Origin of the sequence: Paenibacillus sp. GCM10027628 (assembly GCF_042676385.1) — a bacterium.
In the GTDB taxonomy this organism is placed as follows: Bacteria; Bacillota; Bacilli; order Paenibacillales; family NBRC-103111; genus Paenibacillus_E.
Genome location: NZ_JBHTHA010000002.1, coordinates 1095759 through 1153429 on the forward strand (window position 1 = coordinate 1095759; position 57671 = coordinate 1153429).

At 48.4% G+C, this 57671-nt stretch carries 35 protein-coding genes and 1 pseudogene (1 of these 36 only partly in view); 3 read left to right on the top strand and 33 right to left on the bottom strand.

From position 1 onward, the window contains the following. The 13 genes from ACFQZT_RS05725 to ACFQZT_RS05785 all read right to left on the bottom strand — a co-directional run. On the bottom strand, positions 1-1170 hold the 5' portion of the coding sequence (locus ACFQZT_RS05725; RefSeq protein WP_379297427.1) for a GMC oxidoreductase. The gene continues 453 nt to the left of window position 1, outside the view; 1170 of the gene's 1623 nt are visible here — the first part of the coding sequence; the start codon lies at positions 1168-1170; its stop codon lies off the left edge, out of view. A gap of 176 nt (positions 1171-1346) precedes the next feature. Next, the gene (locus tag ACFQZT_RS05730) at positions 1347-2900 is read right to left on the bottom strand and encodes a DUF3502 domain-containing protein (protein WP_379297429.1); all 1554 of its coding nucleotides are present in this window, start codon (positions 2898-2900) and stop codon (positions 1347-1349) included. Between the two features lie 63 nt (positions 2901-2963). Further along, the gene (locus tag ACFQZT_RS05735; protein ID WP_379297431.1) at positions 2964-3848 is read right to left on the bottom strand and encodes a carbohydrate ABC transporter permease; all 885 of its coding nucleotides are present in this window, start codon (positions 3846-3848) and stop codon (positions 2964-2966) included. 31 nt (positions 3849-3879) lie between these two features. Continuing rightward, positions 3880-4845 (bottom strand): ABC transporter permease, encoded by a 966-nt coding sequence (locus ACFQZT_RS05740; protein WP_379297433.1) that lies wholly within the window; start codon positions 4843-4845, stop codon positions 3880-3882. A 298-nt stretch (positions 4846-5143) separates the two neighbouring features. Continuing rightward, positions 5144-10045 (bottom strand): glycosyl hydrolase family 28-related protein, encoded by a 4902-nt coding sequence (locus ACFQZT_RS05745; RefSeq protein WP_379297435.1) that lies wholly within the window; start codon positions 10043-10045, stop codon positions 5144-5146. A gap of 37 nt (positions 10046-10082) precedes the next feature. Beyond that, a complete protein-coding gene (locus ACFQZT_RS05750; RefSeq protein WP_379297437.1) occupies positions 10083-10886 on the bottom strand; it encodes an SDR family NAD(P)-dependent oxidoreductase in 804 nt (267 codons plus the stop codon). A 40-nt stretch (positions 10887-10926) separates the two neighbouring features. Then, positions 10927-12246 (bottom strand): enolase C-terminal domain-like protein, encoded by a 1320-nt coding sequence (locus tag ACFQZT_RS05755; protein WP_379297439.1) that lies wholly within the window; start codon positions 12244-12246, stop codon positions 10927-10929. 93 nt (positions 12247-12339) lie between these two features. After that, positions 12340-13971 (bottom strand): response regulator, encoded by a 1632-nt coding sequence (locus ACFQZT_RS05760; protein ID WP_379297441.1) that lies wholly within the window; start codon positions 13969-13971, stop codon positions 12340-12342. A gap of 51 nt (positions 13972-14022) precedes the next feature. Further along, on the bottom strand, positions 14023-15540 hold the full coding sequence (locus ACFQZT_RS05765; protein WP_379297443.1) for a DUF3502 domain-containing protein: 1518 nt from the start codon (positions 15538-15540) through the stop codon (positions 14023-14025). Next, positions 15537-17354 (bottom strand): sensor histidine kinase, encoded by a 1818-nt coding sequence (locus tag ACFQZT_RS05770; protein ID WP_379297445.1) that lies wholly within the window; start codon positions 17352-17354, stop codon positions 15537-15539. The genes ACFQZT_RS05765 and ACFQZT_RS05770 overlap by 4 nt, the downstream gene beginning before the upstream one ends. Next, entirely contained in the window at positions 17347-18981 is a 1635-nt protein-coding gene (locus ACFQZT_RS05775; RefSeq protein ID WP_379297447.1) for a response regulator, read from the bottom strand. Before ACFQZT_RS05775 ends, ACFQZT_RS05770 begins: the two co-directional genes overlap by 8 nt. Positions 18982-19222: 241 nt before the next feature. Continuing rightward, positions 19223-20383, bottom strand: coding sequence for a Gfo/Idh/MocA family protein (locus tag ACFQZT_RS05780; RefSeq protein ID WP_379297449.1), 1161 nt, complete (start codon positions 20381-20383; stop codon positions 19223-19225). Between the two features lie 18 nt (positions 20384-20401). Then, positions 20402-21157, bottom strand: coding sequence for a sugar phosphate isomerase/epimerase family protein (locus ACFQZT_RS05785; RefSeq protein ID WP_379297451.1), 756 nt, complete (start codon positions 21155-21157; stop codon positions 20402-20404). 160 nt (positions 21158-21317) lie between these two features. On the opposite strand from ACFQZT_RS05785, the gene ACFQZT_RS05790 reads away from it, so the two are divergent. Beyond that, a complete protein-coding gene (locus tag ACFQZT_RS05790; protein WP_379297453.1) occupies positions 21318-22148 on the top strand; it encodes a helix-turn-helix domain-containing protein in 831 nt (276 codons plus the stop codon). Between the two features lie 171 nt (positions 22149-22319). Here ACFQZT_RS05790 and ACFQZT_RS05795 read toward each other — a convergent pair whose 3' ends face one another. The 14 genes from ACFQZT_RS05795 to ACFQZT_RS05860 all read right to left on the bottom strand — a co-directional run bounded on the left by ACFQZT_RS05795 (position 22320) and on the right by ACFQZT_RS05860 (position 43133). Then, positions 22320-26549 carry a LamG-like jellyroll fold domain-containing protein gene (locus tag ACFQZT_RS05795; RefSeq protein ID WP_379297455.1) on the bottom strand — a complete coding sequence of 1410 codons (4230 nt, stop codon included), beginning with the start codon at positions 26547-26549 and terminating at the stop codon, positions 22320-22322. Positions 26550-26821: 272 nt separating this feature from the next. Beyond that, a complete protein-coding gene (locus ACFQZT_RS05800) occupies positions 26822-29473 on the bottom strand; it encodes a glycoside hydrolase family 38 N-terminal domain-containing protein (protein ID WP_379297457.1) in 2652 nt (883 codons plus the stop codon). 78 nt (positions 29474-29551) lie between these two features. After that, the gene (locus tag ACFQZT_RS05805) at positions 29552-31099 is read right to left on the bottom strand and encodes an ABC transporter substrate-binding protein (protein ID WP_379297459.1); all 1548 of its coding nucleotides are present in this window, start codon (positions 31097-31099) and stop codon (positions 29552-29554) included. Positions 31100-31177: 78 nt separating this feature from the next. After that, entirely contained in the window at positions 31178-32065 is an 888-nt protein-coding gene (locus tag ACFQZT_RS05810) for a carbohydrate ABC transporter permease (protein ID WP_379297461.1), read from the bottom strand. A 14-nt stretch (positions 32066-32079) separates the two neighbouring features. Further along, positions 32080-33012: an ABC transporter permease gene (locus ACFQZT_RS05815; RefSeq protein ID WP_379297463.1), complete on the bottom strand. Its 933-nt coding sequence runs from the start codon at positions 33010-33012 to the stop codon at positions 32080-32082. Between the two features lie 194 nt (positions 33013-33206). After that, positions 33207-35579, bottom strand: coding sequence for an AraC family transcriptional regulator (locus ACFQZT_RS05820; protein WP_379297465.1), 2373 nt, complete (start codon positions 35577-35579; stop codon positions 33207-33209). Between the two features lie 17 nt (positions 35580-35596). Next, positions 35597-36697 (bottom strand): GntR family transcriptional regulator, encoded by a 1101-nt coding sequence (locus tag ACFQZT_RS05825; protein ID WP_379297467.1) that lies wholly within the window; start codon positions 36695-36697, stop codon positions 35597-35599. Positions 36698-36973: 276 nt separating this feature from the next. Beyond that, a complete protein-coding gene (locus ACFQZT_RS05830) occupies positions 36974-37192 on the bottom strand; it encodes a hypothetical protein (protein WP_379297469.1) in 219 nt (72 codons plus the stop codon). Between the two features lie 78 nt (positions 37193-37270). After that, positions 37271-37594 (bottom strand): L-rhamnose mutarotase, encoded by a 324-nt coding sequence (locus tag ACFQZT_RS05835; protein WP_379297471.1) that lies wholly within the window; start codon positions 37592-37594, stop codon positions 37271-37273. Positions 37595-37679: 85 nt separating this feature from the next. Beyond that, on the bottom strand, positions 37680-38777 hold the full coding sequence (locus tag ACFQZT_RS05840) for a mandelate racemase/muconate lactonizing enzyme family protein (protein WP_379297473.1): 1098 nt from the start codon (positions 38775-38777) through the stop codon (positions 37680-37682). Positions 38778-38802: 25 nt separating this feature from the next. After that, positions 38803-39564 carry an SDR family NAD(P)-dependent oxidoreductase gene (locus ACFQZT_RS05845; protein ID WP_379297475.1) on the bottom strand — a complete coding sequence of 254 codons (762 nt, stop codon included), beginning with the start codon at positions 39562-39564 and terminating at the stop codon, positions 38803-38805. A 55-nt stretch (positions 39565-39619) separates the two neighbouring features. Further along, on the bottom strand, positions 39620-40285 hold the full coding sequence (locus ACFQZT_RS05850) for a GntR family transcriptional regulator (protein WP_379297477.1): 666 nt from the start codon (positions 40283-40285) through the stop codon (positions 39620-39622). Between the two features lie 140 nt (positions 40286-40425). After that, on the bottom strand, positions 40426-41358 hold the full coding sequence (locus tag ACFQZT_RS05855) for an ROK family protein (RefSeq protein WP_379297479.1): 933 nt from the start codon (positions 41356-41358) through the stop codon (positions 40426-40428). A gap of 32 nt (positions 41359-41390) precedes the next feature. Continuing rightward, positions 41391-43133, bottom strand: coding sequence for a class I mannose-6-phosphate isomerase (locus tag ACFQZT_RS05860; protein ID WP_379297481.1), 1743 nt, complete (start codon positions 43131-43133; stop codon positions 41391-41393). A gap of 183 nt (positions 43134-43316) precedes the next feature. Here ACFQZT_RS05860 and ACFQZT_RS05865 point away from each other — a divergent pair, with 183 nt between their 5' ends. Further along, positions 43317-44216 carry a helix-turn-helix domain-containing protein gene (locus tag ACFQZT_RS05865; protein ID WP_379297483.1) on the top strand — a complete coding sequence of 300 codons (900 nt, stop codon included), beginning with the start codon at positions 43317-43319 and terminating at the stop codon, positions 44214-44216. A gap of 7 nt (positions 44217-44223) precedes the next feature. Here ACFQZT_RS05865 and ACFQZT_RS05870 read toward each other — a convergent pair whose 3' ends face one another. The 6 genes and pseudogenes from ACFQZT_RS05870 to ACFQZT_RS05895 form a co-directional block, all read right to left on the bottom strand. Then, positions 44224-44361, bottom strand: coding sequence for a Ger(x)C family spore germination C-terminal domain-containing protein (locus tag ACFQZT_RS05870; protein ID WP_379297981.1), 138 nt, complete (start codon positions 44359-44361; stop codon positions 44224-44226). A gap of 64 nt (positions 44362-44425) precedes the next feature. After that, positions 44426-44938: pseudogene (gene sigK, locus ACFQZT_RS05875) on the bottom strand (RNA polymerase sporulation sigma factor SigK); the annotation flags it as partial. Positions 44939-46004: 1066 nt separating this feature from the next. Beyond that, positions 46005-50603 carry a discoidin domain-containing protein gene (locus ACFQZT_RS05880; RefSeq protein WP_379297983.1) on the bottom strand — a complete coding sequence of 1533 codons (4599 nt, stop codon included), beginning with the start codon at positions 50601-50603 and terminating at the stop codon, positions 46005-46007. Positions 50604-51000: 397 nt separating this feature from the next. Further along, entirely contained in the window at positions 51001-53277 is a 2277-nt protein-coding gene (locus tag ACFQZT_RS05885) for a glycoside hydrolase (RefSeq protein WP_379297485.1), read from the bottom strand. A gap of 731 nt (positions 53278-54008) precedes the next feature. Next, positions 54009-54932 (bottom strand): NHL repeat-containing protein, encoded by a 924-nt coding sequence (locus ACFQZT_RS05890; protein WP_379297487.1) that lies wholly within the window; start codon positions 54930-54932, stop codon positions 54009-54011. Between the two features lie 162 nt (positions 54933-55094). Beyond that, positions 55095-56480 (bottom strand): hypothetical protein, encoded by a 1386-nt coding sequence (locus ACFQZT_RS05895; RefSeq protein ID WP_379297489.1) that lies wholly within the window; start codon positions 56478-56480, stop codon positions 55095-55097. Positions 56481-56613: 133 nt separating this feature from the next. On the opposite strand from ACFQZT_RS05895, the gene ACFQZT_RS05900 reads away from it, so the two are divergent. Further along, a complete protein-coding gene (locus ACFQZT_RS05900; protein ID WP_379297491.1) occupies positions 56614-57504 on the top strand; it encodes a helix-turn-helix domain-containing protein in 891 nt (296 codons plus the stop codon). Positions 57505-57671: the final 167 nt, after the last annotated feature.

Genomic DNA, 57671 nt, shown 5'->3' on the forward strand with positions numbered 1-57671 from the left:
TTCTTCTTCATATTTATAAATGTAATACTTGTCAAACCTTTGAATTTCAACTTGAAACGGGGACTGAAGCGTCTCGGGTATGTATATACTCAAATTACCGAGAACTTCAGAAAAATGATCCCGGCTCACAAATCCAACTGCCCATATGCCGGAATGTGAGGTAAGGTAATGACCGATCGCTCTACCTTGAATACCCGAATTGAGTAATATTCGCGGAGTTTCCAAAGTACTCGCCGATACCACTACTTTTTTAGCTTTGAGCACGAACTTTTGATTATTCGGTGTGATGACCTCGACACCGGCCGTCTTTCCATTATCGGTCAGCACCTTGGTTACATGGGCATTCACGGCAATATCGACAGGTCTGCGATTCAATGCGTAGGCAAAAAAAATGATCGAGCTGAAGAAAACGTTGGAGTGAAGCATTCCGTATTGGGACGATGCCAAATCGACCGCCATCGGTCTGTGTGCTGCTTCCGAGTAACCATTTCGTTGAAGACGCTCTAAAAAAACTTCAGAGAAAGATGAGCCTTTAGCAAAATCCGTGTTCACCTTCATGATCCGCTCCGCGATTTTGTAGTAGTCGTTCATCTCCCTGAGCGAAATTGGCCAATTCTCGATTTCGAAATTCGACATGCGCGGACTAACGGCACCCCAAAATAACGTGCCTCCGCCAAAAACAAGCTTCTTAACGAAACCTGAAAATTGCGGTCCAATGTGTGTGTACTGCTTCTCAGCCAGCATATAACCTTGTTGGAAGTTAATCGTAGGAACATTTAATACGTGGGTAGGCAAGAAGAGATTCCCTGCTTCAACCAGTCCGATCTTTTTTCCATTGTTCCCCCATTGTTCGGACAATCGCCAGAGAACGGCTCCACCTCCTGCGCCGCTGCCCACGATCAGTACGTCGTATTCGGTCTCAGCCATTTGCTCCAACGGAGTAAGCGGGATCCAATTATCGAGCTCTCCTTCAACAATCGAAGGGGGACACATCACCACATCGGATGGTTGCCCGGCGTCAGGAAGCCTTACCTGAAAGCCTTGAACAGTTCGATCGGGGTCCGTAATAGAAGGATTTTGAAGAAGAAGCTCCGCTATCTCCAGATGAAGCCGTCTTGCGATTGTTCGCAAGGTGTCCCCTTCCAGGGCAATATAGATTCTCAAGGTCATATTACATCCCTTCCTCGAATGGTTATTTAAATTCAATTGAATGTAGCGAGCTCTAATGGTCTATATTCAAAGATATTTATTTTATGATTAAAAGGGGTTTTTATTGATCTCAAACCTCGCACAAAAAAGGCCACGGTGATTTTCACCATAGCCTGATTCAGCTTATCAGCCTGAACTCACTTTTTATTGGCAGCCAAATAAGCGTCGATTTGCTTTTGCGCTTCGGCGATGACTTTGTCGAGCCCGTTCGCCTTTTGTTTCTCGATGTAGTCGGACAGTGCCTGATCCGTATTTTTGGCGACGCCGAACTCGATCGTCTTGCCCAATTCCTCGTACGTTTGATCGCGCTTCGCAAGCTCGTTCTTGATGCTGTCTTCGGCGATGAACAAGCCGTCTATCGGCGAATTGACGTTGTTCGGCTGACTAGCGAATTCCGCTTCATGCACCCAGAAATCTTTCGGATATGTGGTCGTCGGCCGCATAAATTGAGGCTTCCAGAACGCCCATTGTCCGCCCCATTCCATATAGTTGCTTGCCGTCGTCGACATGCCGTTCGGATATTCCGCCGCATCACCCTTCAACACATACGTCTTCCCTTCGATTCCGTATTGCACCAGGTCGTACAGCTTTTGGTCGGTTTCGAACATGTCGAGGAAGCGAAGTACCCTGTCGGCATGCTTCGAATTCCGGTTAATGGCCAGTACGTTGGCCAGCGCCGTGCGGTTGATCGTCTTCTTGTCCGGATAAATGAGCGAGCTTTGCAGTCCGTAGGAAGGATCAGCAAATCCCGGATTGGCGTTCACCCATTCATGGGACGTCAAGGTGATCAGCGATTGGCCGTTGCGCCATTGGGCCGCCCCGTCCTGCTTGTCGATCATGGCGTCGCGGTTGATAACGCCATCGTCGTACCACTTTTTCGCCATTACGCTTGCTTCCTTATAAAACGGCTGCTGCTCGAGAGCCTTGACGGTCACTTTCGGATCGCTCAGGTAGAAACCCAGTTGGTGGAACCCGAGATCGACCCATTCATCCCTGAGCTGGTAAATGGCGAGTGGATTCGATCTGCCAATTTTCGCGTTCGGATACGCATTTCTGAGCTTATGAAGGAACGTATCGATCCCCTCGATCGTATTGACGGATTTCGGATCCGGAGTGATGCCCGCTTTATCAGCCATGTCAGAGCGCCATGTGAAGTACTGCCGCTGATTCATTTTCATCGTCCAAGGCAGGCCGACGATTTTACCGCCCACGGTTGCAGCCTGAAGCGTTCCCTGTTCCTGATATTTCTTATACAAGTTCGGAGCGTATTTCGGCAGCAGGTCGTTCAGCGCCATATAGGAGCCATTGGCGGCCATCAGCTTGTAGGACAGCCAGTCGCCGTCAAAGTTCAAATCCCAGTTGTCCCCGGACGCAGCCATGACCCGCATCTTTTCCTTGAAATCGCCGAACGGGATAAAGTTGATGTCAAACTTGACGTTCAGCCCTTTCGATTTGACATAGGTGCTGACGGCGGACCAGACCTCATCCGTTGCCGCTTTCTTGTCCCCGCCGAAATAAAAACGCAGCGTAACTTCGTCCTCCTGCTTGGCATCCGTACTGGCCTTGCCAGTCTGGGACGGTGCGGCGGACGGCCCCGCGTCCTTCTTCTCCGTACTGCATGCGGTCGTCAGTATGCTTAGTAAGAGCACCGCAGCAGGCAAAAGCAGCATCTTCGACTTCAAGCTTTTCATGTTCCCATCTCCCCTGAAATTTTATTTATACTATAACAGCTGGTTCGCTGACATAGCCGATAGTCAACCTTTGACGGCCCCGACCATTAACCCTTTCACAAAATACTTTTGCAAGAACGGATATAAGAACACTATGGGCCCGATCGTCACGACCGTTAGCGCCATTTTGATGGACTCCGACGGCATTTGCACAGAAATTCGCTGCATGTCGGCCGCGTTCTGTGAACTCTTCAGGAACTCCACATTCGAGACGAGCGTCCTCAGAAGCAGCTGCAGCGGCTGCAGCTCCTGCTTGTCGATAAACATGAGGCCGAGAAACCAGTCGTTCCAATAAGACAGCGCCACAAACAAGCCGATCGTAGCCAGCACCGGAACAGCCAGCGGCATGATCATTCGGTAAAAAATCATGAATTCCCCGGCCCCGTCCATTTTCGCCGATTCGTACAGATCCTCCGGGATGGAAAGCAGGAAGTTCCGGATGAGAAAAATATTGAACGCGTGCGCAAGCGGCGGCAATATCATGGCAAGCAGCGTATCCTTCAGATGTAAGTAATTGACGCAAACGATATACCAGGGCACCAGTCCGCCGTTAAAAAGCATGGTGATGATGACGTAAACTGATAGGATATTCCGGTATCGAAACGATCGTCTGGCGAGCACGTAGCCGGCCATGCTGGTGACTGCCAGGGAAAGCAGCGTTCCGGCGACGGTCACCGTCAAGCTGATGCCGTACGCTTCGATGATCCTCGGGGAGCCGAGCAGAAGAATCTTGTAAGCGTCGAACGTAATATGCTTCGGTAAAAGACTGTAACCGTATGACATAATGTCCTTCTCAGTGCTGAGCGAGCCGGTAATGACCATCAGGAACGGCAGCAAGCATGCAAGGCTGAATAAAGCAATCAGGATCAATATGAGCGAATGTGACAAAGAAAATCGTCCGGCCTGCATATTCTCATTCTCCTTTCCGATTAAGCAGCGGTTAAAAGATGGCGGAATCGCGATCGATTTTCCGCGCTATATAATTGCTGGTGAGCACGAGAACGAGCGCCACAAGAGACTGTACAAACCCTGCCGCAGAAGCCATACCGATATCGCCCGATTGCCGGAGGCTTCTGTAGACGAACGTATCGATGACATCCGTCGTCGTGAACAGCGGGGAAGCATCCCCGACCATCGCGTAAAACATGCCGAAGTCCGCATTCATAATCCGGCCGACCGCGAGCAAGGTGAGGATAATGATCGTCGGCTTCAGCATCGGGATGCTGATGTAGCGGGTTTGCTGCCAGCGCGAGGCGCCGTCGATCGCAGCCGCTTCATAGTACGATTGGTCGATGCCGGTCAGCGCCGCCAAATAAATGATCGTGCCGTATCCGGTTACTTTCCAACGGATGGCGACGGTCAGAATGAGCGGCCACAAATAGGCTTCGTTGTAAAAATCGACCGGCTGCAACCCCAGCTGCTCCAGGAGCCGATTCAGAGCGCCGCTTTCGTAGCTCAACAGATTGTAGGCAAATACGCCGACAACAATCCATGAGATGAAAAACGGCAAAAACGTCATCGACTGCGTGATCCGCTTGAACACCTTGCTCCTGACTTCGTTGAGCAGCAGGGCGAGGCCCACTTCGAAGACGAGGCCTACTGAAATAAACAGGGCGTTCAGCAGAATGGTGTTTCGCGTAGCCCGGAAGGCGGCGGAGGATGACAACAGATAATCAAAGTTGCCGAGCAAGGGCTTCGCCCATTCGCTCCCGAAGATGCCTTTGTCGAAACTGAAGTTTTTAAAGGCGATGATCAGTCCGGCGAGCGGCAAGTAGTTGAACAGGAACAGCAGCGCAGCAACAGGCAGAAACATCAAATACAGCGTGCGATTCCGAATGAGATCGCGAACGAACCCGTTGCTCTTTTTGTTTGCGACAATTACGGTTGTCTCCGATATGGCATTCATGGAAAGTCTCCTTTTGTTGGTCTGTACTTTTATGATATTGCAGAAGACGGGGGCACACCATGAGCCAGACCTAAACTTTATAGTGCTTCTTTAGCGTATTTGCACCCCGCCTGCAAAAGGCAGACAGCCCCGTGCTCCGATAAGAGCCCGAGGCTGTCTGAGCCGAGAACGGCTGCGGTTATTGGTGACTGGTCGGATGATTCGCCGCAGCCTCCCTCTAAAAAAAATCCGGCCCTAAACATTAGAGCCGGATTGTAAACGTCATTGTCCTATGATTCGGTTGTAAAATGCACTGCTCCTAATGCTGAGGCATCAAATACTGCGCATCTCGAAGCAAGTAGACCGCCGCCTCTTCGGCAATATGCTTGCCGCTCTGCGCCTGCACTTCGTTTGCAAAAGCTCTCAGATTCCGCTGATTCAGCTTGGCCTGCAGACTGTTCGCGATTCCTGCGTTGTCGATCCATCCCCGATTTGCAAAGCGTTCGGTCAAGGCCTGTAAGGATGAAATGCTTGTTGTCGTCTGGAACGACACGGCTTGGCTGCCCGTATTCCCGGCCAGATCACCGGCCGTTACGATATATGCGTGCATGCCGAGTGGCAGCGTATACAGTGGAATTACCGCTCCCTGCTGCACGGTTTGACGGACGCCATACGTTTCCACCGTGACCGTCGTCTTGCTGTTGTCCACACCGGACAAACTATCGCTGAGCGTAAAGCTCGGCTCGATATCCATGGAATCGCTGTAAGCACTGTACACCAGACCGGTTACCGTAATCGCCGGCGCAGTCGAGTCCAGATTGAAGCCGATCGACTTCACTGCCTCCTCATTGCCGGCGTTATCCGTCGAACGGTAGCTCACTGTATACCGGCCGTCCTGGCTATAGGTGACAGGTCCCGTAACCTTTTGCCAATCAGAGCCTCCATTCAGGCTGTACACCGACGTCGCCACACCCGACAAATCGTCCTGCGCGCTTAAAGTGACCGTAACCGGATGCAAGTACCAGCCGTTCCCTCCATCCGGTTCGGAGGGAGCAACGACGGCAGTCGTGACAGGAGGGGTCATATCGTGCAGCCTCATGTTCAGCCGCGTTTTATCGGGGCCGTCCGGCAGCAGGTTGATGAAGCTTTGTGCGGCATCCGCCGACATGCCGGAGCGGTCGCTGCGCGCCTGCTCAACGGCAGCCGCAGCGGACGTCTTGCGGAAATCGCTGTAGCTGCCCCGCAAGAAATACAGATCCCCGAACAACGTGGCGTCCTTGGACGTGCTGATTCCTTGATTGAATTCCATGTATGCCGCTCTGCCCGCGCCGTCATTTTCATTCAGCAGCAGGGAAAACCCGATGGTGTCGCCTGGTTGGTATGTGTACCCCGGCGATACGAGCGACGCGAACGGAATTTTGATGTCATACTGCGTCAAGCCGTCCGTCCGCCGGATTACGGCGTTCCCGGCATCGAATGCGCCCGTGGCGATGTTTTGCGGAGCCCGCCACCTCCATTTGGTGACTGTTCCGTCGTTGCTTAGCGCATAACCGAGCTCGTTGACGTTTTTGCTGGCTGAGCCGTCTTGCTTCGACATATCGAGCCCGACCTGGATGCCGTCGCCCTGCCAAATATCGCCTTTCGACCAAGCTTGAACATGCACATCGTCTCTTACCGACACGGAGATGTACAGGTTTTGGTCGTCCCACTTCACATCGGCGGCTGCGCTCAAATCATCGGTGCCTTTCCATTTCCCGCCGAGACTGTGGTATTGATCGGCCATGTTCAACGAAATCGCCTCTTGCGCGCCTCTGCTGCCGTCTTCCGTGCGAACGGCGATCATTTGCCCCGCCTTGACCGGCATTTTGTACGCGCGCCCGTCCTCAAGCGTGACCTTAAAAGTGATGAAATCGCTGACGACGACAGGAAGCTTCACCATTGCACTCTGGCCGAGTCCGACGTTCTCAAACCGGATCGGCACGAAAGCTTGCGCAGCCGGCGCCGGTTCGAGCAGTTCGATGGTGCCGTTCAGCGGGCCTGGATAGTTCGAATTCGTCAGCTTCAGTTCCGTTCCCAGCTGTTCCGGATGCGCGGAATCGTAGCCGGTACCGGACACTTCCAAAGCAATCGGCTTGATTTCAGTTCCCGTCACTTTGCCTGGTGCATCGTTTTTCATGATCAATCCGCCGGCAAACAGGTTGGCGGCTTCGGTCAGCCTGACGATGGACGGACCGGCGTAAATGTGCGTTCTCCCCGCCTGCTGGAAATAAGAATCATAGAGCTGAATGTCCCCGCCTGTCGCGTTGATCCCCGGCTCGCCGGAAATACGGAAGTTGCTTTGCTGGAGACGGATGCTGCCGGAAGCAATATCGGCGGCTCGCGTCACATCGCCCCACATGGACGAATTGAAGAAATCCGCCGTCGAAGCGAAACCACTGCCTGCCGTGACATACACTTTTTCCGTTGTGCTTATGGCTACGAGCTCCGTATTGACGAACGTCAGGCCTTTGCCGCCGGCTCCTTCCAGAAAGGCGCCTTTTTTGCTGCCGTCCGTGCCGTGCCCGATAATCAGAGCCTCCGGACCTTGCCCGTTCTGCGGCGTAAAATGAATGCCGTAAAGCGATCCGAACACGAACGTGTTAAAGAACGTTTCATTTACCGTATGGCCGACATGGAAGGCGTCCATATTTTCTTTTTGATAATTCCAGACGACGTCCTGCTGGCCGCCGGGAATGTGGTTCGGGTAAGTGCTTCTCGAATAGTAGTGGGGATTGAACTGGACGTTTCGCACGAAGCCGTCCCGCGCCCCGCCCCCGACGAAAATGCCTTCCTTCAGCGGAGATCCCGCCACGTAATCGATATAATGCCCGCTAGTGTCGTAGCTTCCGAAATCGATGCCTTGATAAGGGTTGACCAGCGTCGTATTGATGACGTACACGTGATGTCCCTGGCCCTGGATCGTCCACGCATACGGCTTGATCTGGCTCCAATTCTGCTGATCGTAATAGACCGAGAGCCCGCGAATGCCGGCGCCTTCCTGCAAGGAAATGAAAGGAGCCCCGTTCGGGTCGTTCTCGCCGTAATTCGTGAAAATGACGCTGCCGCCCCCGATCGTATGATGCGGCACATCCCACGAGCCTCTAAGCTCCACGCCGCTAGGAACGGCAATCGGCTGATTGATCCGGTACGTGCCGGCCGGGAAATACACCGTACCCCCGGTTGCCTGTGCGTCCGTGAGCGCCTGCTTGACGGCGGCGGACACATCGGCCGCCCCGGTCGCATCCGCGTTATAGGGAGCCGACGTCACGTCGTACAGCCGATCGGATGCCGGCTTCGGCTTGGCCGCAGCGTCGCGGGGAGCCCCGACCGGCAGCTTCTTCATCTGATATTGCGGATCCTGGCTCACGCTTACGTCCGCGCCGCCGCTTTCATCCTGCACATCCAGCTTGCCTTGGTAACCGGAATTGACGGCGTTCAGGCTCTTGACGCCAGGCTTTAATAGCAGCTGCCGGCCCGGCTTCGACAATGCGGTCTGCCCCAGAATGACGGAACCCCCGTTCGCTACGATCGCATATCCGCCCGCATCACTATTCCAATCCGCGATCGTGCTGTTCTCGAACGACAAGTGTCCCTCTCCTTCGTTGACCACGGCGTTCAGCGGGCTTCCGCCGATGTACGAAGTGTTGAACTGAGCGACGCCGTGATAGGACGGCGTCGCGTAGACCGCCTTCGGCGAATCGCCGACGCCGGCTGAGAAACGGCTGTCCGAGACGAGCAAGCCGTACTCATTCACCGCTTCCAGCTTGAGCGCCACATTGCAGTTCGCGATGTCGATACCGTAAAACTGCGCATTGGCCGCATCACTGGAATTCGTTCGATTTGTCATCCGCAGACCCGTCTGGAAGCCGGAAATCCGCACATCCGACATATATTCCCAATCGGAACGTCCCATGACGATGCCTTCCGCATGCGCAGTCATGTACTGGAAGAGGCTCTGCGGATCTGGCGCGCCGGGCAGTCCCGAGTGCGACCACGTATCCGGCGACAGACTGACCTTTTCGATCCTGCCGATGTCGGTCGTATAATCGAGGAAAATTCCGGTTTTCAGCACCGTGCCGTATACATCGTGAAGGTAGTGGAGCTCGTTCCAGTCGGGACCGATCTTGATCCCGCTGTACGAATTGACGAGCGTGACATGCTCGACGGTGGCGCTGTCGCCCGACATTTGCTCGATCGTCCACGGATAGGCAGCGATATGATCCAGCGATTGTTCCGGGTACCAGATGGATAGATTCGTGATGCCGCTTGACTGCTCCAGGCGGATGAAGCTCGTTCCGGCTTCATTCCCTTTGCCCGCATAGGCCTCCAGGATGGTGCCTTTGACACCGCCGGCCGTCTCGGGGTTTGCCCAATCGCCGCGCAGTGTAACGCCGGTAGGCACGTCGAGCGTATCCGCGATTTTGTACGTGCCGGCAGGTGCATACACGATGCCTCCGCCTTTACCTGACGCCGTGTTAAGGGCGATTTGGAACGCCGACGTATCGTCTGTCGTTCCGTCGCCTTTGGCGCCGTAATCCATGACGTTATAGCTCGCAATCACGATATCGTCCGTCGGATATGCGGTTTTCACAACGAACGGCTGGCCTTCGTTCGGGATCCGATCCCTCTTGGTGACCGTCACGGAGGCGATATAAGCTTCTGGTGTCCCGCCGCCGGCCGTAATCCGGAAGTCCGAGCCGTTCGCCCGGTTTGCGAATTTGGCATCGTTTAAAATAAAGGTGTACGTTTTCCATTGATTCGTGTTTTGATAAGAAAAAACCGGCGCGTTCTTGAACGCTGCGGTCGTCGAATCATACTGCAGCCCAAGCTTTCCGTTGTCCTTGTCGTAGTATTCGACAGTGACATAGACCGTCTGATCCTTATTGTCATAAAGAAAATCGTCCCTGACGTTCATGTAGAAGTAGAGCGTCTGGGGGCTCGGAGCGTTTTGATTCGTCGCCCAATAGCCTTTCCCATCGAGCGTGCCGGTTTGCAGACCTGCCGCGTAATCCCCGGCTCTGGCGGTGATACCGTTCTCGGCAGGCGTTGCGCCCAGCTCAATCGAAACGGCATTCTGAACCGTATCCGCGAACGCTCTAGGCACAGCTGTGAATCCGTTCCAATTGAAAGCGCTGTAAATCAGAAGCATGCAGAAGAAAACCGTCCATTTCCGATCCATCATCACACCTCCGTGAAATCCATTTTTTCATTCTTTAATCCTATGCTCGTCCCCAATCGTCTTCAAGGCTTCTGTTAGGTTCCTCCGGCATTCCCGGCAAAATCAGTCCCCCGTCAATGCGCAGCGTAATCCCGGTAATGTAAGCGGCGGCGTCCGAGCTCAGCCAGGCGACCGCTTCTCCGATATCCGCCGGTTTTGCCATGCGCCCAAGCGGAATTTTTCGGCTCAGCCCGCGGTGATATTCGTCGTTAGGATCCCGAATGATCGTCGCGCCGGGCGCGATGGCGTTGACGCGAATGCCGTGCGGAGCCAGCTCCAGAGCAAGCGACATCGCCGCACGCTCCAGAGCCGCTTTCAGCCCGCCGTATACGCCGTCCATCGGATAAGCCCGCTGCGCCCGCGAGGAGGAAATAAAGATGATATTGCCGCAAACCCGGTCCTCGATCATGTGCTTGGCCGCGATACCGCTTAACAGCAGCGGGGCGCGAAAATTGACCGCGGTCATCGCGTCGATTTTTTCCTGGGAAAAATCCGTGATCACCTTGTCACGGATGCAGATGCCCGCATTGTTGACCAGCAGCCCGATCGGGCCAAGCTCCCGGCGAGCCGTGTCAATAAGAGGCGCAAGCGTCGCCGTATCGCGAAGATCGGCCTGGAAGACCACGGCCTTCCGGCCGAATCGCTCCCGGATTTGCGCCGCCGCATCGATCGCCTCCTTCGGCTCGTTCAAGTGGCCCAGCAGCACGTCATAGCCTCGCTCCGCAAGTACCATGGCGATGCCGCGGCCGATTCCTCTGCTCGCGCCCGTTACGATCGCCGTCTTGGGCGTTGTTGATTGCACCATACGTAAATCTCCCTTCGATGATTGCCGCTGAATGATTCTATCACGGCCGGACGCTTGTTCCATCGGCCTTTCGATCTGTCGGATAAGGCCGAAAGTACGGCTTCCCTTTTTCCGAACCCGCGATCAGCGCCTCTGCCTTTTCTTCGTCGATGTCGATCCCGAGACCCGGTCTGTCGTTCGGATACAAATAACCGCCGCGCCGTTCAATCGTCCCGGGAAACGCTTCCCGCTCCTCGGGGCGGAAATGATTCACCTCCTGGATGCCGAAATTCCATATGGCCATATCCAGATGGACACAGGCCGCCTGATTGACCGGATCGCTCTCCCCGCCTTCCTGCCACGCTGTCCGGACGCCGAACGCCTCTCCAAGCGCGGCTATTTTGCGGGCGGGGCTGATCCCGCCGATTTTCGGCACGCGCACCCGGATGAAATCGATGAGTCTTTCCTGCACGAGCGGAGTCCATTCCGCCGGGTTCACGAACAATTCGCCGATGGCCTGCGGAGTCGCGCATTGGGCGCGAAGCTGCCGGAACCAGCCGATTTGCTCCGGGGGCAGTACGTCCTCCAGGTAAAACAGGCTGTACGGCTCCAAACGTTTGGCCAATTGTATCGCGGTGATCGGAGACAAATGCTCATGCACGTCATGAGTAAATTGGACGTCCATGCCGAACTCCAGGCGCAGCCGCTCGAACATTTCCGGAATCATATGCAGATAGCGGGCTTCATCGAAAACCGGTCCGTCTGTCCAGGCGCCCGCCGGAACGTTAGCCTGCTCCTTGGGGATGAATCCTCCGCCACCGTAGGAGCCCAGCTGACAACGGATGACCGTATACCCTTCCTCTTTGAAGCGGTGCACGCTTTCGATCAGCGATGAGATATCGGCTCCCCCGGCATGTCCGTAGCATGGCACCGCCGCCCGGCAGGCGCCGCCGAGCAGCTGGTACACCGGCATGCCGGCTTCCTTGCCCTTGATGTCCCACAGGGCCATATCGATGCCGCCCATCGCAGTTTGCAGCAGTCCGTCGTTGCGCCAATAGCCGCAAGTATATAGCACCTGCCAGATGTCCTCGATCCGGCCCGCATCCATCCCGATCAGACGTGGACCCAGCAATTCCTCCAGCAGTTGCCCGATCGTTCCGGGTGCGTACAGATCCGTTGCCGACCCGATCCCGTACAGCCCCGGCTGATCCGTCATCACCTTGACGATCGTCCAGCTCCGGTTATGCCGGGTTCGAATGCAGCGGATTCCCGTTATTTTAGCCATATTTTCACCTCCTGGATACCATTGTAAAATTGTGTAAACCTGGCAGCAATGAGACGAAATTAAACAAAACCTTTCAAAACAATCTTCTTGTAACACGGTCCGGAACGGGTGGACAAACGCGAACTCAAAAAAGCGCCGAAAGCTGCCTACCCCATAGACCGGGGCAAACAGCTGCGGCGCGAGATTCCTTTACTCCTCGTCGATTCCCTGCATGTTTCGGAATTCCTTCGGCGTGTATCCGACATACCGTTTGAACATTTTGGAGAAATGGACCGGGTCGCGGTATCCAACCTCCGAAGAAATTTGGTAAATTTTATATTGGATGCTGCCGAGCATTTCCTTCGCCTTCTGAATACGGACTTCGGTCAGAAACTCAAGGAACGTGACCTGCATTTCTTTCTTGAACAGCTTGCTCAGCCAAATCGGGGTGACATGGACGTGTGCGGCGACGGCCTGAAGCGACAAGTTTTCCCGGTAGTGCCGGCGAATGTAAGCTTCAGCCTCCTGAATGATGTGGCTTTGCGGCGCAAGCCGTTCGCGGATGCCCGCAGACATTTGCAGCAAATAGGCCTGGACCCGGCTTTGCAGCGAATCAAGCGTGTCGAACCGTTCGATCTCATCCCAGATCAGCAGCGGGTTCGTCTCCCAGAAACGGTCCTTCCAGCCGATGGAAGCAGCCCGTTTGAACAATTCCAGCAGCCATTCGAACGTCCTCTGCTGAATGTCGCGGATATGAGGCTCGCACCAGGACCGCACGAAGTCGGAAAAGCCGCTCATCGTTTCCATAATATCGGAATCGGTCCCATACTTGAGGAGCTCGATCATTTCGTCCGGATTGCCCAGCCTAACCCCCTCGGCCTCCTCGTCCGCCGCTTCTCCCGCGACCCAAACCCGGTTGCCGCCAAGGACGATCTTGTGCTGAAGCGCTTCGCACGCACCCGCATATAATTGCGGCAGCCGGTTGAAAGGGCCCGGTGCAGGGTTCAATCCGATCGTCGCCTTCACTTTGACGAACTCGTTGATCCGGGCGATCAGCAGCTTGGCGAGTTTCGTGACCGTCTCCAGATCGCTTGCTTGGCACGGGATCGCAGCGATCCAGCGCTCCTTTTTATCCTTGAATAGAACGTACGCTCCCGGGCATTCTTCTTGCAAGGTTTGATCCATCACGTTGCCGATTGCGAATAAAACCAGCTCGCGCTCCTGCTTGTAGCGCTTCTCCTGTTCAATCGCCTTCAGGTCGTCGACTTCCGCCGCCAATATGGCGAGCGGTCCTTTCGATATCCAATCCAGCTTCAGCTTTTCCAAACGGTGGATGATCCTGGTTTCCATGTGCGGTTCTATCGCTTTCTCCGCCATTTCCCTCATCAGCTCTTCGCGCATTTGCAGCAGCGCCCGGTGGGCCTCGTTTTCGAGCAATGCCTGATTCTGATTGCGGAGCTGCTCCGTCCGAATGAGCTCGAGCGCTTTGCGCACGATATGCTTCATTTCCCCGATATCAATCGGCTTCAGCAAATAATCGACGGCGCCTTGCTTCATTGCCTGCCGGACCAGCTCAAATTCGTCATATCCGCTGATGAAAACAATCTTTCCCGGGAAGGACGAATCCATATAGAGCTGACGGATAAAGTCGAGTCCGGACAACCGGTTCATCTTGATGTCGGAAATCACGATATGCGGGCTCCAGGCACGGGCAAGCTCCAGCGCAGTATCGCCGTCATCCGCCGTTCGAATTTCGTGAATCCCCAGCTCGTGCCATGGAAACACCGTCCGCAATCCCTCGCGGATTTCCTTTTCATCGTCCACGATCAGCGCCTTGTACACGGGAGCATCATCCCCATTCGGCAAAATTTTCGTTTTTTTTGAAAACGTCGTCTACTTTTTCGCAGCGAGATACGCGTCGACTTGCCTTTGCGTTTCGGCAAGCACTTTGCCCAAGCCGTTCTTCTTCTGCAGCTCCACGTAATCTTTCACCGCCTGATCGACATCTTTCACAGCGCCTAGCTCGATCGGCCGGCTGAATTCATCGGACGCCTGGTCGCGCTGCTCAAGCTCGCTCTTCATCCGGTCTTCGGCAATGAACAAGCCGTCCACCGGCGAGATCACGTTGATTGGCTCGCTCGCGAATTCCGCTTCCCGTTCCCAGAAGCCCGCACTGTACGTTTGCGTCGGACGCATGAACTTCGGCTTCCAGAACGCCCATTGTCCACCCCACTCCATATAGTTGCTGGTCGCGGAGTCCATGCCCTCGGGATAGACAGCCATATCGCCGTTCAGGTTGTAGGTCTTGCCCTTGATGCCGTAAATCAGCAGATCGTACAGCGTACGGTCCGTTTCCACCATATCGAGAAACCGCAGCACAAGGTCGAAATGCTCGGAATTTCGATTGATTGCAAGCACGTTGGCCAGCGCCGAACGGTTGACGAATTTTTTGTCAGGATATAGCAGGGACATCGACTGCTTGTAGGTTTTGTCGACGAATCCGGGATCGGCGTTCGCCCATTCGTGCGAAGTGATCGTAAACAGCAATTTGCCGCTTCGCCATTGCTCATCGGAGCCTTCCTTGTCGATCATCGCATCCCGGCTGATCAGATTGTCATCATACCAGACCTTCGACAGCCGAGCCGATTCCAAATAAAACGGCTGCTGTTCGACCGGCATGACGGTTACCTTCGGATCGTTCAAATAGAAGCCGAGCCCATGGAAGCCGAGATCGACCCATTCGTCCCTGATCATGTAGATGGACAAAGGCGGCGTGCGGGACAGCTTTTCGTTCGGAAACGCTTTTCGTAACGCACGGAGTAGCTTGTCGACATCCTCGATCGTCTTGACCGAGTCCGGCTCGATCTTGAGCCCTGCCTTTTCGGCAAGATCGGCTCGCCAACCGGCGAATTTGCGCTCGCTCATCTTCATCGTCCAAGGCAGGCCGACGATTTCGCCATTTACCGTCGCCGAAGACAAGGTGCCCTGCGCTTTATAAATGTTATACAGGTTCGGCGCGTATTTCGGCAGCAGTTCGTTTAACGCCATATAGGAGCCTCTGGCCGCCATTTGTTTGTAGGACAGCCAGGAGGCGTCGAAGTTCAAGTCCCATTTGTCGCCGGATGCGGCCATGACCAGCATTTTGTCTTTGAAATCTTGAAACGGGAGCATGCGGATGTCAAATTTGACGTTCAACCCCTTGCTCTTGACGTATTCGCTTATTTTCGCCCATACCTCGTCTGTAGCCGGCTTCTTGTCGCCGCCGAAATAGAAAGTGAGCGTCACCTCCGGTACACCGTTTGTTACCGCGGCATTTCCGGAGCGCCCTTCTTTACCGTCGCAAGCCGAACATACCATGCACAGCAGCGCGAAATAAGCGAACACATAAAGAAAAGATGTTCTTTTTCTCATTCTATAGCCCCCTGTCTCCCGGAAACCTCCTGCTTTAATGCCGGCTCGCCGCTGTTCATGACCGGATGGCGCAGCGTGATTTTCGTGCCGGAAGCGGAATCAGATTCGATCTGCAGCCGGTACTCTTCCCCGAAATACAAGCGCAGCCGCTCGTTGACGTTGCGCAGACCGACCCCTCTGGTGCCGGTGGATTGCATCGGTTCGTCCTTGAGATCCCGGTTCAGCTTGTCCAGTATATCCGGTGGAATGCCTTTGCCGTTATCGCTCACGTCGATAACGATGTCATTCTTCTCACGGCGTGCCGAGACCAGGATTTTTCCGGCTTCGAAATTATCGCGGATGCTGTGCTGGATAGCGTTCTCGACCAGCGGCTGAAGCAGGAGGCGCATGAAGGGCAGCGGCAGCAGCTCCGGCTCAACGGCATAGAGGATACGGATCGATTGTCCCATCCGGGCTTGCTCGATCTGGACATAGGACCTCAGATGCTCGATTTCGCGCTGCAGCGTCGTGATCTCCTTGCCCTGATTCAGACTGAGCCGCAGCAAATTGCCGAGCGCCGCCACCATTTCGCTGATATCGCTTCGGCCGTAAGCTTCCGCCTTCCAGCGAATCGATTCCAGCGTATTGTACAGAAAATGCGGATTGATCTGATGGCTCAGCACCTGGAACTCCAGCTCTTTCTTCTTCCTCTCCGAGCGAGCCGCCTCTTCGATCAGCGTTTCGATCTGCTGGGAAAGGCTGATGAAGCCGCGGTACAGCCAGCCCACCTCGTCGTTGCGGTCGGACCCAATGGATGGATGTCGGAACTGCCCTTTCTCCGTCTTTCGCATCAGCCGCACGAGCCGGACGACCGGCTGGGTAAAATGAACGGTGAAATAGATGACAACGCTGACACAGCACAACAGATAAGCGATGAGAAAAATCTGGATCACCCTGCTGATCTCGTCGATCGTGCCGGTCAATTCGCTGAGCGGCGACAAACTGACGAGATACCATGCGCGGCTGTCCAGCTTCAGGCTGGAGGCGACATACTTCTGCCCCCCGATAGAGATCGTTTGCGAGGCTGCCGCAGCGCGGGTCAAGCTGTAAAGTGAGCCGGCGACCTCCGGCCGGCCTGTCCATTCGTTCGAGGATGAGTCGTATATCACGTTCCCGTTTTCATCGAGCAGCAGCAGCTTTTGCCCCGCAATATTGCCCGACGGCGAAATAAACCGCGAAAGCTGGTCCTCCGAAACGTCGGCGGTAATAATGCCCCGGGGCTGGCGGTCGTAAAGGCCCGTGAACCGTTTCGAATACGTCAGCAGCGGTTTGGCGTAACGTCCGTAGCTGGGCATCGACAAGTGCCAGGATGGGCTGATTGAGATTTGGGCCTTGCCGAACCATTCCTCTTTGGCGGCGATATCCGCCTCCCCGATCGTAGCCATGTATTCGGGATAACGGGCCGGCTCGATCGGGTAGATATGCACTCGAAACGCGTCTACCCTGGAGCTTTGCTCGTTCAGGAATGTCAGCATATTGACCGTGAACGCCTCCTCCTCCCATCCCGACGAGGAATGATCGAGCAAGTCCTGCAGTTTCTTATTGCCGACCAGATCGTTCATCTGGTCGTTCAGCCTCGACAGATAAGCTTCGAACCCTTTGCGGGCCTGGATCAAAAAGCTTTGCGAAGCCGAGGTATTCGCTTTCTTGATGCCCTCGATCGCTCTGTCGCGAGTGTAATAGGCAAACAACAGGAAGGGGATGATCAATATCGCAAAAAAGATCAGAATCAATCTGTTCCGGAGCGAACCCAGCGCAAACCGTTCCTTATTCATAGGCAATTCCCTGCAGAATGCGGTACTCTTTAGGTGTCCAGCCGGTCTTCTTCTTGAACAATTTCGCAAAATGAACCGGGTCCCTGTAGCCGACCAGCGAAGAAATTTGATAAATTTTGTAGCGCGCTTCACCGAGCATTTTCTTGGCATTCTCCATTCGCAGCTCGGTCAAATACTCCAGGAACGTCTGCCGCATTTCTTTCTTGAACAGCTTGCTGAGCCATACCGGCGTCACATGTACTTCCGCTGCGACGCTTAGCAAGGTCAGGTTGTCCGCATAATGCTGAAGCATGTATTTCCTCGCCTCCTGGACGATATGTCCCGGGGAAGCGGAATGCCGGGCGAAGCCGCGCGACAGCTCCAGCAGACAGAGTTTCGCTTGCTCGCGAAGAGACTCCAGCGTGTCGTAGCGCTCCAGCCGGTCCCACAGCAGCATCGGGTTGCGCTGCCAGCCCTTCTCGCTCCAGCCGAGCTGTGACGCCTTCTTGAAAATGCTGAGCAGCCACCCGAACAAATGCTGTTGGATGTCACGGATATGGGTATGGGACCAGAGCTGTACCAGCTCGTTGAACCCGTCCATTGCGGCATGGATATCCGCTTCGGTACCGTACATGATCAGGTCCATCACCTCGTCGGGATTCGTAATCGGCGGATGGTCCTGCTCGGGCTCCTGCTCCCATCCGCCGCCGGTCATCAGACGGCCGCCGCCGTAAACCGCCTTCTGCTCCAAAATTTCCTCCGCTTCGGCATACCGGGCATGCAGCTCCGAAACAGCGCCTTGATCCGTGCAAAGCGCTGCGCTCGCTTTTACCTTGACGTAATCTTGAATACGTTCGATGAACAGGTTGCCTAGATGCTCTAGTCGTAAGAGACTGTCGCTCCTTGAGGCCTGCAGCACGATCGCCCAGCGCTGCTTCGAATCCTCGCACATCGCGAACGGTTCTGGATAATCCTCCTCCAGTGTCTGCTTCACCACATTGCCGATGCCGAACAGGATCAGCTCCTTCTCCCGCCGCATCCCGTCCCTGTTCTCCACCGATTTCAAATCGTCGGCTTCGATCAGCATGACCATGGAGGGTCCGCCGGCCATCCATTCGCAGTTCAGTGTTCGCAGACGGTGCAAAATCCGGGTCTCCCGGTACGGATCGTACTCGTATTCAAGAATTTCCCGCAGCAGTTCTTCGCGGAACCGGGGCAAAGCGCTGCGAACCCGGTCATTGAGCAGCTGCCGGTTATGCATGTCGGTGCGTTCCTGCTCCAACTGGCCGATGGCGCGCTTCAGCACCTCCCCGAGCTCGGCCGTATTCACCGGTTTCAAAATATAATCCATGGCGCCCAACTTCATCGCCTGCTTGACCATCTCGAAATCGTCATAACCACTAATGACGATTGCCTTCCATCCGTCCGGCCTTGTCGTGCCTAGCGCCTCGATCAGCGCCAGACCGGACATCCGCCTCATGCGGATATCCGTTACAATGACATCAGGCTGTTCGATCCGTGCCAGCTCCAGCGCAGTATCGCCGTCATCAGCAATGGTAACGCTCTCAATTCCATAGTCGGACCACGGAAAACTTGCGCGCAGTCCTTCCCTGATTTCAAATTCATCGTCCACAATAAGCGCCTGCATTCCTGTCACCGTCCCTTGCCAGTTCTGTCCTTATCGGCACGCTTGTCGCTAATCTGATGACTCTATTGTAGCTCTCATGCCGAGCCGCGAACAAGGAATTATTACAGGTAGGCCAAAAATGCCCGCAAAAGTTTGCAATTGTCTCCTAATTTATATCATTATCTTTCGCATAATTACCTAGTCGATGAAGTAAAAAGACCGCCGGGACGCTTGGTCCCGGACGGTCTCCTTGCAATCTCGGTCAGGAGCCGAAGCTTCCTGTCGTATCAAAAAGCACCGATTCGTTTGTCTTATGCTTGGATGTCGAGATCCGCTTATTCAGCTCCTGCAAATACAAATCCTCATTGATCGGAAGCTCGACCGTTTCGCCGAGCCAGCTGGACAAGTGCATAGCGTTCGATAACATTAAGCTATGGATGCCTTCCTTGCCGTCCGCAATAAGCGGCGTGCCATGCAGGGCCGCCTTTGCAAACGAAGCGATGACGCCCATATGCTGGCTATTGTCGCCCTCCGCCGGTACGACGAATTCTTCAACGGACGGCCTGGCGAAGCCATCCTTCGATGAAAAGCAATATTCACGTTCGTTTTGGCTGAGCTTATGAAGCGTCAGCGTATTGTTTTCGCAGACGAGCTTTCCCATCTCTAATGTAATCTCAAGGCGGTTCGTCCCCGGCAGATCGGCCGTTGTCGTGACGAAAACACCCGTCGAGCCGTTCGGGAATTCCAAATAGGCGGTTACGTCGTCCTCAACCTCAATATCGTGCCACTTGCCTTCATGGCAAAAAGCACGGACTTTCGCAGGCATGCCGCAAATCCATTGAAGCAGGTCGATATTGTGCGGACATTGGTTGATAAGCACGCCCCCGCCTTCGCCAGCCCAGGTTGCGCGCCAGCTGCCGGAATCGTAATAAGCTTGCGTTCTGTACCAGTCCGTAATGATCCAGTTTACACGTTTGATCGCACCAAGTTCGCCGCCGTGCACCAGCTCGTGCATTTTCCGGTACATCGGGTTTGTCCGCTGGTTGAACATCATAGCGAATACGACGCCGCTTTCCTCTGCTTTCTCGTTCATTTCCCGCACTTGCTTCGTATACACGCCGGCAGGCTTCTCGCATAAAACGTGCAGCCCTTTGCCGAAAGCTTGGATCGCAAGTCGCGGATGGTCATAGTGCGGCGTTGCGATAATAACGGCTTCACAAAGTCCGCTGTCCATCAATTCGTCCGGGCTCGTAAAGAAACCGATCGTCTCCGGCAAATACTCCTTGGATGCCGTGAGCCGCTTTTCGTCCATTTCTGCAACGGCGGTGAGCTCCACCTCCGGCACAGTGCCTTTGATCAATTTTTTCGCATGATCCGAACCCATATTACCCATTCCGATAATGCCCATACGCAATTTTTTCATGATGATTCTCCTCTCTCTTTAGCGGTAGCCAAGGGCAGCCAAATTGTTGTAGCTCGTCTGCAGGCAATCGAACGGGCTTGTTTGGCAAACGTCCTGCTCGACGAGCAAATATTTCGTGTTTGCTTTCTCAAGCGCTTTCATTATTGCCGGAAAATTCATGTTGCCTTCCATAACCGGCGCCATCCGCTGCTCCGTGCCCCGCACAGCCATGTCTTTCAAATGTACGCAATGGAGGCGGTCCTTCAAGATGTCAATCCATTCGCATACGTCGGCGCCGGCTGCCTGCACCCAATACGTATCAAGCGTAATCCCCATTTCCTCCGGCGAGAAATCCTCGATTAGGCGTTCGATCAGACGTTTGCCGCCGATTTTCTCGAACTCGAAATTGTGGTTATGGTACATGAACAGCTTGCCGGCCCTGGCGATTCGTCCAACCGCTTCCCGGAAGTCCTCCGCGAAATAACCGTACCAATCCGGTTCGCGGTACTTATCCGGCATTCCCCCGATACCGATGTAATCGCAGCCCAAAATGTCATGCTCCTCGATCACTTGATCGGTTTCGTTCAAGATCCGGTCCACGTTCGTGTGAGTCAGCGCGATTTGGAGCGAAAGCTCGTCGCAAATGGCTCTAAGCGTCTCCGGTTTGATTTTGCCGATTGCAGAAACCTGGACCGATTTATAGCCCATTTCTGCTATTTTTTGCAATGTACGTCGAATGTCCTTTTCGGTTTGAAGAAAGGATCGAACCGTATACAGCTGTGCACCTAAAATCATGGAAAATGGCTCCTCCTCATTGGTTGTAAGATTCCTCTCACCAACTAATTATAGTACTCGCATACAGATGTTCCATTGTAAATCGGAGCGAGAACATTGCAAATATAGCGATTATCAACTAGACTGAAATCACGCCTTTCGGAGGAAGTGAAGTGACCGGATGCAAACCATCAATATTCATACCGATTCGATCATTCTTCATCATGCCGTCGATCGTCGCACGACCGATCAGTATGAGCTGCACTGCCACAATTTCTACGAAGTGTTCTATTTCATCGCCGGAGATGTCAGCTATCTTGTCGAAGGCAAACGATATGTGCCGGAGCCGCACAGCCTCCTGCTTATTGCCCCCCACGTTTTTCATGGCGTAAAAATCGAAAGCGATATCCCTTATGAGAGGATATCGCTCCATTTTGTACCCGGCTTTCTGCCCCCCGAAAACCAGACCGTTTTATTGTCTCCGTTCCACGCCGATTACGGCTCTTCCGGCATCTATTATACGGATTACGGGGAAAAGGTCATGTATCCCTTTTTCAAACAATTGATCGATGCCCGTTTCGCCGACAAGGCCATACGGGATTTGTTGCTTCGTGTGCGTCTCGAGGCTCTTCTGTCGCAAATCTTGATGTACAGCTATTCCTTCAAAAGTGCAACCGAACCATCATTCTCCACCAAAACCGTCTCCCGAATCATCGCTTATTTAAACGACCATATTGCCGAGTCGATCAGGCTGGACGATTTATCCGCCGCCTTTTACATCAGCAAACATCATCTGAACAAGATGTTCCGGAGAGCGACAGGTACGACGGTGGGCAATTACGTAACGTACAAACGGGTCGTGATGGCTCAGAATTTGATTCTGCAGGGGCAACCAGCCGGTTCTGCGGCAGCAGCCGTAGGCTTTCACGATTATTCGTCCTTCTTCCGCGCCTATAAAAAGGTGCTGGGCCATGCGCCTTCAGTCAAGCAAACTCAGCTACTGTTCGAGTAAATATTAACTATCCTTTGAGGGCCGGACCGACCGTCATAACCCGCTCCACTTGTTCGCTGAAGAATATCGTCATTACGGCACGCTACTGAAGGTGCTTGTCCACTAATGAAGAAAAAGAAGAGGGGTTTCCCCCTCTTCACCGCTTCGCCTTATAAAACTCATGATAAAGCTTCATGAGCGCCCTTGGGACAACAAATATAGGGCATCCCGCAGCAAGTAGTTTGCTGCTTGGACTGAAACATGCTTGCCGCTCTGTGCTTTCACTTCACTCACAAAATCAGCCAAATTGTTCGCAGTCAATTTGCTCAGTAAGCTATTCGCGATACCCGCGTTATGGATCCACCCGGTGCTCGCAAAATGCGTTACTAATGCCTTCAAGGAATCGATACTTGTTGTGGTCTGAAATACTACCGTTTGGCTGCCATTGTTCCCCGCCAGATCGCTCGCCGTTACAACCAGCGTATGCGAACCGAGTGGCAGCGTATAGAGAGGAATCGTTGTCCCTTGCTGTACCCCGTTCGCATCCAACGTCATTGTCGTCTTGCTGTTGTCAGCTCCAGACATTTCATCGCTAAGCACAATTATAGGAACAATACTCTCGGTATCATTAAACGTACCGTATACGACTCCTGAGACGGTGATTGTCGGAGCAGTCGCGTCCAGATTGAAGCTGACGGTTTTTGGCGTTTCTACATTGCCGGCATTGTCCGTCGAACGATAGCTCACGGCATACTTGCCGTCTTGATTCAACGTTACAGGCGATGAATAGTTTTGCCACGTAGTACCGCCATCCAGGCTGTACTCCGTCTTGGCTAAGCCAGACACATTGTCGGAAGCATTAAGACTTAGCGTCACAGGATGTACATACCAGCCGTTCGCTCCGTCCGGGGCTGCTGCCGCTACAGAGACGGCCGTCAAAGGCGGCGTCGTATCGATCATTACCTTGTTCTCGCCCTTAACGCCAGAACCGTCTTTCGCATTGGCAACAACGGTTACAATTCCGTCTTTAATAGCGGTAAGAAGACCCGCCGCATTGATAGACGCAGCATCGGTTGCCGCCCCATTGTCTCCTTGTACGCCCCACGAAACCGACTTGTCATCGGCATTATCCGGCTTCACAGCAGCGGTCATTTGCAGTGTCCCGTTAGCCTGATTGATCAAAGCTGTTCCGTTAATGCCGGAAACTGCAATGGAACTGACCGGAATGCTGGTGCCATATTCAAATGCATCCACAACAATAACCGTATCGCTTGCGCTCGGATTCTTGGTTCCTGTTACGACGACTTTTATCGTATGGGTTCCTGGTGTTAAACCAACTTTGCTGTAGAGTACCTGTTGATATTGTTTGCCGGTAGCGTAGGTATCGATCGCTGCCTGATCCAGCACTCCGTCGATATATACGTCCGCTTTACCTCCATTGCTGTTCATTGGGCCAATCCATTTGATCGAGGTTCCGTTAAATGTAAACTGCACATTCGCATTCGTTTGTCTGGAATATTTTTCAGTGCCCAGATAATCACCGCTATCCGAATAATTGCTCCAGGTACCGTTATAAATGATCGATACATCTTTATCATCTACCGGACTCGGCGGTGATGACTGACCCCCGGGAGCACTTAGCTTACTGATAATATCATTATAGGAAGTTCCGTTCGGAGCGATATGGATCGTTTCATTTGGTGAAGTTGTAATGTTGATTTCACTGCCGGATAACGTTCCGCTCGCTACACCGTTACGATAAATCACCAAAGTTTGATCTGGCCATGGATTTACAAGGGTAGCGTTCCTTCCTTTCTCACTGATCAAGCGAACATATTGTACGATATTGTTCTCCATATCGCTTGATACCAGGAAACCGCCATACGCACGGAAATCGCCGAATTTCGCATAAGTATTTGCCGGCCAATTCGCAAAAACCCGAATTTTCCCTTGATACGACTGCAGCAGCATCTCATTTACTGTAGTAGGAACGGTATTTAGATTTTCGATACCTCCACCATCCGTATGAATATGCATATTGTTATAGCTGCGGCTGGTTATCCAAGAGTAAAGCTGTGTTAATATGGTTGTAGGATTATAACCTACTCTCGCTGCAGAAGGATAAAATAACGGTGTACCATTTTCATCCGCCCATCGCTGCATTTGATCAACCATGTTGTAGGCAATCTGCTTCGTTGTAGAATCACTGTCTAACCCAATCTGGCTGCCTGGGAAAATATGCTGGACACCAATCGAGTTTCCACTATTCCAATCTCGTCCAACTTCCGTATACCTAAAGACGGTTTGACTGTTGCGTACCTGTGTTGGAAATGCACTTAAATTGTTCAATTTATTTTGCCAGTCGGTGCGAAGCGCCGCATCCTGGTTCAGATCCGTGCTCATGTCAATAAGTCCTTGGAATAGCAAACGAACAAATCCTAAGGACATAACACCATTGGTTTGCGGATATGTATCTCCTTCATGCTGAGCGTCATTATAGATCACATATCGGGTTCCATCCCAAACTAAGTAGTTGGTCCAGAAAGCACCCACTAATTTGAGATAGTTGTATACTTTACTAGCATAGGCAGTATCACGCGTGTAGTAATAACGCATGACCATGTTAGTCGCTGCATTAACTGCATTTGTTTTTTGATTATAATAATCGCTTGAATCAGGGCTGCCTCCGGGTAACGGCCCGATGGCAACCGGATAATAAACGCCGCTGAATCCTGCTGCGGTTGCCCCGGCCTGAGCATTCGGAATCCAATCCAATATCGGTTGATCATAACTGTCCGCCGCATCGACATGATTAGTTGGATACATCGCATAAAATGGAGTTTCGTAGTTATAATTAAGATGGAAATCCCCATTCCATGCCATGTCTTGCGTAGCCCACGGCCCCCACAAGCCTGGAGCGTATTTATTTCCTCTCATACTGCTGCCAAGCAAATATAGTGAACCATACCAACTCTTTTCGATCGTCTTATTCGGAATCTCTACAAATGATTTTGACCAATAATCTTGCCACCAATTACGATGAGTTTGATTGAGTGCATCGATATCCGCTTGTGTTAATGCGCTTACCTTGGACACAGATGTATTCTGATAATCGTTGCTGTCCGTATTACTTATTAATGAAGTTGCGAGCGTATACGTTTGGCCCGGCTGCATAGTAAAGCTCAATTGTCCATTCGACACTGTACCGGTCGTATTTATGACTCTTGTGGACATACGTACCCGCGAAATAGGATTTGTTGATGAAGGAGGGGGGGGACCGACCACACTGGATTTAACTAGTGCTCCATTTATATACAACTTAATGTTCTGGCCATCATAAGTACCCATCACATGTACCCAACTATTCGTTGGCACTGCTGATGGAGAATCGGCATACTTGCCGCCGACTGTCTGGAAACGAAGCTTTCCACCCGATAGACCTAAGCTTGTGCCTTGATTCCACTCGCCCTGACTGAACATGTAATTTGCGTCAGTCGCGTAACTTGGCACGTAGATCCATGCCCCTAACGATTTGTTATCGTTAGCATTAATACTCACTAAACCCGCATCCCAATAACTGCTGGTTCCATTGAAAGAGAGAGCATTTCCGATTTTTCCCGCGACGAGGGAAGTATTGACGGCACCCGTTGGAATGGAATCGAACGTGTATTGCGTAGTCAAGCCGCTGCTTACCGACTGTAAATTATACAATTGTGAGACTTCAGTATCGGAAAGAGCCCTATTGTAAATACGAAAATCATCCATATTTCCATTAAAGTACCATCTTCCCCCGGAGTAATCCTCTCTGCCTATCTTTGTCGGTTGGTAAACCGGATCAGCTTGGACATCCATACTGAGCACATCGCCTGTTATCGTATTGGCAGTACTAATCGTAGCACCTGTTCCATCCTTAAGGCTTACTGTTACCGGAGCAGATGAGGAACCGGTATAAGACAATTTGGTCATTAATAAATTATCCGTAGCGGAAACCCAGCTTGTAGAATGAATGGTATTGCCGTTTAACGTAAAGTTCCCGCGCACTTCAGCATGAGCAATATCTTGTTCCATAAAGTAAGAGGCCCCGGCCATGCTTGGAACAGAAAGCGCTATTCTGCCTAGTGCTTTCGTCCTTTTCTGATCTCTTGACCAAAATTCGTTTTTCCCGGCATAAAACGTCATTTGGTCGATTCCGCCGCCAATAACAATCCCAACATCACCATTCCCCAGCAGAGGAGCATCCGAGGTATGATCATTAAATACAGTAGGCTTGGTGTTAAATACACCTGTATAATTTTGGACCACCAGCAACGCGTTTTGTGATGTAATGGTGTCAGCTTTCGCAACTTCGCTGCCATAAGGTAGTCCGATTTGAATTAAACCGGCTGATAACAAAACGATAATCGTTTTTTTGCCCTTCAACATAAAATCACTCCTTGTAAAAGATTCATAAATCAATACTTATCAGATGCCACAGATCATGATAACTGGAGCACGAATCAATGACTTTTGCTTCAATAATCGGGTACTGAGCTTCAATTCGCTTCACCTCCTTTCAACAAGAAAATAGAGCGCTTACATTTGATTTGAGAAAATGACATGAATCAACTAAACTACCCTGACTCATGTCATTCGGATATTAACTTATTAAAAGCACAATGGAATCCAATCAAGTAGACTTTATCAGTTGAATGAAGTTAGCTTTCAAAATTTACAAGGACATGAACCATCTGCTTAGCTTCAAGCCTTAACTCAATAGTATGGTTCTGAATATTAGTGATTTCAGATAAAATCTCTTCTAACACATTTGTCTGAAAAGCCTCATAAATTTTTCGACTCGGAAGATGAAGCTTGGCGTTCACCTTCTGATCCGTGCAATTGCTAAGGCGTACAACGATACCTGTCCCTTCCTCGGACGGCTTAACGTCGAAAACCTGAACGCCCTCTCCGCTTATCTGAATAAATTGCCCATTTTCCTCTTCATTGCATGCTATAGCAGGAGTTATTAATACCGGAGATACGGCCCGGACAGCCGATTCCATAACAGAAGCCGGATCAAAAGATTGGAATGTAGACAGCACGTAGGTGAAGGAAACCGCCCCTGGCTGGCGTGCTCGAAAGTTTGTATCCCAATAATTATTCATCGGCCATGCTAACAGAAGCGGATTTGCATGCCTCTCGATGCTTTTCTGCTCCTTGCCAAAGTTAAAGTTACCGACCTGTACGAGTGGCGCATCCGGGCAAATTAAAGTAACCCCATGAGAGCCGTCGTATACGGAAACACTCTTATCTACCGTAATGTAGTCTCTGCAAACACCCGGTAATTGCTGTGCATCCAGTTCGACGAATTGCCCTGCTGTATCATATTGACAGCGCCATGATCCAATATTTAGTGGAATTGCAAAATAAGTGCCTTCCGGAGTTGTAATGTCTTGTTTATTGTAGGAAACCTTCATTTCGATATCAGCAGAATAATCAAAAAAGGTAAATCTCTGCTCCAGATGATCCACACCAGGTGCTTCAAAGCGAAGGATCAAGGTAACACAATGCGCGCTTCGCTCTACGTAGCAAGACTTCATTTGCGTATACGTTTGTCTCTTAGCTTTCCAATCGTGATTCCATACACTAATACCGTTATTCCCTTTTTCTACATCTCTTGGAAATAGGGTGCTGCGATGATTTGGATGATAAACGGGATCAATCGTTTCCTGCACATATTGAAATAATGTCCAAGGGCTGGATAAGTCAAGCACTTCCCAATTTTGTACTTTATCGTACAGACTCGTAATACGGCCTGTTAAAGGGTCAAAACTGCATTTATGGAAGGGAGTTTCAATATACCCCTCATCAATTGTTATATCTCGAGACCAAAGCCCTTCTTCAACCCACTCAATGGTGCCTGAATGGGATGAAATTAACGGCGATAATTCGGCTTCTTGCAATGTTTGAAACGGAATTTTCCGCCAGCTGAACGGAGGCAGCTCGATCTTCCCATAGCTCGCTCCTGAATGATTAGCTTCATTGTTCATCAGCACTTGACGCATTCTGTCTGCTCTAAGGTGTCTTCCCGGCGTCTTAAAACTTGATAGAATACGAATGTCGTGAGTCACCGGAACAGAGGACGGATTCACAATCATAATTCCCTCAGGTTCTTCCGATTGCAGCGGATTTTCGGCCAGTTTCTCCATTTGGACCCCTAATAAATAGCCTGTCAAGCTGTTGGCCAAATAGGCATAATGGGCTTTATGCATCCACCCAATATCGACATTTATATGATCGGGCTCAGAAATCGAATTGAAAGTCCCCCAAGTATGTTCATCGTATAAAAGAATTTGTTCCCATGCCTGCTCTTTGATTTGAAGATAGGATGGGTTCTCCTCACGCTTAAAAGCATCCATGAGCTCGACCGCTTTCATACCCTGTTTTGTTCTGCGATTCAACTTGGTCTCTTTAGCCGCACTTCCTGAACCGAAATTCCAGTAGTCCGTCCAATCGCCCGAGTGTACATGTAATTGTGAATCGTATTTTTTAACCTTTGCGTACAATTGCTCTGGTGTTACAAACGAAATTGTCTGTTCCCGCCCTTCACCATTCCAGGATTTGATTAACTCCGCCAGATCTCGATCCGGTGGATTGTTATCATAGAGCGGTAAATTCGTGGCAGTCAAATAGATGAAATCAAACGGATAATCCGGAGTGGATTCGATTTTCTCCACATATTTGGCCAGTCCTTCCGCCATAATGTTCGTATCTTTAGCATTTACATTGCAGATTTGGCTGAAAAGCGAATAGTGTTCACCATTGAAAGTGAGCAGCTTTCTTCGATCAGGCGTTTGCCAATGGAATGCGCTTGGCCGCGTCAAAGGAAATCCGCCAAAATGGATATTAATGCCCATAATAAAAAATTCCACGCCGGCATCCAGTAATAGCTGGCTATATGGCCAAGGCTGACCGTTTATATCATGATTAATCGCCGTTTTGATATCAATCCCGAACCGGGTTCGCAGTTGTTTTAGCGGATATAGCATCTTGGCGATCTGTTCCGGCGAGCAAAGAGGAGTTGCATGCAATAGATTCGCTGAAATACTCATTTGCCCATTTTGTAAGAAGCGTTTGAACTGTTCAACCTGTCTTGACGTGGCTGTCTCGAGCCATTGCAGAACAGGCAGTGTAGCTTCACAGGTCCAACGGAATTTATTCAGTTCAGACCAATCCTCCGTTAATTCACACAATTGCAACGCTTGATCGATATAATTCTTTTGCATTTCAAGCAAGATTGGCTGTGCATGTGTATACCCGACATCCAAATGACTGTGATGAAGCACAAGCACTTCTTTAATTTTAGACATCATCATCCACCTCAATTAACTGTACTCATAAAGAACCGCTGGACTTACCCTTGGGAGAAGGCCAGCGGCTATCGTTCGTTATTTACTTGCCTTCCAGGCATCAATCTGCTTTTGCATTTCAGCAAGTAATTTATCAAGTCCGGCTTTCTTCAGCTTGTCATTCATTTTTGGCAAGTAGACATCCGGATCAGCTGTTCCCGTTATCAGACCGGCATAGAACTCATCCACGACCGAGGCTGTCTGTGCCAATTCACTCTTCACATTCGTTGGATCGAAAGAGAATCCGAGTAATTTAGAAGGAATTGCTGCTGCGTTCTTGTCAGGTCCTGCAGGGTACCATTTCGGTTGTGTCGGGCTTGTGCGGTAAGAATTGAACATGTTGCCATATTCCCAGCCTGAATCTGCCCAGTAGCCGGCATTATCAATTTTCTTGATTAAATCGTCGCCGACTTTAGTGTAGTGCTTTCCTTCAATACCGTAGCTCATCAGGTTAAACAGTTTTGGATCGGAGTATAGCAAGTTGTAGAACATGATAGCTCTTGCCGGATCTTTGGACGTACGGGAGACGGCCGTCATCGTTGCAATAATCGAGCCAGTGCTCATATATGGTTTGGAAAACTCAACCGGAAGAACATTAGTCGCATCTCCCCCGCCAAATTTTTGAGCGACATTCGCAGCGCTGTCAGGATTGATGACTGTAAATGTGGAAGAGATATATTTGCCTGCATTCTCGTCAGCATTGACATCTTTCAAAGTACTGGCGTCCTTGCGAATAATCCCTTTAGCATTCCATTCACGCATCTGCTTGAGGAAACTAATAAATTCAGGTGTTTCATATACGTTAACGACTTTGGAGGAATTATCATCGATACGGACAACACCCGGGTTCTTTTGGGAGAAGTATTCCAAGCCAAGCGCCGATCCATAATTACCTAACACATCGGTGTCGCTTTTCAAGCTAAATGCATATTTATCTTTTTCATTTTGAGCAATTTTCTCCAAGAACGGCGTCAAATCTTCAAGCTTTTTGAATTGATCCGGTTTGAAGCCGTATTTATCTACATACGTTTTGTTAAGTAACACGCCCGGGGTTCTTGCAAGAACTTGCGTATTGATGATGGCATACAGCTTGCCTTTAATTTTTGCTGCATCCCATGCATTTTTTGGCACCTGTTTTAAGATATCCGGACCGTATTTCGGTAATAAATCCGTGATATCAAGAAACGCACCCTTATTCACATTTTGCACATAATCATTCGTCCAGTTGGAGGTGAAAATCAAATCTGCTTTCTCACCGGTAGCGAGAAGGGTTTGCATTTTTTGATCATATGCACCCCAGTCCACAAGTTGGATGTCCAACGTTGCGTTAATTTTTTCCTTCGTAATCTTGCTCATTTCTTCGGCAACCGCTTTTGCATCTGGAAATACGCTTTGAGGCAAGTACCAAGTAATGACATACGGGTCGAGCTTTTTGCTGCTTTCAGTTGCTGCAGCACTGCTCCCTGGCGTACTGCTTGCAGCTGGGGATGGAGATGCATTTTGTTTCTCGCCGCATGCGCTTAGCAGTGTGCTTAAGGACAACATACTTGCCAAAGCGAGTGTCGTGATTTTTAATTTTCTTTTCACTGTGAAACCCTCCTTTAATCTGTTTGCTGTATCTATTATCATCCGATACTCGGAACGATAATCTGACTCATTTCGCCTTCAGCCCTTAACAGCGCCTACCGTCAAGCCTTTAATTAAATACTTCTGGAAGAAAGGGAAGGCGAATAACATGGGCCCTGCAGCCAATATGGCGATCGCCATCCGGGATGATTCTGCAGGAATTTGACTAAGATCAATGCTGATCCCGGCTTGAACACTTGTAGTTAGAAATTCGATATTGGACATAATTCGCTGTAAGTAATATTGAAGCGGAATCAAGTCTTGATTGTTGATATATAACAGAGCCAGCCACCAGTCGTTCCAATACGCCAGAGCGTAGAACAACCCGACAGTCGCTAAAGCCGGTTTGGAAAGCGGCAGGATAATCCGTACAAAAGTGCTCAATTCCGAAGAACCGTCGATTTTGGCTGACTCGATAATTTCAAATGGCAGGCTCTGCATGAAGCCTCTCATTAGCATAGTAAACCAAGCGCTTACGCCATACGGAAGAATCATTGCCCAGATCGTATCCTGAATGTGCAGAAGATTCGTGACAACCATGTAAGAAGGTACTAGTCCTGCATTAAATAATAATGTAAAGAACACGAAAAATGTTGTAATTCTACCATACCTATAGTCCTTCCGCGTCATCACATAAGCGAGTGAAGAGGTGAGAAGGAGACTAAGCGCAGTTCCCACTGCCGTAACAATAATAGTAATCATATAAGCGTGCAAAAGCGCTTTTGGCGTTTGGAAAATATACGTATACGCAAGAAATGTGATTCTCTTAGGAATCAATTGATATCCATATTTAGCAATGTCTCCATCATAAGAAAGTGAAACGGATATGACGTAGAGAAGAGGAATAATAATAATGGCCGACATAACCGTGAACAGGATGACTATAAATGCGTTATTGGTACTTTTGTTTTCAATTGATGCTTGCAAGCATTTCACCTCCCTTAAAATAAAGCGTTCTCTTTATTCACTTTCTTCACGATCAGATTCGTTACCACAACCAAGATTAAACCAACAACGGATTGATACAGTCCCGCAGCAGATGCCATCCCCAAATCCCCGGTAACACGCAAAGATCTAAACACATAAGTATCGATAACATCGGTTGTTTCATACAAAGTGCCTGCGTTGCGAGGTATGAAATAAAACAATCCGAAATCGGAGTAAAAAATGCGCCCAACATTCAAAATCACCAGCAATGTAATTAAAGGAAAGATTAGCGGAATCGAAATTTTCATGATTTGCTGAAATCGGGATGCTCCATCAATGGAAGCGGCCTCATAATAACTGGCATCAATCGAGATTAATCCGGTAAAAAAGATAATCGCCGTATAGCCAACATTTTTCCATAAATAAGTAATCGTTAAGATGAATGGCCAATATTCGGGTGCGCTGTACCAATCCACGCCTGCAATATGAAAATATTCCATAACTTTATTAATAACTCCATAGGTCGGATTAAGTAAGATATAGCTGACGAAGCCAACGACAACCCAGGATAAAAAATAGGGGAAAAACAAAACCGTTTGAAAGATCTTTACCATTCTTCTGCTAAGTTCAGCCATGAGGACGCCAACGATAACGGATACAAAAATGCCTATCGCAATAAACCAACCGTTTAATAGAAGCGTGTTGCGTGTAATCCGAAAAGCATCCTGGGAACTAAAGAAGAATTTAAAGTTGTTGAATCCTACCCAGTCACTGCCCCAAATACCTTTGGCATAGTTGATATCCTTAAATGCGATAACAATGCCAAACATCGGCAGATAGTAAAATACAACAACAAACAGGATCGCCGGTAAACTGATTAGAAATAAGCTCTTTGATCGTAAAAAGTGTTTCCATTCATTTCGTAATGTCCTTATGATTCTCAACATCCTCAGTCCTTCCTAACCATCACCCTTATAGAGGTGCATCTGTATGAGACGATCATACTCAATCATTCGATTTCTCGTATACTGCTCATTTTTGCAGCATTAAAAAAGTACTGTACATATCGTAATTTGCCGTAAAATCTACTGTACTTTTCACAAAAAAACCATCGCCCCGTTGGCGATGGTTAAAATTTGGCTTAAATGCGATCTTTTTGAGCCTTGTAATCTCTAGGCGTAGTCCCAAATTTGCTTTTGAACAGCTTGTAGAAATAGCTCTCGTTCTCGATACCCACCTTGACCATAATTTCTTGAATGCTAAGTTGAGAATTTTCCATCCATTCCACAGCTTTATTTAATCGGACGTGGTTGATATATTCGGGGATCGTCATCCCGAAATGCTCTTTTACGATTTTACTCAATTTATATGAGGATAATTTAAGCATATCAGAAATGCTCGAAGCACCCAGCGAGGTATCGGAATAATTGGTTTCAATAATGTCCCTTATCGTGTCCGCCTCAACCGTATTCCCTTTGGCGGCTGCTTCTTTGCCCTCATCAGCGATTGACTGTAAGATGCCAAGCAGGCGCTCCTTGAACTCATCAAGCGTTTCAACCTCATAGAATTCCTTGTACCTCAGGGTATTATGAACGCTTATAGGCTCCTTTCTAGTCTGATTTGACTCATAGATCACTTTTTTGAATCGGTGAACGATATGCATATTGACATACATAACATCACTGTATGTTAATTTTTTTATTTTTAAAAAGAGATCCTCTAGTCGCTCTGTTGCTTTTCCAAAATCGCCTCTTCTTACCGTGTCAAAAAATTTATTCTCCAGCTCCAGTACTTGCTCAATTTCGACACGGCTATCCGTGAGATCGGAAATAAGAGCCTTTGAGATGATGGATCCCTTCCCGTACATATATCTGTAGTCACTGTTAGACATTGTATTGTTAAATTCAGCAGTAATTTCGGTATAATCTGTTATTCTTTTACTTAATGCAGTTGAAACCGAAAGCTTATAAAATCTCTGAAGGCAGCTTTGCGCTTCATGCAGGTATTGTTCTAATTTCTTCTCATCTTCATCAATAACATCTACATTCATCAGGATTGTGAAGGAATCATCCTTCATATCAACCATTTGAACAACAAATGATTTGGAAATGCACTCCGTCGTGATGTTCATAATAGCGAATCTGAGTAACTCCCTCTCATCCATATTCTTACTATTCAAAAATCGTTTATAGTCATCTATACGCAGAATACATATGAGTATTGGCTTCTCTTTCACCAGAGATACGTTTAATTCCCGGAGTAAATCATCAAACTCATTTGAATTCAAGCTATTGCTGTTAAAAAGCAGCTTTCTCAAAAAATAAAGTTTCATGATGCCGATGTTCTTCTTCTTTTCTACATGGTATTGCTTGATACGCTCTTTAGACTTTTGATAAACCTCAGTTAGATAGGAGAATTCATCATGGGTCCTAGGCGACAAGCGGCTACCCTCATCCTCCTCATCATCCATTAACGCTGTAACTTCAACCAGTCTTTTTACAGGACTGTAAATACCTCTTGAAACAGACATAGACAACAACAAAGCTACGATCAGGATGATCAACGTAATGAGCAGGATCGTGTCTAAAAGTTGTTTCAAACTGGCATAAACTTCGTTATAGGGTTTGCCTTCCAGCAACGTCCAGCCTGTATTACTCAAATGAATATAAGATATAAGGTACTTTTCATGGTTTATCGACTCCGTAAAGAAACCAGGTGTTTCTTTGGCAGTTGATTGTTGATTCATAACCAATTGCTCATAAGCGGCCTTTAATGATGCACCCAATGACGTATCCGTTATCGTTTTGGTTGGATCCGCCTCGATAAACTGGCCATTGCTGTCCAAAACATACAATTGACTGTGCACACTATCATTCAACTGGTTGATTGCTTTGATATTATTTAGTAACCAGTCCAGCTTGATGTTGAGAATAACAGCGCCATCCATATTATTTTCACTGTCCACATTCTCGCACATGATATAACTTAATACCGTATCGTATTTCTTACCGGTGGAGGTATTGTTGACCTCCGTATTACGAACAATGGCCTTTAACAACGGTATATTCGTATAGGTTTTAAGAATTTGCTCCAATTGGTGATCATTGTGAAAGATACCATCGGATGTCGAATAGTACACATGTTTATGATTATTATAGATATAGATAGATTGTATAAATGGATTGTTTGCTACGAGGGTATTGTTTAAATTGTTCAGTATCTTCAAATTTTCAAATGTTTCACTCTCATTTAAATACATAAGTGCTTTAACATCGTTATTACTATAAGTTGAGAGAGTAAGATTACGAATCATCGAATCCAGATAGTCGATATTATATTTCATCTGCAATAATACCTTCTGGCTGTTTTCGTACTCTCTGTTAAGCACCTTATTCTCTACATTAAAGTAAATGAGTGCTGAGAAAGAAGAGATGATTAGCAGCGTGATACAAGTGATCCAAATAAAAATACGAGTGAAATACTTGTTACGCTTAAAAAACTTGATGCTTTTCATTCGTACTTACTCCTTACTCATTGTGGAATAAAAGCTATTGACGTTCCTGTTCTCAATTCGGATTTGCAGATGTGTCCGTATGCTTCATTCTTTGCCTTGCCTTCAATTAAATTCAACATTTTTTTAGCTGCAAGCTGTCCCATTTCATAGAATGGCTGATTCATCCCTGCTATCTTAAGTCCTAGCCGTCGATTCAAATTATCGGCATCGTAGGTAACCATCGATATATCGGTTGGAATTTCTTTTCGCATCCGCTCTATTGTTAATAGCGTTGCTTCAGCAATTTGATCATTGGCCGTAAACACAGCTGTAAAATCCAAACTTTTCAATTTAGCCTCCAAATTGAAGGAGAATACTTGTTTTTCATCCTCAAAATTTTCCTTCCTTGTAGGAATGAAAAGGTCATATTCACTAGACCACTCCATACCACCGTCAAGAATAGCTTGTTTAAAGCCAAGCAGCCTTTCATTGAAAGTGCTTACATTGGAATTTCTAATAAACAATATTTTTCTATGTCCTTGTGCTATAAGTTGATTTGTAAGCTTATACGCTCCAGCCATATTATCGCTTGTAACAAACGGAACATTTAACTCGTGCACATAGCGATCTAGGAAAACAATTTTGATGTCATTTTGTAAAAGAAAATTACATAATCTTTGAAAATTCTCAATCTGCCCCTGTTCAATGATAGGACACATAATGATACCTTCAAATCCTTTAGATACAGCTCGTTTGACTAATACTTCAAGTTTATCAAAGTCTTGACCGTCACTAGACGGTAGAAGGTTCAATCCATAAGTATGTAATACATCCTCAATCCCTCTAAGTGCGCTCGACCATAAAGGATTATCGATCCCCATGACAAATGCCGCCACAAGTCCTGAACCACCTTTAACTCCTTCCAGAGTAACACCATTATCGATATACGTACCTCTTCGGCTATCCCGCTTTAGTAATCCTGATGTAACCAATTCTTTTATAGCCTTCTCCACTGTATTCACACTGGCGTTATAATATCCGGCCAATTCCCTGCTGGATGGAAGACGTCCCCCAGAAATCCACTCCCTGTCTATAATCCTTTGGCGAAGATGCTGGGTTATTTTTTCGAATGCATACATACAGAGTCGCTCCATCCTTTCTATTAGCCTTAAGAAAAACTTAAATCATTGTATCATCTGTGTCAATTTAATTATTATTTTTTCGTTTTTGTATTATAAAAGACCGGGATGCGTCCGTTTCATAATAGTACTGGGATTCTCACGCAGGCGATTGATTTCGGCGCACAGTATGTCAATGCACAGGTGATGGACTCATTCGTCATCGGGGATGGGGCGATCGCTTTGCTGAACAGATTGATCAACGAAGCGAATGCCGAACATCCGATGGTGCCACATTTAATGCGCTGGTGGGAGAAAGGAGTTCGGAATTGGCTGCAGGAAGCTCAGCCGGGAGATGTGCTTCCGTTTCTTCCCGAGCTCGGGCCTCCCTCTTACGGCATTACGTCCGACAACTATGCGACAAACCGGCTGGAAATTTCGGACCGCTGGCAGCAGGCGCTCCTGTTCAAGCAGCTTATTGAGAGGTTTGGCAGCGAGCGCAGCGTGCTTAGACAAACGCCGGCGGGCCTCCGGAATCTTCCGGGGGCCCGCTCTCATTGCAATGAAGACGATTCCTTTAAAATTTCATACCCTTCAGTCCCTATGAAAAACTTCCTCCATAGATGCCCACCATTCGCCTGCAAGCCGCGTCTCCAAAGGCTCTTGGCATGGATCGCAAAGTTCCCACCATTTTTGGGTTGTTGGATCTGCTGCCATCTTAGCCATATCCTGCTTAAAGTCTTCACCGATGTACTCAAAGTAACTAAATAAATAGCCTTCTTTATAATAAATAGAATAATTTCGAATATTGCACTCGTGGATCATCGTCAGAACGTCTGGCCATACATTGACATGTAGCATTTTATATTTATCCAGCTTCACGGGCTTAACCTTGATTACACTTCCATATCGATTCATACTGGCACGCACCACCTTTTTTATCCCTTCTCCAAATTCCAAAAATGCTGATGAGCATCTTAGGAGTAAGCTCCTTCTCTTGATCTCATCTTACGCGATACTCATTAAAAAACTTGGGCAAAATGGTTGTCGATGCTCCAGGCATTTCAGGCAGCACATAATGCCCCTCTTTTACAGTCGCAGGCTCTTCAAAAATGTGACGAATCCAAGGGATATATTCGAGCATTATGGCATTTTGCGTAGATGCTACAAGGTGCTGATGAATTTGACCCATATCGCCGACATGCGGACAAATCGGCACATCGTAGGAAGCAGCTAAACCTGCGACCTGCAGCCATTCCGTAATCCCGGCTACACGTGTGACGTCAACCTGGCAATATTCGACTGCCCCCTGGTGAATGTAATCCCTGAACGCATATTTGTTGTACACATGTTCTCCAAGTGCAATGGGAACGTTTAACTCGTCAGCCAATTTTTTATGTCCCATAATATCATCCGGATTCAATGGTTCCTCCAGCCAGAAAAGATCAAATTCCTCCAGCTTTTTGCCCCAGGTCATGGCTGTATTGATGTTCCACTGCTGATTGACGTCGATCATAAAAATGATATCGTCTCCGATCGCTTTTCTTACTGCCTTACATCGATCATAGTCTTCACGCGGATCAGATTTGCCCACTTTGATTTTCACGCCAGTAAAGCCCTGTTCCACAATATCAGTAACGTCCTGCAGCAACCGCTCCTTGGTCCAGTTAAGCCAGCCGCCGTTCGTATTGTAGGCTTTAATCGGTTTCGACTTCGCTCCTCCGAGGTACTTCCACAGAGGCTTATTCGACGCTTTCGCCATAATGTCCCAAAGCGCAATATCTACAGCTGCCAGCGCCATATGTGTGACACCCGAACGGCCGATCCAGTGCATTTTTCCAAATCGCATCTCATCCCACAGTTCTTTGACCATGAAAGGATCTTTGCCAATTAAAAGAGGGGCATAGTATTTCTCGATCGTATCCACGATCATATCATCGCCATGTGCACATGTTCCTGTGTATCCATAACCGACAAAGCCCTCGTCCGTATAAATGCGCACACCGGCTAATCCCCAGTGTGTAGCGACGTTAATAGCGTCGGTAATCGGCGGTGTAATTGGCACGTGCAATACAAAACTTTCCACTTTCGTAATTTTCATCTGATGCAGCTCCTTAGATTTATATTTAGTAACCAAGCGAAGCCCCGCCGTCAACGGGAAGAGCTACTCCTGTAACGAAACCGGATTGTGGACTGGCCAAATAGAGCGCCACCTGAGCAACTTCTTCCGATGTAGCCGGGCGTCCCAGCGCATGCATGTCATTCAATATCTGAATGGTTGCTGCCGGATCAGCCTGCTCTTGAATCCATTGCTGCAAGAGTGGTGTAGAGACTCCGGCAGGGCAGATACAATTTACACGAATTCCATCCTTGGCGTAATCTAGTGCCAGAGATTTCGTCAAAGCAATAATTCCGCCTTTTGTTGCGGCATATACGGGATTCATCTTTTGCCCTACTAAACCATTTAAAGAAGACATATTCACAATCGAGCCACGCGTCTTCCTTAATTCGGGGAGCGAATGCTTAATCATAAGGAACACACTCTTCAAATTGATGTTGATCAGCCGATCCCATTCATCCAATTCAATATCCTCTAGAAACTTAGGTAATATGACAGCTGCGTTATTTACAACGACATCTAGTTGATCAAACTTTCGTAAGGTCTCCTGTACAAGCGCTCTGACATCATCTTCCTTCGAAACATCTGCCTTCACCGCAACCGCATTTTGGCCCGCTGACGTTAACTCATCTGCCAAACGGGCGGCTTCCTCCAAATTCCAGTCCGCGATTACAACCTTTGCACCGTGAGCGGCAAACAGACGTACAATCGCTTCGCCAATTCCTGAGCCACCACCTGTCACGACGGCCGTTTTACCAGACAAAAGCATTTAGTTTCCCTCCTTGAGCTAATCATGTATCATGTATGATTATTATTAAAAAAAATTAAGTAAAGAAACTTCTAGTACGCAAGTGGGAGTTGCTCAAATGCTTCAGCAAAGCTTGTTCCGCTTCCTCAAAATTTCTTGATGTCAAACAACTTACAACCAGCATATGTTCATTCCATTCCTCTTCAATCACTTGCTGATCCATTCCTTTTTGAATAACCGTTAAATATCTCTGTATTCTCTGTATATACATCGTGATCAGGTTCTTCAATGAAAGATTTGAACAATAATCAAGTATTAAACCATGCAAGCTCTGGTTCATCTCGGCAATCAAATTGATTTTCTCTACAATTTCCGTCGGCTTTCTGTTCGACCATCTCTCCATCTCTGCTTTCAAATCAACCAGCATGGAACTAGGTATATTAGGAGCTGCTTTTCTAATGGCCATGCCTTCTAATGCCAATCTAATTTCAAAAATTTCATCCAGTTCTTGAAGAGTCATCTGCGCTGCATACATGCCTTTAAATGGCACCATATTCACCAAGCCCTCAGCAGTCAATCTGGACAGCGCTTCGCGAATAGGAATATTACTGACCTCAAGATCGCGGGCCAATTGATCAATATTTATTTTTTCCCCGGGCACAATAAGGTGATTGATGATTTGTTCTTTCAATAGAGCATAAATTTCATCTGTCAATACATACCGGCTTAAACTTTTTTTCAAAATCTTCATCTCCACTAACTTCTAATCATATATCATACATGATTTATGATACCAAAAACAGGTTACACGTGCAACTTATTAAAATGCTTTGCGGTTAAGGAAGCCAGGAAACAAGCTGCTCCTGGCTTCCTAACCAGCACTTAAGTCAAATCAAGTAAACGTGATACCCCCAAGAGCACCGAGGTGTCCGGATCATCCGCAACAGCAATTCGTACCTTCCCCCATGGCGTCCAAGCGTGACGATGAACGTGTTCCTGAAGCAGTGGAACAATGTCTTTCTTCGATTTCATTAACCCTCCGCTCAAAATAACGACATCGGGGTCATAAGCGTGAATAAGATTCACAATCCCGGCGCTCCAATGTGAAATCAAGGCTTTTAAAAGATCGCCGGCCGTAGCATCCGATGACTTGACTGCTTCTAGAATCGTCATATAATTCACGTCCTCAGCGCAGGCGAGCAGGCTATGTTCGAAGCCGGGATGCCTTCTCGCCAAGTTACCGAGCGCCCAATGTCCTGCCTGAGCCTCCAAACATCCAATGTTTCCGCAATTGCATGCTTTGCCATGAATATCCGTGGTCAAATGTCCTCCGAGGATGCCAGCTTGATAATGACGCCCCCGCAGGATTTGACCATTGATCAAGGCAGCCGATCCGATCCCCGTGCCGAACGTCATCAATACGGCATCGGTTTCTCCGCATGCCACCCCATAAGCGGTTTCCCCGATAAGCGCTGCTCGGGCGTCATTTTCAAGAATGCAGGGTAATGAGAACGTTTCTTCAACCCATTTCTGAAAAGAAAAACCTACCGCATCCGAATACTTGTCGTTAATCGATAAAATGGTTCGGTTCGCTGTATCCACCAGTCCAGGCGTCGCGATCCCGATTCCGGCACATTCGGACATCGATGAGCCGTTGTGGGCAATCAGTTTATGGATAGTTCTTACAACGTCCGGAAGACGTTTCAAGAGCCCGCTTTCTGAATGGGCCGGAATGCTTGCTTTCGAGATGACTTCCCCATTTTTCACCAACCCGATTTTGATATTCGTTCCGCCAAAGTCAACTGCAATATTCATCGATTGCCTTCCCCCACGTCCACGCCAATCTGCTATCTGACATAAGCTTTAATCGTTCCTAGACACTGTCCCTGTGATCGCTCTGCCGGCCGTATCGTATATGCTCCAACAGCGGCCGGTACGATGAACGTCTCCGCATAATGGATGCTAAACGGCTCAAAGGCTCCCGTCGGACTTTCTACAATGGCTTCTTCCCCCTCAACCAGGTTCAGTACATGCACCCCATCCCCGGTATGATGTGGAACCACATCCGTAAACCAGTGCCTTCGTGTTTCAATAAATTCAAGCTCGTGCAGCCCCGTTTTTTCCTCAGTCCAACCTTCGCCTTCATCGATCTTGACGATTGGATTCACCAAACTGCGTTCAACCCAATTCGTAGTGCGATCCCACTGGATGTTTTTGCGGCCGTGCGCCAAATGCACCGGACGCGGCTTGCCATCCAATCCGAGCCTGTCCCAATCCCATAACTTAAACGTAAAAATATAAGGTGTTGCGCTGATTTCAAGCACCATGCCACCGGTTCCCGAACAGTGAACCGTGCCTGCCGGGATCATGAAATGATCATGCTTTTTCGCTGGAAAAACATTGATATATTTCTCAGCTGGGAAGGAGAAGCCGCCTTCCTGTGCATGTTCCAGATCCGCCAGCATTGCATTCGGGTCAATACCCTCTTTCATTCCTAGGTAGACGGTAGCTCCCGGAACCGCTTCAAGCATGTAATAGCTCTCATCCTGCGTATAGGCCATCCCGAAAGTTTCTTTCATGTAGTCTGTAATCGGGTGAACTTGCAGGCTTAAATTCTGGCCTCCGATCGTATCGAGAAAATCGAAGCGAATGGGAAACTCTGCCCCGAATCGTGTATACACCTTTTCCCCTAACAGAGCTTTGGGTTCAAAAAAGACCAGATTGATCGAAGGTACTTCGACCCGAGTACTGCCATATTGCAGATATACGCTATTTTCTTCCGGAACGCCGTCAAACCCCCATGCGTAAGGGTGCTCGCGTTTGTCCAAACCAATCTTTTCTTCGAGCCACTGCCCTCCCCATACACCGGGGTCAAAATACGGTACCAATCGAAAAGGCCGGCGAACCGCTTGCTTAAACCCTTCAAATAATGCGTCCTTGCTCAGCATCTTGGGATCGTCTTTGGCATTCGTGTCCAAATAATAATCCGCCTGCGGCAATACGGCGCGCTTCATTCGGTCCGCGGCGCGCCATTCAATGAAATAACCGCGTTTATATTTTCTCAGAATATCTTCCGCGTGATTATCTGCGAGCCAATTGCCAAATTCGAGGCTGCGGTATCTGAGCTGAATTTCCCAACGCGCCAAATCAGCGTAGACCAATATGTCTCCTTTTGACACTAACGTAGCTCCGGTGCCGATCACGATAACGAGTCCTTCGGTAATCGAGTCAATTTCACCCTGCAGCTGCGCCAATTTCCCGTGATCGTAGAAATCGCCGATATGAAACGGAGCCATATAACCAAAAACTCGATCGTCCGTCAAATATCGTTCAATCATCTCCTCCATCTGTCCCTGATCCTTGGCGGCCCGTTCGGCATAAATAACCTTTACCGGATTCAGCCCGAGTCTCAGCCCTTCCACAATCTCTTCCACACGAACAGCCGGATAGCACTCAATCGTCAGAACAAATTTATTTCTTTCGTTTATCGAGCGAAACAGCTCTTGGGCTATTTGCCCGTAACCGCTCCAAATCTCTTTTTCCCGGCCTTTGATTTCAATAACCGGTTCCTTATTGTACAAAGTTGCCATTGATCATATTCCCTTCAAGAAGATTGGTGATACTCCGTTATGCACGATTTATTACTATTTTCACAATTCATTTTAGCTTCCGGCCTGACAATTGTATTTGTATAGAAGCGCCGATTTTTTGTACGATTCGGACAAATAATGTGATAGAATTCATTCAATGATAGATCATGGGGGATAAATCTGATGGATCATAACTTATATAAACAAGCAAACACACTTCTGAATCAACGCGCGATTGAATTGCACGGAGAAGAGGTTTCCTTTCTTGTTCACTACTGGGGAATGATGCCGGAGCATTTTGATAATCCGGTGCACCGGCATTCTTTTTTCGAAGTGTGTTATGTCATGCAAGGAGAGGGAAGCTACACAGAGTACGGCATCACGTATCCTTTATCCGCAGGAACGATATTTTGCTCGCGCCCCGGTGTCTGGCACCAGATTCAAAGCACAACAGGACTCGCATTGTTTTTTGTCGCGTTTGAAGTGAATGAATCCGAATCTTCGACTGCCTGCATTCATCAATTTAAAGAGCTGGCCGAAAAAGCGAAAGCCGTCATTTCCCATGCCGAAGCCTCCCCATCCATCCATATATGGAATGCGATTCTGGGACTAATCGAAAAGGGAACCCCGGCAACCGAAGAAATGTATCTTCATTTATGCCATTCTCTGCTGCAATCTTTCTTATATTTGTTTTCCGAGCAAACCGTCACGTCTGACGATCCACGATTGCGAGACACGAATGCAAACCGATTGATACACAGAGCGAAATTGTACATCGACGATAATCTTTCATCTGCGCTCACCCTACAGCATATTACACAGTATTTACATATCTCTGAGAGGCACTTGTCCAGATTATTTTTAAGTCACCTAGGTCAAAGCTTCATCCATTATATTCAGGAAAAAAGAGTTCAAAAGTCCATAGAATTGTTGTTGAACAGCGAATTGGCCGTAAAAGAAATTGCAAAGGCAGCGGGCTTCGAATCCGTTCATTATTTTACACGCGTTTTTACCAATAAAATTGGCGTTCCTCCTGCTATGTTCCGCAAGTCTCAGTTCTCCGACAATCTGATTCCCAGATAGAACGGCATCATCGCATAGTATGCGGCGACCGCACGGCGGGGAGTTTGACTGTGTATTTGATTGGAACCGTACTGAACGTTTGATCCCAGTCCTCTTTTATTTGTTCCCATACTTTTGGATAATGAATTCGGACTTGTTCAGATATATTGCATTAAATAAAAAAAGAGTAGTTCGATGGCACCTACGCACATCTTACTACCCTTTCTTACCTACCGCTTCGCTTTATAAAACTCATGATACAGCTTCATTAGCGCCCGCTTCTCAATCCGCGACACATAGCTGCGGCTGATTCCCAGCTCCTTCGCAATCTCCCGCTGCGTCCGCTCTTCTCAGCCTAATTCCAGTCCAAACCGCCCAACGACTACTTCTTTTTCCCGCTCATCCAATATATCTAAATTCTTATAGATTTTGCTTTTCTCAATCTTCAGCTGCACCTTATCCACGACATCATCGGCTTCCGTACCAAGGATGTCGATCAACGTAATTTCATTCCCCTCTTTGTCTGTGCCGATCGGATCGTGCAAGGACACATCCTTGCGCGTTTTCTTCAGCGAACGCAGGTGCATCAGGATCTCATTCTCGATACAACGAGCCGCAAATGTCGCCAACTTCGTCCCTTTGTTCGGCGAGAACGATTCGATCGCTTTGATCAATCCAATCGTTCCGATGGAGATCAAATCCTCCAGATCTTCACCTGTGTTATCGAATTTTTTTACATTGTGAACACGAAACGATGTAGCTCACCTAAATCGGTCGGACCATGGCCCTCTAATATCGGAAGCGGTTGTGGAGCAAGAACTTCATCCATGCTAATATTGGGTCTAAACGTACACTGATCCATAAACTTATAACCTCCTCTCTAACATCTTGTTTACTTCTTAATCATATGTGTTTTTTAATTATTAGCGCCTTGTAAACTTTTGAACCTTGGAGTCAATTTCATAATTTATATGCCTTGCTAGATAAGGCTCTTCCGTCACTGGAAAATGACTTACCTCCCCGATAGAGGTGCGTTTTATAATTCGATAGGAAACAAAGGTAACTGTGCAAGATGCCGATTTATGGATAAATATCATCAATCTATTTGTCTGGAATGACCACAAGTAGAGAAGAATGGAATGCCTAAACAGTCGGTAATGCCCTATATGTCTACAGTTCCCCCTTACCCGTTGTGGAAAGAACCAAGGTCTCTAAATAGAGAACATTTTGACGCATTTGGTGGGTAAATGACCACCAATCAGGCTTCGAACGAATAAAAGTCCATAATTAGCGAAGATTGTTCGTTGTTTATGGACTTTTGTTCTTTCGAGCCCTGAAATGGCCATTTCTCCGAAATTTAGCGTCAAACTAGTTCACAAATAACGACTTTTGTTCTTTGTCAAGCGGGTGACCCGAAGGTTACCCCCTCATTTCTTGAAAATGGCCGATGGTTGCATGATGTGCATTCGAATCTGCGGCAGAGCTAGCCAAAAGGAGTGTTTTTTATTGTGGCTTTCTCACCTCCACAAAAAAAGACTTGCCACTCGACAAATCCGTGGATAAATCGTCATTCCGAAATGTGAAATTAGCAGGAGTATTGATAACTATCTTTTTCAAAATTACGCTTTGTGGGGAAATCGTAAGTTAATTATGAAACTGACTCCCTTGTTTGTTTTTATAGATTATTGCCAGTTTGGCCGATGCTCAAGTCATACAAACTAAACAAAGTAATTGTAGGTTTGGAGCCTACGACAATCAAAAAACGGAGCCACATTTGCGTTCAAACGCCGGACTCCGTTTTTTACAACATTAGTTTATGAATTGTTCATACTGCAGCAAACGCTTTAGCATAACCGCAGCTTCGGCACGGCTTGCTTTCGCGCTCGGTACGAAGGTATGATCGGTCACGCCATTGATGATTCCCGCATTCACAGATTGCGATACGGCATCCTTAGCCCATTCACTGATGGACACGGCATCTGTGAATCCGGCTAAGCCCTTCACATCCGCTGCTGCTTTCTTGCCTGCAAAGTTCATTGCGCGCGTGATCATCACAGCCATTTGCTCACGAGTAATGTTCGCATCCGGCTGGAATGTGCCGTTCTCAAAGCCATCCACTAACCCGGCTTTGCTTGCAGCACCGATGGCTCCTGCAAACCAATCATTCGTTTTCACATCTGTAAATTGCGCTGCGTTCGTTTCCGACAGCCCCAGGGCACGTACGAGAAGTGCTGCGAATTGTGATCGTGTAATTTCTTTTTGCGGAGCGAAGCTGCTCTCTGTCATTCCATTAATAACAAGCTTAGATGACAACAATTCAACGTCAGCTTGAGACCATTGGCCTTTCAAATCCTCGAAGGTTTTGTCAGACTCTACAACTGTATAAATACTGTTACCCGGACGTTTTATGCTTGCTTTCGTAATTCCATCCGACGCCGAGAAGGTCGCAGGCACGAAGCTCAAAGTACCTGTTGCAGGGTTATATAGAACCACGGTTGTTTTCTTCGCATCTACCTCTTTTGTTATTTCCATCGTTCTGGTCACATAGGTTTTTCCGAAATCATTCAGAGATACCTGTTTCCCATTAGCTTCCGCTGTTACGCTAAAGTCTATAGCCGAGGTAATAGGTTTCAGACCTGCTTGCTTGGCTTTCGTTTCGATATCAACGGAAGTTGTACTACTGACTTTCTCTATGCTAGTGCTGATTATTAAATCCTTCGTTGCGGACCCTAACGCAGTCGCAAGGCCAGATATGTCCACTACCTTCAACGGAAGGTCATAGGTTGCCCCATTATATTTAAAGGACAACACCGCTGCCGGTACTTTGGATAATAGTTCCGCCATGGATGCGGCCGGAAGCTCGACCTTCCCAACAGCTTCACTGCCTTTGACTTCGATGATAATACGCTGATCTGCCGTTCCTGTCGAAGCTTTGAGCAACTCCATCACTTGAGCTAGTGTAGCCCCATCGATGGTTACTTTTGCGACCGATGTCCCGTCAGCGGTTTTATCACTCACCGGCTGGATATTAATTTGCACACCGTCTTTGGTCGGCACTACCGACGGGCCGGCTGTTGTAGTTGTAGAAGTATCGCTGCTACTGTTTTTTTGGTTGTTGCTGCTGGATATCGGAGTTGCACCAACTACCGTCGAATTCACGCTCTCTCCACCTGCATTCGCAGCTGTCACAACATAGTAGTAAGTAATACCATTAACTAAGCCCGTATCCGAATAAGTTGCTCCTGTTACGTTGGTGGCAATCGTTCTATACGAGCCACCGCTGCTCGTACTGCGTTTCACATTATAGTACGTCGCGCCGGTGACGGTGCTCCATGCCAAGCTAACTTGAGCGTTGCCCGCTAATGCTGTCAAACTGGTTGGTGCAGTTGGTGCTTGCACCGGAGATAGTGGCTCTGCCGGAGACGCACTTGCTGCATTAGAGATTGCACTCTCACCTCCGGTGTTTGCCGCAGTTACTACATAGTAATAGGTTGATCCGTTAACTAAGCCCGTATCCGCATAAGTTGCTCCTGTTACGTTGGCGGCTATCGTCATATACGGCCCGCCGCTGCTCGTACTGCGCTTCACGTTATAGTACGTCGCGCCGGTGACGGTGTTCCATGCCAAGCTAACTTGAGCGTTGCCCGCTAATGCTGTCAAACTGGTTGGTGCAGTTGGTGCTTGTACCGGCGATGCGTTTACTTCTTTAGAGTTTGAACTCTCGCCTCCGCTGTTCGCTGCAGTTACTACATAGTAATAGGCTGTTCCGTTAGTCAAGCCCGTATCCGCATAAGTTGCCCCAGTTACGTTAGTGGCAATCGTCATATACGGTCCGCCACTGCCCGGACTGCGCTTCACATTGTAGTATGTCGCATCCGTTACGGACGACCACATCAGGTTCACTTGTGAATCAGCCGGCGAAGCTGTCAGATGGGTCGGTTGAGCCGGAACAGGCACCAAATTATCCGGGGAATATAGATTTAGTTCTAAAACCGCAGGCCTATTGCCTCCTGTTGCAGTCATCTCGAACTTAAAAGCTGTCGCTTCTACCGGATCAAAGGTAGCTACTTTCATACTTGAATCCGCTGCCCATGTGCCCGGGTTGCCGGTACCGGTCGGGATTGCCGTGAAATTGACCCCGTCAGTACTGACATACAATTTATACGCTGTAACCGCGTATGCCCCTGAATAAGGTTTATAGTCGAATTTTGAAATCGTATACTTTTGATTCAAAGTCAGGATGATATACTGTGGGTTCGCAGCTGTTGGAAGACTGGATGGATACCAATAAGTCGAAGTGCTTCCATCAATCGCCTTGGCAGCAGCATACGAGCTGCTATAAATACTTGAAGCTGTAGCCGTCATAGATGATTGCGGTATTCCTGTATAAAGCCCCGCTCCATCTGTTCCTGTACCGATTCCAACCTGTACTTCAGCAGCGGAAGTATGTCCCGATGAATGCAATGCTATAATTTTTATATAGGATGCCGTAACGGATGGGAACATCGCTCTTTTCATATAAGTATTGTTTGCCCACTTGCCCGTAGCAACTTTTGTAAAGGCTACGCCATCGGTACTTGTATACACCTGGTAGTTGGTAATGACTCCGGCTGTATCCTCTGCTGAAGGAACGTAGAAGACACGATCGATCTTGTATGTTCGTCCCAAGGCTATCGTCAAGGATGGATTCGATCCGTCTTCCGATTGCCAATAAGTTTGATCCTGTCCGTCTATCACACTAGCAGGGCTATGGCCTGTCGTGCTGCTTGTCGCAACGGCGCTCATCTGCTGCTGCGGTACATAAAAGCGCACCGCTGCGGAAGGAGTTCCCGTCAATTCCTGAACGCCAATATCGGGTTTCGAGGCATTGATCAACTTTCCATAAAAGTCCTTGATTCCTTGAGCTTGCGGACTTTCGATACCGGCGTCGATTGCTGGAGAGTCCGCTTGCAGCTTATATCCGTTCAACGTATCAAGACCAATGCTCCCCGAACCGGGATTCACAAACTTCGGATCATTCGTCATTCCATAAGGATCGAAAGGCTCCTGCTGTGTATGTTGTCCGCTGGCTTCGTAAAAAATGTTATGGCTGAACGTCAGCTGATCCCAGTTGCCATTTCCCCATTTCGTCGGTGTTGTCGTGCTCTTGTTATAAAAAATATTGTTATAAAAATGATACCCTAATTGTGTTGTATCATCTCCGTTAATTTTATGATTAGCGCCATCATAATAAAAGATATTGTTGTAGAAATACGCCGACGTCTTCTCATCATAAGCAAAATGGCGGAAAGCCAAGCCATCGTTTTGGCTGATGTTGTAACGGAATATATCATTTTCATTCGCTCCCATAAGCAAAACAGCGCCCATCGGATTATCATGACTATAGTTGTACTGGTATACATTATCGATGCCGTAATAATCAAAGTCGAATGCGCAGCCGTCTTGGTTGGCAGCAGGCCCCCCGTATACTTCATTGAACTGGAATATCGTATGGTTGGCATTCCATAACCATATCCCGGCAATAGCCGTGGTCGTTAACGCTCTAGTTCCAAAGCTGGATAGCACGTTATGCTCGACAATCGCATCCTTCGTCTCCCGCATGAGAATCCCGTCTCCGCCTATATCGCTCATTGTATTATAAGCTACATGGAAACCCGTGCCCCATTGATTATTGTTACGGACTCCGTCCCGGAAGCAAGTATCCGTACCGGGACAAGTGAAAATGTTCAACTTATTCGGCTGGATTGCCGTCCGGTCCACTTTTGTCAAAGTGTTATTTTCAATCCGGATGTCATCGAATCTAGCAGATGAAGCTGTGTTTGGTCCGACAATTTCTCCGGAGATCCCTGCACTGGCGGCAGACCCGTTCTCGTTCCCGTCTACATCATGGATATAACAATTTCGAATATAGATGTGGCTAAATACATGGTTGTTTCCGGATACATTGGCATCGATCTTATAATAGATGCCCATTCTGACGTCTGCCGTATCATTGGCGCTCATGTTGTCATCATTCGTAACTTCCAGATGGTTAATCTCCCAATATTCCTGATTGACCAGATAGACCGTTCCGGTGTTGTTCAACCCGCCACCGTTAATAACAGGCTTGCTGCCTGTACCGTACATATCGATCACAATTGGACTGCCGTTAACTCCGGATCCCTTTGGAGATAGCTGACCATTCCAAATTCCTCCGGTTTTAAACAAAATGGTGTCACCCGGATTAAAAACCGTCGCATTGATTTTGGCGAGTGATCTCCACGCAGACGATGTATCGGTGCCGGAATTTGCATCATCACCATTCACGGAATCCACATAATATGTCGTGCCTGCTGCGCTGGCAGGTGACGGAATGCGCATAGTTACAATCATGCATAGCATTACAAATAGAACGAACCATTTCTTCATAAACAACTTCTTCTTCCTCCCTTTTTCTATTAGCTGTGATGAATCTATTTCTAAGTTAATTATGATACCGGGTGAACGTGCTTTCAATTTAGAGTTTTTTACATTCCCTTTCACTTTCTTTACAATTTGTTATACCGATATTCTTAGGGGATATGCCCCCTGTGCACTCCATATTATTTTCTCCAGACAGTTGCATACTTGTGTCACTTTACCCATAAGTTTGCCATTTAGGCAAGGCTACGCTTCCAAAACAAAAAAAGTCCTTAGATATCAAGGACTTAATGTCTTCTAGCACATGAGCATCAGAGATAGTCAAGCGAATTCAACTTATCGTGATGTTGGTGCGGCGAAACGATTTTTCAAGAAGGCTTACCGATAAAAAGGTTTATATCAACATCTACTGCACCTTCATGATAGACCACATCTGATTGGATCCGCCGTTATCACTCCATTGGATCACGTTCGCTCCTCCGGTGATCGACGCGCCGCTAACGTCCAGGTCGAGTCCGCTGTTGCGGTTCACGATTTTAAAGTAATTGCCGGAGACGGGGACGATGCTCCACTGCTGGTTGGCACCGCCGTTATCGTTCCATTGGATCACGTTCGCCCCATTCGCCAGTGATGCGCCGTTCACATCCAACACAAGACCGCTATTGACGTTGATAAGTTTGTAATACCCACCGCTGGCGCTTGAAAGCGTCCAAAGCGTATTGTTGCCGCCATTATCGTACCACTGGATAATTTGCGCCCCAGGCGTTGTCGAAGACCCGTTGACGTTGGCGACTTGGCCGCTGTTCCTGCTGATGATGCGATAACGCGCATTCGGGTCGAATGTATTCGATCCCGCAACAATATCGATTCTGTCCGCCGGTACATAAGTGAATGAAGATGCGGGATTTTTCCTGCCGGTGACTCTGACCTTAAGCGTATGCGCGCTGCTCGGCAAAGTAGGGGTTGAATAAACGAACTGGTTGTCGGAACGGCTTGCCGCATACAGATCGACTTCGGTTTCCGGACCATTGTCGATGGAAACGGCCGCAATTCCTTCATTCGAATCTTTGGCGGCATAGATCAGCGCCTGAGAACCGTTGAAGGCTACCGTATACGTATCGCCCGCATTCCCGCTCCAATGGTTGTCGTTCATATATGCGCCAGCTTGCGTGTTAAAGTAACTCCAGGTACCGGTGTAATTGACCTGATTGAGCCCGGGTCCCGTCATATTGTCGTTGATCGTAGCGCTAACCGCCGGGTTGTAGTTCGCTCCGCCCACCACGTAGGTCGTAACCGAATTCGCTTTTGCTATGCCGGTAAAGCTTTGGTTGACGACGCTGATCGGCGGGAGCTGTGCCAATTTTTCCGACGCTGATGTGCGGTATGGAGTCACGGTTCCGGTTATGCTTGAAAATTTCGATAAATCATACGTGGTTGTCAAATCGGAACCGGTCGCGTTGGTCGTCACAATGACTAATGTGTTCGATCTTTTGTCGTAGGCTGCAAGCGTATGGCTGTCGTTCAAATAGATGAACTTGTAGCCGGGACGGAGAAACTTGCTGTAATTTTTCATGACGTAATATTTTTCATTCACGGTATACGCATAATTCGTCGGATTGTTCAGATCGGTCGTAATCATCCCCCATCCCGGCGCGGAGTTATGGTCAACGGCCTGCCAGTAGACCCATGCGGTCGGCTGCAAATTTTTCATATCGTCAACGATTTGCTGCGACATCGTGAGACCGGTAGCATCATCGTCCCCGTATTCGCTCATCCATACCGCTTTACCTCTTCCGTCCGCCGCCGTTTGAACCCCTGTCCGGTTGGTTCCGGCGTAGGAATGCGTGTTTACTTTGGACAAATAGGAGAGCGCCGTACTGTCATAGGAAAGAAAAGAAGCGTACGTATCGTCGATGTTGAATTCATCGGATGCAGCAACGGCAGCGGGTACTCCTTTCGTTGCCAGCGATGCCCCCAGCTTCTTAATGATCGTATTCTGGGAGCTTCGGTCAAAATGGGATCCTTCCTGCGTATTCACGGTAAACTTCCACCAATCCGCGACCGGTTCGTTTACAGGTTCGACGGTCCGGAACGTGACTCCCCAAGACGCAAGGAAATGCTGCGCAACGGCCGACAAATAATCGGCAAAAGCGTCGTAATAGGCAGGATTCAAATTATCGCCGCTTCCGGTTGCAGAACCCGTTACGCTGCCGCTGTTCGTCATCCAATACGGCGGTGAGTTAGAGAAGGCCTCCAACTGGTTGGCTCCTCTCGACATGGCCGCTTGCAAAAACCAACGCTGGTTGGCGTCGGCCGTCCAATCGAACGTGCCTGCCGAAGGCTCGTAACCAGGTACTCTTGCCCTGTACTGTAGGTAGGTGGTATTCGGCGGCAAATACTGGGGGTTCTCCCCGCCTCCTATATTGTAGCGAGCGACATTCAAACCGAGCCCCGTGGTGCCGTCGAACAAAAGGTCGGCATAGTTGTTGCGGACCGCTTCCGGCGCCCCTCCTATAACATTGGCAAACCAGGCCAACGAGGTTCCCCAGCCCTCCAATGTTTGGTATTGAATCGTCGGATTCACGGTTACCGTAGTTGCTGACCAAGCTTTAGACGCGGAAAAAGTGACCGATGAGGCAAGCGTTAACAACAAAATGGCTAGCAGCAAAAATGCCCGTTTCAATAATACACCTCCTTTGATTTCAGAGGAGGCCGCGCTAGCACCTGCATCCGCACTGCGTTTCGCTCCTCTCAACACCCTATCATATGCCGGACTAGGCGTGATACAAGCTATGAGATTTACGACAGATTCAAAATATTTTTAAGGTCACGGTGTGTTTCCAAATTGCTAACGGCGAATATCAAACGAATAAGTTCCCGAGCCAACCTCGAATTGGGTGAATCCGCCTTCCTAATTAGCATAACAGCCCTCGTATTCGCCGGAATTGTGACATCCAGCCCATGAGCCGCTGCATTTCCGCTTCGAAGGAGCTGATGTAAAAGTGGACGTTGGAAACAACCGACTGCGACAGCTCGCTATGAACGTTCTCCTCTGCGATTTAATTCATATAGAGACTGATGCCGTAAATCGGAATCATCAACGAGCTTGGAGAAGATGTTGAATGGACGAACCGCATTTAATTAAAGCAAGTCAGCATCACACCTTTTGTAAAATTTTCCTTATTTGGTGGTTTTCTCTACATTTATAGCATGTCCCATTTAACAACGGAACTTATATTACAGACCAGCAGGTTGAAAAAACATAACTGAAAAATCAATAAGATGTCGTACGAAGAACCTGACCGATGGTCAGGTTCTTGAAATAATCAGAATATCTTCTATGATGTTGTATGACCAGTTTGTCTGCAGCTGTGATCCAATGCCTTACATCCGCAAATTCTTTCTTGGAAGTTCCTATCGTTTGCGGATCAATTTGGTGACGCGACCGTATTGGGTCCATTCGGCGATGAGCACGTTACCGTGGGAATCTACGCAGACACCGTGCGGGGAGCTGAATCGGTTGTCGCGAAAGTAATCCAGCGGCAAGTTCGGCCAGCCTTGCTGCTTGTACGCCTGCTGATCTTCGCCAAGGTGCGTGATCAGCTTGTCGTTGCGGTCGAATATCGAAATCCGGCTATGTAGATCCGGGAAGTATACCTCATCGTTGTAATAGTAGAAACTGCACGGCATATCCATGTTCTCGTCGACAAAGCGCTTATGCTCGCCCTCTAGCGTGAACACTTGGATCCGATTGTTGCTCCGGTCGGCCACGTATACTTCCGGCTCGTCGTGCCGTTGGTCGATGGAGATGCCGTGCGGGCAGCTTAGCTTGCCGGCTTCCGAACCCGTCCCGCCCCAGGAGCGAATACGTTCGCCTTGCGCGTTATATTGGTGAATCCAGTTCTGGCCATAACCGTCCGTCACGTAAATGTCGCCGTTCGGTGCAACAGCAACGTCCGTCGGAGCGAACTTGTGATCCACGTCGTATACACCAGGTAGATCCGGCGTTCCGAGTGTCAATAACGACTCGCCTTCCAGCGTTGTTTTCACCATCAATCCTCGGTTGACGTCCGTAAGGTACAGATATTCCGTCCCGCCTTCAGCGTGCAAGAGGAACCCGTGAGCCCCGCCCGCGAACTCTTCCCCCCAGGAGGAGAGATAGTTACCATCCCTATCGAGCTTCACCACCGCTGGAGCGTTGGTATGGAATACGTAGATGTTATCCTCGGAATCAGTCACGATTCCGTGTGTGTAGCCGAACTGAATGCTTTCAGGAAGCTTCACCCAACCTTCCGCAACTTCATATACATGAGTGCCGCTGCCAACCGTTACCGCCATTTTCTTTCCCTCCAAATGAGTAGTAGAGATCATTCTCAAACTTCGAATCATCAGAATCTTTTCTTAAATGATAAACTTATAGGGACTCAGTGTCTTTGAAATAAGAAGACAATTATTTGCACTTTAGGGACATCTACAACTAGATGTGTGAAAATCATATCTTTATCCGTCAGATTCTTTATGCAGACACCCCCCGCGAGTCCTTTCTTTTCCTGCACGAATTTCAGTGAGGAATTCATGCCACCATTCTTTTTGATCCGATTGCGCACTCAGCCTAATCTTCTCCGCCATATTTTGTTTCATAATGCTCTCCGCTTGTTGTTTAAGTTCTTCCATATTATTGAATTGAGGGACCAGCCATTTTCTGCCGATTTGCGCATGCAAGACCTCGTCGGCCCAATCATAATCTTGAAACGTTTTGGCCAGCGCATTATCCGATAATTTAGCAACTTCCCATTCAAAATGTTTACCTTTATCTTTGGGCATCAAGCTTTGTTCGATGTACCACAGCACAAGGTGCGCATCGAGCGGTGAAAACTTGGTGTTGAGCGACATGCTGGTTAAATACTCCACCGGATATTTGTAGAACTCAACGCCATCCTGGTACAGACCAACCTCGCCCATCATCGCATGACGAACTTCGTCCCATAGCTGTCGGCTCAAGTCCTGATAGTACTCCCACGGCTTGTCATTCGTTTTATAAATGATAGGACCCATCCACTCAGGTACGTCCATCTCACGTAAACGTTTATAGAGGAGCGCATACGTTCTTTCGTCCGCAGGGTAGCTTTCATCTGAATAGATCTTGTCAATTTTAGCTGATGAATTATAGGTATCCAAGAATCTTGCGTCGCGCCGAGGCTCTACTTTCATTTCAAAAGGTTGACCGTTTGCACGAGGCACCGCAAATTGCCAATCTTCAGGCTTAACCAAGTCTCCTGAAATACCGCCTGCGGCGAACAGAAAAGATTCCAGATGCTTTTGCCACTTCATAGCGGCATGCTGATCTTCATCCGAACGGATAAGCGCTTGCACAGCAGCCTCTCCCCATGAAATCATTTCTTCCTCTTCCACTAAAATCAACTTCAGTACTCGGCAAGTCGGATGATCGACCAATGGGTTCGTTTCCGATAAATGTTTCTTCAGCGAACGGATCAATTCCGGCTTTGCCACCCTATAAATGCCTACCAGAAGCTCCAAGGTTGACTCTGCGCGTATAACCTCATTAAAAAACGCTTCTATCTGTGGATCAGGCACTTTATCCAAGTGCAAAGGCGGTTCCCTCATCTCCGTTACCCTTTTCCTTAATGCAGCACTATGTTCGGCGTCCAGCCACAAATGAAGGCCAAAAGCGCCTTTTACTTCCCACTCGGGTACATCAGCGATATGTGCGGCAAAAATTTGATTCAACTGAGATTCTGAAAACAAATATCTTCTCAGTAAATTCACGTTATGATCGATGTCATACCCAACTTTGCAAGCGTCTTCATAACTGCAAACGCCTGCAAGCGGGATCAACCCTAAATTGTTGTTATTTACTCTTACCATCCGATATCCTCCCTTTCATTTCTTTAAGAATTGTCTTAAATATATAATACCCATCTTAAAAAAGCATTGTGAAACCCTATTGTTTTCTTGTAAAATCTTACTATATTCCTGAGTGCGAAAAGGAGATGTTCCCTTGAATCAATCTTTTCTTGAAGCCATTAAAGAGCATCCCTTCGTCCCCTATATACGAGAATCCGACTATGCGGTAAGACAGCCAGGATGGACAGCACCCACTCGGAAACTTCTGGATTATTTACTCATCTACATTCAGGAAGGAAGCTGTCAAATCGAGATAGACGATAGTTTATATGAATTTCAGGAAGGGGAATTTTGTCTTATTCAACCTGGTGAACTGTGTTCATTAAAGGGAATCACAGGAACAATTACGCCATTTGCACATTTTGATCTTTTCTATAATCCGGCACGTGAACAAAGCTTTCCAACCAAGCCAGGACAGATTGATCTAAGTGAATTCCAACATCTTTTACAGCCTCGACTGAACGACTTTATGAACATTTCGATCCCTGCCAAATTCAAGCTTACTCATCGCTCCGTTTACAAAGAGTCTTTGTTAAAAATGGTTGGACTTTGGCAAAATGGGGATGTGATCAGCCAAATGGAAGCCAATCATTTGTTGGAGGAATTGATCATAGGTTTATTGAAAGAATTTAGTGATCAAAAGCAACAAGATAAATCGTACAAGCCGCAATCTTTGAACTGGATCACTTCCTACTTTTTTAACCATCTTTCGGAATCGTTATCGCTTGATGATATGGCTAAGAGAGCACGCCTCTCTCCTTCAAGGTTTTCTACGCTATTCAAAGAAAAATTCGGCGTTTCTCCCCATCAATATTTTTTACATTTGCGCATACAGCATGCCCAAGAACTACTCAAACTAGGGGATTATACCATGGAAGATATCTCACAATTTTGCGGCTTTACCGACGCCCCTCATTTCTCAAACGCATTTAAGAAAATAACGGGGGAAACGCCGGGGCATTTCAGGAAAAATTACGCTAAATAAAAAGATCCCATAAAAACACACCTTGTAAAAAAAGCGCGTTCTCTTTGCAATAGAGAACACGCTTGAAAATGATGTCGACCGATCCTCATTAAGAGCTCCTGCTGAATAGAAACTCTATGATTACCATGTGTATAAATTTCTTGACATGCTACCATAAAGAATCAACC

Excerpts from the sequence above, each read along its gene's own strand:
- ACFQZT_RS05730 (WP_379297429.1), bottom strand. The coding sequence starts at position 2,900 with ATGAAAAGCTTGAAGTCGAAGATGCTGCTTTTGCCTGCTGCGGTGCTC.
- ACFQZT_RS05735 (WP_379297431.1), bottom strand. The coding sequence starts at position 3,848 with ATGCAGGCCGGACGATTTTCTTTGTCACATTCGCTCATATTGATCCTG.
- ACFQZT_RS05740 (WP_379297433.1), bottom strand. The coding sequence starts at position 4,845 with ATGAATGCCATATCGGAGACAACCGTAATTGTCGCAAACAAAAAGAGC.
- ACFQZT_RS05745 (WP_379297435.1), bottom strand. The coding sequence starts at position 10,045 with ATGATGGATCGGAAATGGACGGTTTTCTTCTGCATGCTTCTGATTTAC.
- ACFQZT_RS05750 (WP_379297437.1), bottom strand. The coding sequence starts at position 10,886 with ATGGTGCAATCAACAACGCCCAAGACGGCGATCGTAACGGGCGCGAGC.
- ACFQZT_RS05765 (WP_379297443.1), bottom strand. The coding sequence starts at position 15,540 with ATGAGAAAAAGAACATCTTTTCTTTATGTGTTCGCTTATTTCGCGCTG.
- ACFQZT_RS05770 (WP_379297445.1), bottom strand. The coding sequence starts at position 17,354 with ATGAATAAGGAACGGTTTGCGCTGGGTTCGCTCCGGAACAGATTGATT.
- ACFQZT_RS05775 (WP_379297447.1), bottom strand. The coding sequence starts at position 18,981 with ATGCAGGCGCTTATTGTGGACGATGAATTTGAAATCAGGGAAGGACTG.
- ACFQZT_RS05780 (WP_379297449.1), bottom strand. The coding sequence starts at position 20,383 with ATGAAAAAATTGCGTATGGGCATTATCGGAATGGGTAATATGGGTTCG.
- ACFQZT_RS05785 (WP_379297451.1), bottom strand. The coding sequence starts at position 21,157 with ATGATTTTAGGTGCACAGCTGTATACGGTTCGATCCTTTCTTCAAACC.
- ACFQZT_RS05790 (WP_379297453.1), top strand. The coding sequence starts at position 21,318 with ATGCAAACCATCAATATTCATACCGATTCGATCATTCTTCATCATGCC.
- ACFQZT_RS05795 (WP_379297455.1), bottom strand. The coding sequence starts at position 26,549 with ATGTTGAAGGGCAAAAAAACGATTATCGTTTTGTTATCAGCCGGTTTA.
- ACFQZT_RS05800 (WP_379297457.1), bottom strand. The coding sequence starts at position 29,473 with ATGTCTAAAATTAAAGAAGTGCTTGTGCTTCATCACAGTCATTTGGAT.
- ACFQZT_RS05815 (WP_379297463.1), bottom strand. The coding sequence starts at position 33,012 with ATGTTGAGAATCATAAGGACATTACGAAATGAATGGAAACACTTTTTA.
- ACFQZT_RS05820 (WP_379297465.1), bottom strand. The coding sequence starts at position 35,579 with ATGAAAAGCATCAAGTTTTTTAAGCGTAACAAGTATTTCACTCGTATT.
- ACFQZT_RS05825 (WP_379297467.1), bottom strand. The coding sequence starts at position 36,697 with ATGTATGCATTCGAAAAAATAACCCAGCATCTTCGCCAAAGGATTATA.
- ACFQZT_RS05835 (WP_379297471.1), bottom strand. The coding sequence starts at position 37,594 with ATGAATCGATATGGAAGTGTAATCAAGGTTAAGCCCGTGAAGCTGGAT.
- ACFQZT_RS05840 (WP_379297473.1), bottom strand. The coding sequence starts at position 38,777 with ATGAAAATTACGAAAGTGGAAAGTTTTGTATTGCACGTGCCAATTACA.
- ACFQZT_RS05845 (WP_379297475.1), bottom strand. The coding sequence starts at position 39,564 with ATGCTTTTGTCTGGTAAAACGGCCGTCGTGACAGGTGGTGGCTCAGGA.
- ACFQZT_RS05855 (WP_379297479.1), bottom strand. The coding sequence starts at position 41,358 with ATGAATATTGCAGTTGACTTTGGCGGAACGAATATCAAAATCGGGTTG.
- ACFQZT_RS05860 (WP_379297481.1), bottom strand. The coding sequence starts at position 43,133 with ATGGCAACTTTGTACAATAAGGAACCGGTTATTGAAATCAAAGGCCGG.
- ACFQZT_RS05865 (WP_379297483.1), top strand. The coding sequence starts at position 43,317 with ATGGATCATAACTTATATAAACAAGCAAACACACTTCTGAATCAACGC.
- ACFQZT_RS05880 (WP_379297983.1), bottom strand. The coding sequence starts at position 50,603 with ATGAAGAAATGGTTCGTTCTATTTGTAATGCTATGCATGATTGTAACT.
- ACFQZT_RS05890 (WP_379297487.1), bottom strand. The coding sequence starts at position 54,932 with ATGGCGGTAACGGTTGGCAGCGGCACTCATGTATATGAAGTTGCGGAA.
- ACFQZT_RS05895 (WP_379297489.1), bottom strand. The coding sequence starts at position 56,480 with ATGGTAAGAGTAAATAACAACAATTTAGGGTTGATCCCGCTTGCAGGC.